This window comes from Pseudooceanicola sp. HF7 (assembly GCF_011806405.1).
Classification (GTDB): Bacteria; Pseudomonadota; Alphaproteobacteria; order Rhodobacterales; family Rhodobacteraceae; genus Pseudooceanicola.
In genome coordinates, this window is record NZ_JAATOW010000012.1 from 1 (window position 1) to 55,594 (window position 55,594).

53 protein-coding genes and 1 tRNA gene (1 of these 54 cut by a window edge) are annotated in these 55,594 nt (G+C 65.7%); 28 read left to right on the forward strand and 26 right to left on the reverse strand.

Translation table 11 applies throughout. The features are described from left to right. Nucleotides 1–115: 115 nt before the first annotated feature. From HCZ97_RS08860 to HCZ97_RS08880, 5 genes are all read left to right on the forward strand, one after another. Nucleotides 116–1,606, forward strand: a complete 1,491-nt coding sequence (locus HCZ97_RS08860; RefSeq protein ID WP_167688347.1) for an aldehyde dehydrogenase family protein — start codon at nt 116–118, stop codon at nt 1,604–1,606. A gap of 10 nt (nt 1,607–1,616) precedes the next feature. Beyond that, the gene (locus HCZ97_RS08865) at nt 1,617–2,348 is read left to right on the forward strand and encodes a sulfite exporter TauE/SafE family protein (protein ID WP_254871436.1); all 732 of its coding nucleotides are present in this window, start codon (nt 1,617–1,619) and stop codon (nt 2,346–2,348) included. A gap of 62 nt (nt 2,349–2,410) precedes the next feature. Further along, on the forward strand, nt 2,411–3,934 hold the full coding sequence (locus tag HCZ97_RS08870; RefSeq protein WP_167688464.1) for an ABC transporter substrate-binding protein: 1,524 nt from the start codon (nt 2,411–2,413) through the stop codon (nt 3,932–3,934). A 6-nt stretch (nt 3,935–3,940) separates the two neighbouring features. Beyond that, entirely contained in the window at nt 3,941–4,933 is a 993-nt protein-coding gene (locus HCZ97_RS08875; RefSeq protein ID WP_167688348.1) for an ABC transporter permease, read from the forward strand. A gap of 13 nt (nt 4,934–4,946) precedes the next feature. After that, a complete protein-coding gene (locus HCZ97_RS08880; RefSeq protein ID WP_167688349.1) occupies nt 4,947–5,768 on the forward strand; it encodes an ABC transporter permease in 822 nt (273 codons plus the stop codon). Between the two features lie 167 nt (nt 5,769–5,935). Here the strand turns inward: HCZ97_RS08880 and msrA are convergent, their stop codons facing one another. Next, nucleotides 5,936–6,445, reverse strand: coding sequence for a peptide-methionine (S)-S-oxide reductase MsrA (gene msrA / locus HCZ97_RS08885; protein ID WP_167688350.1), 510 nt, complete (start codon nt 6,443–6,445; stop codon nt 5,936–5,938). After that, a complete protein-coding gene (gene msrB / locus HCZ97_RS08890; RefSeq protein WP_167688351.1) occupies nt 6,442–6,891 on the reverse strand; it encodes a peptide-methionine (R)-S-oxide reductase MsrB in 450 nt (149 codons plus the stop codon). The genes msrA and msrB overlap by 4 nt, the downstream gene beginning before the upstream one ends. Nucleotides 6,892–7,094: 203 nt before the next feature. Here msrB and HCZ97_RS08895 point away from each other — a divergent pair, with 203 nt between their 5' ends. Beyond that, nucleotides 7,095–7,796, forward strand: coding sequence for a hypothetical protein (locus HCZ97_RS08895; RefSeq protein ID WP_167688352.1), 702 nt, complete (start codon nt 7,095–7,097; stop codon nt 7,794–7,796). A 42-nt stretch (nt 7,797–7,838) separates the two neighbouring features. Here HCZ97_RS08895 and queG read toward each other — a convergent pair whose 3' ends face one another. The 3 genes from queG to mtgA all read right to left on the reverse strand — a co-directional run bounded on the left by queG (nt 7,839) and on the right by mtgA (nt 10,369). Continuing rightward, nucleotides 7,839–8,897 carry a tRNA epoxyqueuosine(34) reductase QueG gene (gene queG / locus HCZ97_RS08900; protein ID WP_167688353.1) on the reverse strand — a complete coding sequence of 353 codons (1,059 nt, stop codon included), beginning with the start codon at nt 8,895–8,897 and terminating at the stop codon, nt 7,839–7,841. A gap of 63 nt (nt 8,898–8,960) precedes the next feature. After that, nucleotides 8,961–9,632 carry a glutathione S-transferase family protein gene (locus tag HCZ97_RS08905; RefSeq protein WP_167688354.1) on the reverse strand — a complete coding sequence of 224 codons (672 nt, stop codon included), beginning with the start codon at nt 9,630–9,632 and terminating at the stop codon, nt 8,961–8,963. A gap of 62 nt (nt 9,633–9,694) precedes the next feature. Further along, complete coding sequence (gene mtgA / locus HCZ97_RS08910; protein WP_368484346.1) at nt 9,695–10,369, reverse strand: monofunctional biosynthetic peptidoglycan transglycosylase; 675 nt, start codon at nt 10,367–10,369, stop codon at nt 9,695–9,697. Between the two features lie 193 nt (nt 10,370–10,562). Here mtgA and HCZ97_RS08915 point away from each other — a divergent pair, with 193 nt between their 5' ends. Next, on the forward strand, nt 10,563–10,904 hold the full coding sequence (locus tag HCZ97_RS08915; RefSeq protein ID WP_167688356.1) for a DUF4342 domain-containing protein: 342 nt from the start codon (nt 10,563–10,565) through the stop codon (nt 10,902–10,904). Between the two features lie 447 nt (nt 10,905–11,351). Then, on the forward strand, nt 11,352–12,353 hold the full coding sequence (locus HCZ97_RS08920) for an Ldh family oxidoreductase (RefSeq protein ID WP_167688357.1): 1,002 nt from the start codon (nt 11,352–11,354) through the stop codon (nt 12,351–12,353). 3 nt (nt 12,354–12,356) lie between these two features. Here HCZ97_RS08920 and HCZ97_RS08925 read toward each other — a convergent pair whose 3' ends face one another. The 6 genes from HCZ97_RS08925 to HCZ97_RS08950 all read right to left on the reverse strand — a co-directional run bounded on the left by HCZ97_RS08925 (nt 12,357) and on the right by HCZ97_RS08950 (nt 20,095). After that, nucleotides 12,357–13,112: a sulfite exporter TauE/SafE family protein gene (locus HCZ97_RS08925; protein WP_167688358.1), complete on the reverse strand. Its 756-nt coding sequence runs from the start codon at nt 13,110–13,112 to the stop codon at nt 12,357–12,359. A gap of 54 nt (nt 13,113–13,166) precedes the next feature. After that, on the reverse strand, nt 13,167–14,138 hold the full coding sequence (locus tag HCZ97_RS08930; RefSeq protein WP_167688359.1) for a D-2-hydroxyacid dehydrogenase family protein: 972 nt from the start codon (nt 14,136–14,138) through the stop codon (nt 13,167–13,169). A gap of 33 nt (nt 14,139–14,171) precedes the next feature. After that, a complete protein-coding gene (locus HCZ97_RS08935) occupies nt 14,172–15,818 on the reverse strand; it encodes a thiamine pyrophosphate-binding protein (protein WP_167688360.1) in 1,647 nt (548 codons plus the stop codon). Between the two features lies 1 nt (nt 15,819). Next, nucleotides 15,820–16,920 carry a 4-oxalomesaconate tautomerase gene (locus HCZ97_RS08940; protein WP_167688361.1) on the reverse strand — a complete coding sequence of 367 codons (1,101 nt, stop codon included), beginning with the start codon at nt 16,918–16,920 and terminating at the stop codon, nt 15,820–15,822. Further along, on the reverse strand, nt 16,917–18,932 hold the full coding sequence (locus HCZ97_RS08945; RefSeq protein ID WP_167688362.1) for a tripartite tricarboxylate transporter permease: 2,016 nt from the start codon (nt 18,930–18,932) through the stop codon (nt 16,917–16,919). The genes HCZ97_RS08940 and HCZ97_RS08945 overlap by 4 nt, the downstream gene beginning before the upstream one ends. 71 nt (nt 18,933–19,003) lie before the next feature. Then, entirely contained in the window at nt 19,004–20,095 is a 1,092-nt protein-coding gene (locus HCZ97_RS08950; protein WP_167688363.1) for a tricarboxylate transporter, read from the reverse strand. A 114-nt stretch (nt 20,096–20,209) separates the two neighbouring features. Between HCZ97_RS08950 and HCZ97_RS08955 the strand changes: the two genes are divergently transcribed. Further along, nucleotides 20,210–20,878: a response regulator transcription factor gene (locus tag HCZ97_RS08955; protein WP_167688364.1), complete on the forward strand. Its 669-nt coding sequence runs from the start codon at nt 20,210–20,212 to the stop codon at nt 20,876–20,878. Then, nucleotides 20,875–22,233 carry a sensor histidine kinase gene (locus tag HCZ97_RS08960; RefSeq protein WP_167688365.1) on the forward strand — a complete coding sequence of 453 codons (1,359 nt, stop codon included), beginning with the start codon at nt 20,875–20,877 and terminating at the stop codon, nt 22,231–22,233. The genes HCZ97_RS08955 and HCZ97_RS08960 overlap by 4 nt, the downstream gene beginning before the upstream one ends. A gap of 20 nt (nt 22,234–22,253) precedes the next feature. On the opposite strand, the gene HCZ97_RS08965 is transcribed toward HCZ97_RS08960, so the two are convergent. Both HCZ97_RS08965 and HCZ97_RS08970 read right to left on the reverse strand, forming a co-directional pair. Beyond that, a complete protein-coding gene (locus HCZ97_RS08965) occupies nt 22,254–24,044 on the reverse strand; it encodes a gamma-glutamyltransferase family protein (protein ID WP_167688366.1) in 1,791 nt (596 codons plus the stop codon). 12 nt (nt 24,045–24,056) lie between these two features. After that, nucleotides 24,057–25,121: an AbrB family transcriptional regulator gene (locus HCZ97_RS08970; protein ID WP_167688367.1), complete on the reverse strand. Its 1,065-nt coding sequence runs from the start codon at nt 25,119–25,121 to the stop codon at nt 24,057–24,059. Between the two features lie 65 nt (nt 25,122–25,186). Here HCZ97_RS08970 and HCZ97_RS08975 point away from each other — a divergent pair, with 65 nt between their 5' ends. From HCZ97_RS08975 to tcuB, 3 genes are read left to right on the forward strand one after another with little or no spacing between them, the layout of a single operon-like run. After that, complete coding sequence (locus tag HCZ97_RS08975) at nt 25,187–25,837, forward strand: GntR family transcriptional regulator (RefSeq protein ID WP_167688368.1); 651 nt, start codon at nt 25,187–25,189, stop codon at nt 25,835–25,837. A gap of 23 nt (nt 25,838–25,860) precedes the next feature. Further along, nucleotides 25,861–27,255 (forward strand): FAD-dependent tricarballylate dehydrogenase TcuA, encoded by a 1,395-nt coding sequence (tcuA, locus tag HCZ97_RS08980; protein ID WP_167688369.1) that lies wholly within the window; start codon nt 25,861–25,863, stop codon nt 27,253–27,255. Continuing rightward, complete coding sequence (gene tcuB, locus HCZ97_RS08985; protein WP_167688370.1) at nt 27,245–28,324, forward strand: tricarballylate utilization 4Fe-4S protein TcuB; 1,080 nt, start codon at nt 27,245–27,247, stop codon at nt 28,322–28,324. Before tcuA ends, tcuB begins: the two co-directional genes overlap by 11 nt. A gap of 69 nt (nt 28,325–28,393) precedes the next feature. On the opposite strand, the gene HCZ97_RS08990 is transcribed toward tcuB, so the two are convergent. From HCZ97_RS08990 to HCZ97_RS09010, 5 genes are all read right to left on the reverse strand, one after another. Then, nucleotides 28,394–29,278, reverse strand: a complete 885-nt coding sequence (locus HCZ97_RS08990) for an NAD(P)-dependent oxidoreductase (RefSeq protein WP_167688371.1) — start codon at nt 29,276–29,278, stop codon at nt 28,394–28,396. A gap of 127 nt (nt 29,279–29,405) precedes the next feature. Then, a complete protein-coding gene (locus tag HCZ97_RS08995) occupies nt 29,406–30,467 on the reverse strand; it encodes a 4-oxalomesaconate tautomerase (RefSeq protein WP_167688372.1) in 1,062 nt (353 codons plus the stop codon). A gap of 82 nt (nt 30,468–30,549) precedes the next feature. Then, on the reverse strand, nt 30,550–31,221 hold the full coding sequence (locus tag HCZ97_RS09000; protein ID WP_167688373.1) for a 4-carboxy-4-hydroxy-2-oxoadipate aldolase/oxaloacetate decarboxylase: 672 nt from the start codon (nt 31,219–31,221) through the stop codon (nt 30,550–30,552). A gap of 63 nt (nt 31,222–31,284) precedes the next feature. Continuing rightward, nucleotides 31,285–32,250: a VOC family protein gene (locus HCZ97_RS09005; RefSeq protein WP_167688374.1), complete on the reverse strand. Its 966-nt coding sequence runs from the start codon at nt 32,248–32,250 to the stop codon at nt 31,285–31,287. A gap of 71 nt (nt 32,251–32,321) precedes the next feature. Next, nucleotides 32,322–33,053: a PIG-L deacetylase family protein gene (locus HCZ97_RS09010; RefSeq protein ID WP_167688375.1), complete on the reverse strand. Its 732-nt coding sequence runs from the start codon at nt 33,051–33,053 to the stop codon at nt 32,322–32,324. Between the two features lie 278 nt (nt 33,054–33,331). Between HCZ97_RS09010 and HCZ97_RS09015 the strand changes: the two genes are divergently transcribed. Both HCZ97_RS09015 and HCZ97_RS09020 read left to right on the forward strand, forming a co-directional pair. Beyond that, complete coding sequence (locus HCZ97_RS09015; RefSeq protein WP_167688376.1) at nt 33,332–34,507, forward strand: LysR family transcriptional regulator; 1,176 nt, start codon at nt 33,332–33,334, stop codon at nt 34,505–34,507. A 168-nt stretch (nt 34,508–34,675) separates the two neighbouring features. Then, nucleotides 34,676–35,137: a MarR family transcriptional regulator gene (locus HCZ97_RS09020; RefSeq protein WP_167688377.1), complete on the forward strand. Its 462-nt coding sequence runs from the start codon at nt 34,676–34,678 to the stop codon at nt 35,135–35,137. Between the two features lie 206 nt (nt 35,138–35,343). On the opposite strand, the gene HCZ97_RS09025 is transcribed toward HCZ97_RS09020, so the two are convergent. The 4 genes from HCZ97_RS09025 to HCZ97_RS09040 form a co-directional block, all read right to left on the reverse strand. After that, nucleotides 35,344–35,419, reverse strand: a tRNA-Thr gene (locus HCZ97_RS09025). A gap of 112 nt (nt 35,420–35,531) precedes the next feature. Continuing rightward, on the reverse strand, nt 35,532–37,055 hold the full coding sequence (locus HCZ97_RS09030) for a heme biosynthesis protein HemY (protein ID WP_167688378.1): 1,524 nt from the start codon (nt 37,053–37,055) through the stop codon (nt 35,532–35,534). Between the two features lie 11 nt (nt 37,056–37,066). Further along, nucleotides 37,067–38,443 (reverse strand): COG4223 family protein, encoded by a 1,377-nt coding sequence (locus HCZ97_RS09035; RefSeq protein WP_167688379.1) that lies wholly within the window; start codon nt 38,441–38,443, stop codon nt 37,067–37,069. 52 nt (nt 38,444–38,495) lie between these two features. After that, nucleotides 38,496–39,221 carry a uroporphyrinogen-III synthase gene (locus tag HCZ97_RS09040; protein WP_167688380.1) on the reverse strand — a complete coding sequence of 242 codons (726 nt, stop codon included), beginning with the start codon at nt 39,219–39,221 and terminating at the stop codon, nt 38,496–38,498. A gap of 96 nt (nt 39,222–39,317) precedes the next feature. On the opposite strand from HCZ97_RS09040, the gene tsaD reads away from it, so the two are divergent. From tsaD to HCZ97_RS09070, 6 genes are all read left to right on the forward strand, one after another. Continuing rightward, the gene (gene tsaD / locus HCZ97_RS09045; RefSeq protein ID WP_167688381.1) at nt 39,318–40,406 is read left to right on the forward strand and encodes a tRNA (adenosine(37)-N6)-threonylcarbamoyltransferase complex transferase subunit TsaD; all 1,089 of its coding nucleotides are present in this window, start codon (nt 39,318–39,320) and stop codon (nt 40,404–40,406) included. Beyond that, nucleotides 40,403–41,362, forward strand: a complete 960-nt coding sequence (locus HCZ97_RS09050; protein WP_167688382.1) for an NAD(P)H-dependent glycerol-3-phosphate dehydrogenase — start codon at nt 40,403–40,405, stop codon at nt 41,360–41,362. Before tsaD ends, HCZ97_RS09050 begins: the two co-directional genes overlap by 4 nt. Before the next feature lies 1 nt (nt 41,363). Beyond that, nucleotides 41,364–41,636, forward strand: coding sequence for a YciI family protein (locus HCZ97_RS09055; RefSeq protein ID WP_167688383.1), 273 nt, complete (start codon nt 41,364–41,366; stop codon nt 41,634–41,636). After that, on the forward strand, nt 41,636–42,058 hold the full coding sequence (locus HCZ97_RS09060; RefSeq protein WP_167688384.1) for an EVE domain-containing protein: 423 nt from the start codon (nt 41,636–41,638) through the stop codon (nt 42,056–42,058). Before HCZ97_RS09055 ends, HCZ97_RS09060 begins: the two co-directional genes overlap by 1 nt. Before the next feature lie 722 nt (nt 42,059–42,780). Next, entirely contained in the window at nt 42,781–43,218 is a 438-nt protein-coding gene (locus HCZ97_RS09065; RefSeq protein ID WP_167688385.1) for a universal stress protein, read from the forward strand. Between the two features lie 27 nt (nt 43,219–43,245). Then, nucleotides 43,246–44,790 (forward strand): sodium:alanine symporter family protein, encoded by a 1,545-nt coding sequence (locus tag HCZ97_RS09070; protein ID WP_167688386.1) that lies wholly within the window; start codon nt 43,246–43,248, stop codon nt 44,788–44,790. A 67-nt stretch (nt 44,791–44,857) separates the two neighbouring features. On the opposite strand, the gene HCZ97_RS09075 is transcribed toward HCZ97_RS09070, so the two are convergent. Together HCZ97_RS09075 and ahcY are read right to left on the reverse strand one after the other, a co-directional pair. Next, entirely contained in the window at nt 44,858–45,184 is a 327-nt protein-coding gene (locus tag HCZ97_RS09075; RefSeq protein ID WP_167688387.1) for a hypothetical protein, read from the reverse strand. A 161-nt stretch (nt 45,185–45,345) separates the two neighbouring features. Next, complete coding sequence (gene ahcY / locus HCZ97_RS09080) at nt 45,346–46,734, reverse strand: adenosylhomocysteinase (RefSeq protein WP_167688388.1); 1,389 nt, start codon at nt 46,732–46,734, stop codon at nt 45,346–45,348. A 109-nt stretch (nt 46,735–46,843) separates the two neighbouring features. On the opposite strand from ahcY, the gene HCZ97_RS09085 reads away from it, so the two are divergent. The 3 genes from HCZ97_RS09085 to HCZ97_RS09095 all read left to right on the forward strand — a co-directional run bounded on the left by HCZ97_RS09085 (nt 46,844) and on the right by HCZ97_RS09095 (nt 49,577). Further along, entirely contained in the window at nt 46,844–47,437 is a 594-nt protein-coding gene (locus tag HCZ97_RS09085; protein WP_167688389.1) for an HD family hydrolase, read from the forward strand. Between the two features lie 41 nt (nt 47,438–47,478). After that, nucleotides 47,479–47,919, forward strand: a complete 441-nt coding sequence (locus tag HCZ97_RS09090; protein ID WP_167688465.1) for a GNAT family N-acetyltransferase — start codon at nt 47,479–47,481, stop codon at nt 47,917–47,919. A 728-nt stretch (nt 47,920–48,647) separates the two neighbouring features. After that, complete coding sequence (locus HCZ97_RS09095) at nt 48,648–49,577, forward strand: L-lactate dehydrogenase (protein ID WP_167688390.1); 930 nt, start codon at nt 48,648–48,650, stop codon at nt 49,575–49,577. 3 nt (nt 49,578–49,580) lie between these two features. Here the strand turns inward: HCZ97_RS09095 and HCZ97_RS09100 are convergent, their stop codons facing one another. After that, a complete protein-coding gene (locus tag HCZ97_RS09100) occupies nt 49,581–50,129 on the reverse strand; it encodes an ActR/PrrA/RegA family redox response regulator transcription factor (protein ID WP_167688391.1) in 549 nt (182 codons plus the stop codon). Between the two features lie 271 nt (nt 50,130–50,400). Between HCZ97_RS09100 and regB the strand changes: the two genes are divergently transcribed. The 3 genes from regB (at nt 50,401) to HCZ97_RS20820 (ending at nt 54,456) form a co-directional block, all read left to right on the forward strand. Continuing rightward, nucleotides 50,401–51,786 carry a sensor histidine kinase RegB gene (regB, locus tag HCZ97_RS09105; RefSeq protein ID WP_167688392.1) on the forward strand — a complete coding sequence of 462 codons (1,386 nt, stop codon included), beginning with the start codon at nt 50,401–50,403 and terminating at the stop codon, nt 51,784–51,786. A 168-nt stretch (nt 51,787–51,954) separates the two neighbouring features. Beyond that, nucleotides 51,955–53,574: a PAS-domain containing protein gene (locus HCZ97_RS09110; RefSeq protein WP_167688393.1), complete on the forward strand. Its 1,620-nt coding sequence runs from the start codon at nt 51,955–51,957 to the stop codon at nt 53,572–53,574. Nucleotides 53,575–53,637: 63 nt separating this feature from the next. After that, on the forward strand, nt 53,638–54,456 hold the full coding sequence (locus HCZ97_RS20820; RefSeq protein ID WP_368484342.1) for an IclR family transcriptional regulator: 819 nt from the start codon (nt 53,638–53,640) through the stop codon (nt 54,454–54,456). A 47-nt stretch (nt 54,457–54,503) separates the two neighbouring features. On the opposite strand, the gene HCZ97_RS09120 is transcribed toward HCZ97_RS20820, so the two are convergent. Next, complete coding sequence (locus tag HCZ97_RS09120) at nt 54,504–54,902, reverse strand: rhodanese-like domain-containing protein (RefSeq protein WP_167688394.1); 399 nt, start codon at nt 54,900–54,902, stop codon at nt 54,504–54,506. A 184-nt stretch (nt 54,903–55,086) separates the two neighbouring features. On the opposite strand from HCZ97_RS09120, the gene HCZ97_RS09125 reads away from it, so the two are divergent. Continuing rightward, nucleotides 55,087–55,594: the start of an FAD-binding oxidoreductase gene (locus HCZ97_RS09125; RefSeq protein WP_254871437.1), read on the forward strand. The gene runs 713 nt beyond the window's last position; only the first 508 of its 1,221 coding nucleotides appear in the window; the start codon lies at nt 55,087–55,089; its stop codon lies beyond the right edge, outside the window.

The window sequence follows — 55,594 nt, forward strand, 5'->3', positions numbered from 1 at the left end:
TTTCCAGGCAGTCGCACGGGTTTTCCGGGCAGTGACAGGCGCCCGTCAGCGCAGGCCGCGCTCTGTCGTTGCCCCCGCCCGGCCAGCCAGTACAACCAGATCCGGAACCCGCATCATGACCCATGTCCCCCATCTCTCTGCCGATCCTGCCGACGTGATCGCCTCCTATGCGCAGTGCAACCTGCTGGGCGGGACCAGGATCCCGACCGCTGCCGGGATGGAGGTGCTGAACCCCGCCACCGGCAAGGGGATCGGCATGGCTGCTGCCAGTTCCGCCGATGAAACCGCCGCCGCCGTGGCTGCGGCAAAGGCGGCCGGCGCCGGCTGGGCCGCCCTGCCCGCCCGCGAGCGGGGCAAGCGCATTGCCGCCGCGGGCCGCGCCCTGGCAGCAGAGGCCGAGACCGTCGCCCGCGTGCTTTGCCTGGAAACCGGCAAGGCCCTGCGCACCGAATGCCGGGGGGAGCTGAGCGTGGCTGCCGACCTGCTGGAGTTCTACGGCGGCCTGGCCTCGGAGCTGAAGGGCGAAACCGTGCCCTTCCACCCGCGCTCGCTGACCGTGACCACCCGCGAACCGCTGGGCGTGGTCGCCGCGATCCTGCCCTGGAACGTGCCGTTGGTGCTGATGATGCTCAAGATCGCGCCGGCGCTGGTGGCGGGCAACACGGTGGTGGTGAAGGCCGCCGAAGAGGCCCCCTTTGCCACCTATGCCGCCGCGGACATCCTGATGCGCCACCTGCCCGCCGGCGTGCTCAACGTCATCAACGGCGATGGCCCCACCTGCGGGGCGGCTCTGACGGCCCATGAAGACGTGGCCAAGATCACCTTCACCGGCTCCGAAGAGGTGGGAGAGACCGTTTACAAGGCCGGGGCCGAACGCATCATCCCGGTCAGCCTGGAGCTGGGCGGCAAGAGCCCGATGATCATCTGCGCCGATGCGGACCTGGACAAGACCGTGACCGGCGCCATCGCCGGCATGCGCTTTACCCGCCAGGGGCAAAGCTGCACCGCCGCCAGCCGGATCTACGTGCATGAAAGCCTGTTCGATGCCTTCCTTGCCAGGCTCACCGCGCAGCTGGATGCGCTGACCATCGGCGATCCCATGGATGAAGGCACCGACGTGGGCACCATCATCTCTGCCCGCCAGGCAGAGGTGATCAGCGCCTACGTCGAAAAAGCCGAGGCCACGGAGGGCGCAAGGGTCATCCGCTGCGCCCGCCTGCCCGACAGCCCGGACCTGTCGCCCGACCTCTTCCTGCAACCGACCCTGCTGCTGGACCTGCCGGAAGATCACCCCTGCGTGCAGGAAGAGATCTTCGGCCCCGTCGCCGTGATCCAGAAATGGAGCGATTACGACGCGGTCATCGCCTGCGCCAATGCCACCCGCTACGGGCTGGCGGCCACCGTCTGGACGGGGGCGCTTTCGACTGCGCTGGATGCCACCGCGCGGCTGAACGCGGGCTACGTGCAAGTGAACCAGAACCTGACCATCCAGCCCAATGTCTCCTACGGTGGCTTCGGGCGCTCGGGCCTGGGCAAGGAGGCGTCGCTGGAAGCGATGCTGGAACATTTCACCCGCAAGAAGACGATCGTGCTGAACTTCGACTGATGGAAACCCCATGATGGACCACCTTGTTGCCATATCCATCGCCGTCTTCCTGGCGGCGGTGCTGCGCGGGCTGACCGGCTTCGGCTTTGCCCTGGCGGCGGTCCCGGCGATGAGCCTGTTCATCCCCCCTGCCGGCGCGGTCGCGGTTGCGATCCTGCTGCAATGCGCGGTCGGGCTGCGCGACAGCCTGCAGATGCACCACCTGGTGAACCGCCGGGCGCTGGCGTTGATGTCCCTTGGCGCGCTGCTGGGCACGCCGCTGGGGATCCTGGCGCTGACCCGGCTGTCGCCCGATGCCATGCGGGTGGTGCTGGCCGTGGTCGTGGGGCTGGGCCTGGTGGCGCTGCTGGCGAAGATCACCTTCCCACGGGGGCGCGCCATGGCCTTCGGATCGGGCGCGCTGGCCGGGCTCTTTTCGGGCCTGGCCGCCATGCCCGGCCCGCCCGCCATCGCCTATTTCCTGGGCACGCAGACCCCGGCGCGCGAAACCCGCGCCTCCCTGATGATCTTCTTCTTCCTCACCTCGCTCATGGCGCTCCCCGGCCTCGCCTGGGCCGGAGAGCTTGACCAGGTCGCGCTGCTGCGCGCCGCCGTCGCATTGCCGGCGCTGCTGATTGGCAGCTGGGCGGGCGGAAGAGCCTTTGCATGGTTGAACGAAGCCAGCTATCGTACGGCCTCTATAGCACTTCTCGGTGTCACGGCTGCAGTGACCGCTGTTCGCGGGATCGGGGGCCTGCTCTGAGCTGAACTGGAAACCGGACCTTGACCACCCTTCGATGCGCTCTTGCGCGCCTCGTCCTTGTCATGACCCTGATGATCTCCGCCGCTTGCGCATCGGCCGAGAGCCTCGTCATAGGAACCACACAGGTTCCAAGCCATTTCAACGCCGCCATCCAGTCCGGCATCGCCACCATGATGCCCGCCGCGCAGATCTTCGCCTCTCCGCTGATGTTCGAGGAAGACTGGACACCGCGCCCCTACCTGGCCGAAAGCTGGGAAACCTCGGAAGACGGGCTGACCGTCACGCTGCACCTGCGCGCCGATGCGCGCTTCCATGACGGCACGCCGGTCACCTCCTCGGATGTCGCCTTTTCCATCAGGACGATCCGGGAAAACCACCCTTTCACCACCATGCTGGAGCCGGTGCGCAGCGTCGATACCCCCGATCCGCTGACCGCCGTGATCAACCTGGCCCGTCCCCATCCCGCGCTTTTGCTGGCGATGAGCCCGGCGCTGATGCCGATCCTGCCGGAACACATCTACGGCAGCGGCGATATCCATACCCATCCTGCCAACCTGGCCCCGGTGGGCGCCGGGCCCTTCCGCTTCGTGGAATACAAGCAGGGCGATTACTACCGGCTGGAGCGCAACCCGGATTTCTTCCTGCCGGGCCTGCCCATGGCCGAAGAGCTGATCTTCCGCATCATCCCCGATCCCGCCACCCTGACGCTGGCGTTGGAACGCGGAGAGGTGGATATCAATCCCTTCGTGACCAACATCCGCGACCTGCACCGCCTGCAAAAGGCCAGGGGGATCGTGATCTCGGACCTCGGGTACGAGGCCATCGGCCCGCTGAACTGGATCGCCTTCAACACCCGCAAGCCGCCCTTCGATGATGTCCGCGTGCGCCGCGCCGTCGGCTACGCGATCGACAAGCGCTTCATCCTGGACCGGCTGATGGGCGGCATGTCCCCCGATTCCACAGGCCCCCTCGCGCCGGGCACGCCCTTCACGGTCACCGAGGTGGCGCGCTATGACTTCGATCCGGACAAGGCGAAGGCGCTGCTGGATGCGGCCGGCTACCCGGAGGGCAAGGATGGCATCCGCTTCAGCGTGACCATGGATTACATCCCCTCCCTGCCCGAAATGGCGCGCAACCTGGCGGAATACATGCGCAGCCAGCTGCGGGCGGTGGGGATCGACCTCAGAACCCGGTCCTCTCCGGATTTCCCGACCTGGGCGCAGCGCATTGCCAACTACGATTTCGACCTGACCCAGGACAATGTCTACAACTGGGGCGACCCGGTGATCGGCGTACACCGCACCTACCTCAGCAACAACATCCGCAAGGGCGTGATCTGGTCCAACACCCAGCAATATGCCAGCGCCCAGGTCGATGACCTGCTGGCCCACGCCGCCGTGGAAAGCGATCCCGAACGCCGCGCCGCGCTCTACGCGGAGTTCCAGAAGATCGTCGTCCAGGATGCCCCGATCCTCTTCGTGAACGAAGTTCCCATGTTCAACGCCGCCCGCGACGACATCGCCGGCGTGCCGCATTCGATCTGGGGCGGGGTCTCTCCTTTCCTCACGCTCCACAGGACGGAGTAACCCGCGATGCCCGTGCAGGATCTGCGCGCCATCGCCGGCAAGGCCGGATTGGCGGTTCTGCTGCTGCTTGCAGTGGTGGTGCTGAATTTCCTGTTGCTGCACATGGCCCCCGGTTCTCCGATAGAGGCGATGCTGGGCCAGATGGGTGGCGGCTCTCCAGAGGTGATCGCAGAGCTGCGCGCCGACTACGGGCTGGACCAGCCCCTGCCGGCGCAGCTTGGGCATTACATTGTGCGGCTGTTGCAGGGGGACCTGGGCCAGTCGCTGCTGTACCACGCGCCGGTGTCAGAGCTGATTCTGGAGCACCTGGGCGCCACGATGCTGCTGATGCTGGTGGCGCTCGGGCTGGCCTCTGTCGCAGGAACGCTGCTGGGGGCCAGTGCCGCGCGCCGGCCCGACGGGCTGATCGGGCAGGCCCTGGGCGTACTGTCGCTGGCCGGTTTTGCTGCGCCGGTCTTCTGGACCGGGCTGATGCTGATGCTGCTTTTCGCGGCCATACTGCCGATCTTCCCGGTGTCCGGGATGCGCGATCCGCGCGTGACCGAAGGCTTCTGGCCCGTGGCGCTGGACGTGGCCTGGCACCTGGTGCTGCCCGCCGTCACGCTGGCCTCTGTCCAGCTGGCCGCCTATGCGCGGCTGGCGCGCGCCTCGATGCTTCAGGCGGTGAACGCCGATTACATCCGCACCGCCCGGGCCAAGGGGCTTTCGGAGCGCCGGGTGATCTATTCCCACGCCCTGCGCAACGCGCTTCTGCCTGTGGTGACCATGCTGGGCGTCCATGCCGGGCAGCTGCTGGCCGGGTCGGTCCTGGTGGAAACCGTCTTTGCCTGGCCCGGTCTTGGCCGGCTGGGATACGACGCGATCCTGCACCGCGATTACCCGCTGGTGCTGGGCCTCTTGCTGGCCTCTGCCATCCTGGTGGCGCTGGCCAACCTGGCCTCGGACATCGCCTGCAGGGCGCTCGATCCGCGCCTGCGCGCCGGCCGGTCCGCCCCATGAGAAAGCCCGCCCCATGAGCGTCTTTTCCCGCTCTGCCTCCGCCCGTGTCGGGGGCCTGCTGCTGGGCGCGGTCCTGGGGCTGACGCTGCTGGGGCCGCTGGCCTACCCGGTGGACCCGCTGGCCATGGTGGACATGCCGCTGCTGCCACCCCTGTCGCCCCATGCGCCGCTGGGCACCGATGTGCTGGGCCGCGACCTGCTGGCCCGGATGATAGAGGGCAGCCGCACCACCCTGCTGACCGGCGCGGGGGCCGGGCTGCTGGCCGTGCTGACCGGCCTCATGGTGGGGCTTGGCGCCACCTCCCTTGGCGGCCCTGCGGAACGCGCACTGCAACGCCTGACCGAGTTCTTCCAGCTCTTGCCCGCGCTGCTGCTGACCATGGTGCTGATCGCCTTCCTGGGCACCGGGCTCTGGGTACAGATCCTGACCATCGCCGCGCTGACCTGGCCCCCCGTGGCCCGCGTCGCCCGGACAGAGGCCCTGCGCCTGCGCCACATGGATTTCGTCACCGCCGCCCGTGCCAGCGGCACCCGGCCCCTGCGCATCCTGACCCATACGATCCTGCCCAATGCCCTGCCCCCGCTGGCCGCCGTCTCAGGCCTGACCATCGGCACCGCCCTGCTTTACGAGGCCGGGCTGGGCTTCCTGGGCCTGTCCGATCCCAACCGGCTGTCGCTGGGGCTGATCCTGGGGCAGAACCGCAATGACCTGCTTGCCGCCTGGTGGACGGTCACCCTGCCCGGGCTGGCGATCTTCTTCACGGTGCTGGGCACCGCCCTGCTGGCCGACGGGCTGGCCCAGGCGCTGTCGCCCCATGCGCGCAACCGGCGCTGAAACGGCGCCACGGCTGGCGCTCGCCCCTGCCTGACGTCCCCGCCTGACGCCCGGGCCGTTGGGCTGCGCCCAGACACGGCATCAGACATCAAAAAGGGGGCCCGAAGGCCCCCGATCCCATCTGCAGCGACCCACCCGAACCGGGCCGCGATTGTCATCCGGCGGTCTTACTCTGCCGCGGCGCGCCGGGGCAGAACCCAATCGGGGCGCGGGAAGTGGCAGGTATAGCCGTTGGGCACCCGCTCCAGGTAATCCTGGTGCTCAGGCTCGGCTTCCCAGAAATCGCTCACCGGCTCGACCTCTGTCACCACCTTGCCCGGCCAGAGGCCCGATGCCTCCACGTCCGCGATGGTCTCTTCCGCCACGGCCTTCTGCGCCGCATCGGTGTAATAGATGGCAGAGCGGTAGGACATGCCCCGGTCATTGCCCTGGCGGTTCAGGGTGGTCGGGTCGTGGATCTGGAAGAAGAACTCCAGCAGCTGGCGATAGGTGATCTCCTGCGGATCATAGGTGATCTCGATCGCCTCCGCATGGGTGCCATGGTTGCCATAGGTGGCATTTGGCACGTCACCCCCGGTGTAGCCCACGCGGGTTCCGGTCACGCCGGGCAGCTTGCGGATCAGATCCTGCATGCCCCAGAAACAGCCCCCCGCCAGGACGGCACGATGTTCGCTCACGACAGTTCCTCCACTTGATCAAGGTAGGTGGCATAGCCCTCTGCTTCCATCTCCTCTTTCGGGATGAACCGCAGAGACGCCGAGTTGATGCAGTAGCGCAGCCCGCCCGCCTCGCGCGGCCCATCGGGAAAGACGTGGCCCAGGTGGCTGTCACCATGTTTCGAGCGCACCTCCACCCGGACCATGCCATGGGTGGTGTCCTTCAGCTCGACCACGTTGTCGGGCTCGATCGGCTTGACGAAGCTGGGCCAGCCGCAGCCGCTTTCGTATTTCGCCGCGCTGGCGAAAAGCGGCTCTCCAGAGACGACATCGACATAGATGCCGCTCTGCTTGTTCTCGTTGTACTCCCCGGACCAGGGACGCTCTGTCCCGTTTTCCTGGGTGACCCGGTATTGTTCCGGGTTGAGGCGCGCGATGGCCTCTTCGCTCTTGCGATATTCCGTCATGACGCCTCCTTCGGCTTTCCCCTTAATGTGGGGCTTTCAGGCGCCGGGGAAAAGCCCCCGACCCGATCCTCCCGCGAAGTTGAAAAGTGGTCCCTTGAAATCTCATGAAACTTTTTCATCCGCCCATCCGTTAATACTTCAGCGTCAAAGGAAAAAACCACGATCCCCCGGCGCCGGCAAAACTGATGAGAAGGAGGAGACTCATGCGTCTTGTTAACACACGGACCACAACTGCCCTGGCGATTGGCCTGGGTCTTGCATCGGCCCAACCCGCAGTATCGCAACTTTCCGTGGGTGCCGACGTGGGCATCGGCGGCAGCAGCGGGGTGTCTGCTGATGTGGATGTCGGCCTTGGTGGAAGCAGCGGCGTCTCTGCCGGTGCCGACGTCGGTGTCGGCGGCAGCAGCGGGTCCGGTGGTGTAAGCGCCGACGTCGACGCCAGCATCGGCGGCTCCGGCGGCAGTTCCGGCGGCGGCTCCGGTTCCGGGGATGGCTCTGGTTCGGGCGGTTCTGGTTCAGGCTCCGGCGGCTCCGGCTCCGGCGGCTCTGGCTCTGGCACGGGCAACAGCTCGGGAACGAACGGCGGCACGACCGGCGCCAACAGCAATAGCGCCATGGCCAACCAGGCCGCGGCAGCCCCCCTGTCCTGGCAGTCCATCCGGCCCGCCAACCTCGGCTTCGTCACCGTGACCGAGCTTGCCCGGCGCGGAGAAATCCGCCTCAACGAATTCGACGCCCGTCTCTGGCAGGCCCGCGAAAGCATTGCCCGCATGCAGCAGGGCATCGCCGGCATGCCCGAAGTCGAACGCCGGCTTGAGGCCAAGGGCTACAGCGTCTCCCAGGTCGTCGGCCTGTACGACCGGCACGATGGCGATTCCTGGCTGGTGATCGACGACCGCGGCTGACACGCCTTCGCTCACGACCCAAGGGGCCCGCTTCGGCGGGCCCTACTTGTTCAGCTGTGCCACGGCCCAGCTGGCCGCCTCTGCCACGGTTTCATCCGCATCGCCCCGCAGCCCCTCCGCCACCGCGGTCAGTTCCGGCAGGCCACTGTTGCCGATGGCATACAGCACGTTGCGCACGAAGCGGTTGCGCCCGATCCGCTTGATCGGAGAGCCGGAAAAGCGCGCGCGGAACGCCGCATCATCCAGCACCGCCAGCTCTGCCAGGTCCGGCCCCTGCAGATCCTCGCGCGCATGGTACTTCACCTCTGCGGCGCGGCTGGCGAACTTGTTCCAGGGGCAGACCGCCAGGCAATCGTCACAGCCGTAGATCCGGTTGCCCATCCTGGCGCGCAGCTCTTCGGGCACCGGGCCGCTGTGTTCGATCGTCAGGTAGGAAATGCAGCGGCGCGCATCCAGCCGGTAAGGCGCCGGGAAGGCATCCGTCGGACAGATGTCCAGGCATTTGCGACAGCGCCCGCAGTGATCCCCCTCTGCCCCGTCCGGATCCAGATCCATCGTGGTGAAAATCGCCCCCAGGAAGAACCAGCTGCCCAGCTCCCGGCTGACCAGGTTGGTATGCTTGCCCTGCCAGCCCAGCCCGGCGGCCTGGCCCAGGGCCTTTTCCGGCACCGGCGCGGTATCGACAAAGACCTTCACCTCGGCCGGCGCACCTGCCACGGCCTCCGGCCCCGCCTCCGCGATCAGCCAGCGGGCCAACCGCTTCAGCCGCTTCTTCACGACGTCATGGTAATCGCGGTTCTGCGCATAGACAGAGATCGCCGCGCGCCCGGGATGCTCCAGCGCCGCCAGGGGATCGCTCTCGGGCCCGTAATTCTCGGCCAGCATCAGGATGCTGCGCGCCTCGGGCCAAAGCGCCGCCGGATCGCCCCGCCAGTGGGACCGCTCCGCCAGCCAGCCCATCTGGCCGTGGTAGCCCGCCTCAAGAAAGGCCTGCAGCCGCGCGGCCACCTCCGGCACATCGCCGGGGCGGCAGATCCGCGCCGCCGCGAACCCCTCTTCCAGCGCCCTTGCGCGCAGTTTCTCGCTGAACTCCCGGCTCATGCGCTCTTTCTGCCAGAAAGGCGCCTCCTCCGACAGAGCCGCGGCTGCGCCCGGCCCGACGGCCTAGAAATCAAGATCCGCGTAATGCGCCGGGGGCGGGAAGCCGGGCAGCTGATCCATCAGGATATTGCGGAAGGCCGGGCGCGACTTGATCTTGGCGTACCAATCCTTGACCGCCGCGCTGCGATCCCAATCCACGTCCGAGATATAGTCCAGCGCGCTCAGATGCGCCGCCGCCGCGAAATCCGCCAGGGACATGCGATCCCCCGCCAGCCAGCGGCGCTGTTCCAGCAGCCAGGACAGGTAATCGATGTGGAACTTGATCGCGGACAGACCGGCCCGCACGTTGCGGCTGTCGGGGAAACCCGCGCCGGTGACCTTCTTGTTGACCCGCTCGTAAAGCAGCTTGGAGGTGACCTCGTGATGGAACTTGTCATCGAACCAGGACACCAGGCGGCGCGTCTCATGACGGTCCAACGGATCGCTCGGCATCAGAGACGGCTCGGGATACAGCTCTTCCAGGTATTCGCAGATCGCCGCGCTTTCGGCCAGGACCACGCCGCCGAACTTCAGCACCGGCACCTTGCCCGCCGGGTTGCGCCGCAGGAAATCGGTATCCCGTTCCCAGTAGCGCTCCTCGATCAGGCGGCAATCGATCTTCTTCTCGGCCAGCGACAGCCGCACCTTGCGGCAGAAGGGTGAGAGAGGCGCGTGGTAGAGTTCCGCTGTGGTCATTCGCAATCTTCCGTGGCTTGCCCGATTGAATGCCCGCTGCGGCGCGGGATTTCAATGGGGGTTCATGTCTCGAAGCAGGCCGCCCGCCCATCCCGCTCAATGGTCGCCGCCCCGTCCTGGATCTGGCTGGCCCGGCGGCGGGTGTATTCACCGGGATGCGCGGCAGACCGGCTTTGCGGCGACGGCAGGATCGCCGCCAGCAGTGCCGCCTGCCGGGGGGTCAGATCGGCGGCGCTGACACCGAAGTAATGGCGCGCCCCCGCTTCCACGCCAAAGACGCCCTCGTCGAACTCCGCCACGTTCAGGTAGACCTCCAGGATCCGCCGCTTGGACCAGAACAGCTCCACCAGCGGGGTCAAGACCGTCTCAAAGGCCTTCCGGACATAGCTGCGCCCATGCCAGAGATAGACGTTCTTGGCTACCTGCTGGGAAATCGTCGACCCGCCGCGACGGGCCCCATCGGCAATCGCATCGCGGATGGCGGACATGTCGACGCCCCAGTGCAGGCAGAAATTCGCATCCTCCGCCGCCACGGCAGAGCGCGCCATGACCGGCGCGATCTCTTCCATGGGCACCCAGTCGCGCTCGATCCCGCCCAGCCGCTGCTCCTCGGTGATCATGTAGATACCGGTCCAGGGGCGCACGACCCCATGCACCGCAACCGCCCCCAGGAAGACCAGCAAGAGAATCAGCACCAGGTGCCAGGCGTGTTTCACAAGCCATCGCAGGGGCCGGATCCCCTTGGATCGCCCCTTCTTTGTCACCTTCTTCGCGGATTTCGCTGCTCTTGCCACATCAGCAGCTATACCCCCATCTGTCCGATCCGAAAAGCGCCGGAAACATGATCCTGGTCAAGGCCCCCTGGCCACCCATTGCCTATGATTCCCCAAGTCCCGCAAAGGGACCCGTCCCGCAGGACAGGAGGCCACCATGACCCACAGGGAAGAAATTCGCATCACGGGCCAAGAACTCATCGCCCGCATCCGCGCGCTGATCGCCGAAGGCAATGTCAGCAAGCTGCGTATCCGCGACCCCGAAGGCGACGTCACCCTCGAGATGCCCGTCACGATCGGCGCCGTCACTGGCGGGGCCGTTGTCCTCGCCGCCCCCTGGCTGGCGCTGCTGGGCGCCCTCGCCGCCTTCGCCACCGACCTGCGCATAGAGGTCGAGCGCCCCCGGCCCGATACGCCCCCCGGCACGACCGAGGGTCACTGCCCCGACGAAACCGGCCAGGAAGGCGACCCCCCGTTCGAGGATCATTTGCCCATCTGATCATCCGGCCGCCCCAAGGAACGCCCGAGGCCCCCATCGAAGGGGCCTCGCCCGTCGTCGGCTGCGCCTCCCGCCCCCACGGCACCGCCTACCCCAACCTCCCCGGGCACACACCGTTCAAACCCCGGGCGCACCGGCCCCTCCTTCTTCTTGCCGAAAAACTCCCGCCGGAGGCAGCCCCACGCGCGCCGCCCGCACCCCGGCCAGCCGAACCGCCACCCCGCCGCAGCCAGCCACTCTCCCAAGAATCCCTTAACGCTTCGCCTCTCCACCGCGCGGAGCGCACCGACGTGATACCGACGCGATACCGACGTGAAACAGACGCCGCACCGACACCCCGAATGGCCCCCGAAAGGACAGGCTACGGAAGCACCGGGGAAACACCGGGTCTGCCCTTGACGCGCCACCGGTCAGGGCGTCACATCCCGCCAAACCCGAAGGGACCCCATGACAGACCACCGCCTTCCCCTGGCCCAGGCCCGCACCCTGGTCATCGACACGCTGATGCGCTGCCGGACCAGCCAATCCAACGCCGCCGCCGTGGCCGACGCGCTGATCGGCGCAGAGCTGACCGGCCAGTTCGGCCATGGCTTGCGCCGCGTGCCCGCCTATGCGGAACAGGCGCTCGTGGGCAAGGTGGACGGGTTCGCAACCCCCACCGCCAGGGCCGCCCGCCCCGGCGCGCTGGCCGTGGATGCCGCCCATGGCTTTGCCTATCCCGCGCTGGACCTGGCGCTGGACTGGCTGCCCGGCGCCGCCCGCACCAATGGTATCGCCATCGCGGGCCTCACCCGTTCCCACCATTGCGGAGTCGCCGGCCTACCGGTCGAAAAGCTTGCAGAGCAAGGGCTTATGGCCATCCTGACCGCCAATGCCCCGGCCTCCATGGCGCCCTGGGGCGGCTCCCGGCCGCTGTTCGGCACCGATCCCATCGCCTTCGCCGCCCCCATCGCCGGGGCCGCGCCCGTGGTGGTCGATATCTCTCTTTCCCGCGTCGCGCGGGGCAAGATCATGGCCGCCGCACAGAAGAACGAACCGATCCCGGACACCTGGGCGCTGGACGTGGATGGCAATCCCACCACCGATCCCCATGCCGCGCTGAAGGGCAACATGCAGCCCATGGGCGATGCCAAGGGCACCGCCCTCGCCATCATGGTGGAGATGCTCTGCGCCGGGCTCAACAACGCCCATTTCGGTTATGAAGCCTCGCCCTTCCTCAGCGCCGAGGGGCCGCCGCCCGCCACCGGGCAAAGCATCATCGCCATCGACGCAGGCGTCTTCGGCCCTCATGCGGTGGAGCGTTTCGCCGATCTTGCCGGGGAAATCGAAGGCCAGGAAGGCGCCCGCCTGCCCGGCCGCCGCCGCCAGCAGATTCGCGCAGAGATGACCCAGGCCGGCATCCCCGTCGATGACACCCTGCTGGCCGCCATCGACGCCATGGGGCGCTAAGCCCTAGAAATAGCTGGACAATCCGTTCCAGATCAGCCGCAAGGAGATCAGGATCAGCACGATGTTCAGCGCCCGCTTGAAGTTGTGATCGCTCATCCGTTCCAGCAGCAGGCGCCCGGCAACGGTGCCCAGGAACCCGCAGGCGATCATCATCAGCATGAAGCCCGCCCAGGGCGCAAAGGCAAAGCCAAGCGCTCCGAAGGCGATCGTCTTGGCCACGTGTTGCAGGGTCATGAAGACCGCATGCGTGGCCACGTGACGCTGGCGCGGCAGATGCAGCGATTTAGTGAAATTGGCCACGAAAAGCCCCGTGGCACCAAAGAACATCGACAGGAAGCTTGAGATCAGCCCGGTCAGCCAAGGCCAGCTTGCCAGCCATTTCGGCGGCCGCGCCAGCACCGACCAGATCACGAACAGCCCCACGCCGATCTGCACCAGCGCGGGCGGCAGGTTCACCACCACCGACCCGCCCAGCACCACCCCGATCACCGTGCCCAGGGCAAAGGCGGCAAAGGGCTTCCAATAGGTGTGCCGGATCAGGATCGCCGCGCGGAAAAAGTTCGATCCGAACTGGATCGCCCCGTGCACCGGGATCAGCGCCAGCGGCGGCACCAGATTGGCCATCACCGCCAGAAGCAGCCCGCCGCCACCAATGCCAAGCGCCACGGTGATGAAGGAGCTGACAAAGCTCATCACCGCAAGGAAGATCCCCACGGTGGGCTCCAGCCCGTTGAAGAGAAAGGCAGAAACGGTCTCCATCCCTCTGCTATGCCGGGTTTCGCGGACAAGGCAAGTGGAACCGCCGCAGCGCCCTCACGCCAGCGCCTCGGGGTTGGCGACATGCACCGGCTCGCCCGCCGCATAGGCCAGGATCTGCTGGTAGATTTCAGTGAACTGCAGGTCCAGCTCGTCTTCGGTGACAAAGCCGATATGGGGCGTGCAGATCACGTTGGGATGGCTGACCAGCGGGTCCGCCGGATCCGTCACCGGCTCCTTGTCGAAGACATCCAGCGCCATGCGCCCGGGTCGGCCAACCTCAAGCGCAGCTAGCAGCGCGCCCTCTTCGACCAGCCCCGCACGGGAGGTATTGATGAAACTGGCAGAGGGTTTCATCCGCATCAGGTCGCTGCCCCGGATCATCCCCCGCGTCTCTGGTTTCAACCGCACGTGGACAGAGATGAAATCGCTCTGCTCGAAGAAGGCCTTGCGATCGGGCGCCACCTCTGCGCCCTCCGCGGTGGCCCGGGCGCGCCCGGCCTCGCTTGACCACCACCAGACCTTCATGCCGAAGGCCTGGGCATATGTCGCCACCTGCCGGCCGATCCGCCCGTGGCCCCAAAGACCCAAGCGGCGACCATGCAAGGTCTGGCCGATCCCCATCTGCCACTGTCCCGCCCGCAGGCTTTCCATCTGCTGCGGGATCTGACGCGCAGAGGCCAGGATCAGCGCAAAGGTCAGTTCTGCCGTGGCATGGGGCGGCGAGGCGCCGCTTTGCTTGGAGGACAGCACCACCCCCTGCGCCGTGCAGGCGGCAAGATCGACATGGGGATAGACGCCGCGCTGGCTGATCAGTTTCAGCTTCGGCAACCGCGCCAGAACATCCGCCGTGACCTGGGTGCGCTCGCGGAAAAGCACCAGCACCTCGGCCTCTGCCAAGCGGTCGGCCAGCACCTGCGGATCGGTCACATGGTCATTCCAGACCGTGACCTGGTGCCCCTCCAGCAGGGAGAAGCCCTTGAGATGGCGCAACGTATCGAACCAATCGTCGAGTATGTGAACCTTCACGCCATCCCCCTGATTTCCCTTAAGCTTCGCCCCTCATCTAGGGCCCACACCATGAGAGGCACGCACCACCGGGGACATCACCTTGTCACTGATCGGCACGTCCCAGACCGCCGTACCGCCACTGGCCGCGAAGGCCTCTATCATCTCAGGCAGCTTACCCAGGTCCTCCACGGTCACGCCCTGAAGGCCAAAGCCCCGCGCCACCGCGGCCAGGTCCGTCCGGCCAAAGACCGCGCCCTCGACAGACAGCCCCTCGGCCCGCAGCTTGTGGAATTCAGAGCCATAGCCGCCATCGTTCAGCACCACGACCAGCACGTTCAGACCATGGCGCGCATATGTCTCAAGCTCCTGTACATGCATCAGAAGCGATCCGTCCCCGTCGAACAGCACCACCGTGCTGTCGGGGCGGGCCACGGCCACGCCCATGGCGAAAGAGATGCCGTTACCGATCGCGCCAAACTCCCGGATGGTCAGGAAATCCTCATGGGGACGGCCGGGCATCTGCGCGAAGTAAAAGGAACAATGCCCCGATGAATTGACCAACTGCCAGCCCTGCGGGATGGCCGCGTTGAGCGCCGCGACCACGTCACGCGGGTCATGCACTCCCTCTTCAGGGGGGAATTGCGCGCCATCCGCCGGGGCGGTGGCGATCCGTTCGGACAGCGCCGCGCTGCGCCAACCCGCCTCGCGCACCTCAAGCGCATTGCTCAGCGCCTCGACCCCCAGTTTCGCGTCCGCGCGCAGGTGCAGCTCTGCCGCGAAGCGCCCCTGTGACATGGCGACGGGGTCCGTATCGATCTGCAGCACCTTCGCGCCGGGCCAGAGCTTGCCACCCCAGGCGTTATGGGAGGCCAGCGAACAGCCCACGGCGATCACCAGATCCGCCTCAGCGAAACAGGCCTTGGCCATATCCGTGGAAAAACCCCCGGCGATTCCGATGCAGAAGGGATCGTCATGGAACACCCCCCGCGCCGGCGGGGTGGGGGCGGTCAGGCCGCCCAGCTGCCCCGCCAGCGCCTGGCAGGCCGGGCCGGCGCCGGCCTGAACCGCGCCAAGCCCCGCCATGACAATGATTTTCCCGGCAGAGGCCACATGCTTCGCCAGCCGGGTGACATCCTGCGGATTGGGGGGGATCGGTCCGCAGACCGGCGCGATCCGGGAGGACGGCGGCGGCAGGCTCTGCGACCCGTCCCAAGCCAGTTCCTGAAGATCGAAAGGCAGACCCAGCACGACCGGGCGGCCTTCGCGCCGGGCCTGCAGGAAGGCATCGCGGATCGCGGTGGGCATCCGGGCCGGCCAGTGCAGCGGGATATAGGCCGCCCCCGTCGCGGTGATGAAAGGCGCCTGGTCGATGGCCTGGTTGTACCATCCGGACTTCAGCGGGGCTTCCCCGGCCAGGATCACCATGGGCAACCTGGCGCGAACGGCGGCGGGCAAGGCGGTGGTCAGCTGGGTCAGCCCCGGCCCGCACGTTACCGTGGCCAGGCCGACCTCACCGGTCTTGCGCGCCCAGGCCATGGCCGCGGCCACGGCGCAATGTTCATGCCGGACATAGATCATCCTGACCCCGGCTTCGGCCAGCCGGGTGGCAAAGTTCATGTTGGCATCCCCAAGCAGGGCGAAGCAGGACGGGGTCCCTTCCTGCGCCACCGCCCGGGCAAGCATGTCATAGGTGTGCATCTCAGCCCCCCTGCTGTCCGCTCCAGACGCTGGCCGGCACCATCACTTCGCCCCGGGCGATCATGCGCGCGGTCCGGGTGACACCGGCGGAATGGAAGGCAAATCCCTCTGGCCCGTCAGAGAATTTCACCCGCACCTCCATCACGCCGATGGGGTGTTCGATCACCACCGTGGCAGCCGGCCCTTCGGGTTTCACCGCCAGCCCTTCGGCCACGGTTCCCGGCGCCAGGGCACAGGCCGCCAGGCATTGAGAGCCGGTGACCGCTAGCGTGGGATGGGTCTGCCAGGGCATGAAGTAGCGCGCCGCGAAATTCCCCCCGTTGCGCGGGGCGGCGATCAGGCCGATCTTGGGTACCACGCTCCTTGTGACATCGCCCAGCCCCATGCGCTTGCCCGCCTCAAGGCGGATCGCCTCCATCCGGGTGAAGAGATCGGGCATGGCGTCCAGCTCTTCCAGGCTTTCATGGCCCGTCACGCCGAAGTCGGCAGCCCGCGCGATCATCATCGGCATGGCCACATCGGTCAGCGATACCTCGATCCCGTCGATCACGTCGATTGCATTGCCGGTCGGGAATAGCGCGCCCGTGCGCGATCCCACGACCTCCAGGAAGTTCAGCGCCACCGGGGCGGCGGTGCCGGGCACGCCGTCGATCCGCAGATCCCCGTCGTAGTCCACCGCGCCATCGGGGGTCTGCACCTCTGCCTCGACCAGGGCGCCGGTGTTGACCGCATGGATCTTCACCTGCGTCACCGGACCGGCCACGGGAACCAGCCCCATCTCGATCGCGGCAGGGCCGACGCCGACCAGGATATTCCCGCAGGTCGGAGAGAAATCGACCATCGCCTCTTCCACACCGACCTGGGCAAAGAAGTAATCCACGTCGGCGTCCGGGCGGGTGGATTTCGACAGGATCGCGACCTTGGTGGTGACGGCCGTGCCGCCGCCAATCCCGTCGATGTTGCGGGCGTTGCCCGCCCCCACGACAGAGATCAGCACCTGGGCCAGGTGGTCACGGTCCGCCGGCAGATCCGAGGCCAGGAAGTAGGGCCCGCGGGAGGTGCCGCCGCGCATGAAGAGATAGGGAACAGGGACTTGTTTCATCGCAGGGGCCACGGGAGTCTGGCGAATTCCTGCAGGAGACCCGGCGGGAAGTCGCGGTTGAGCTGAGCGGCCACGAAGCAGATCGCGAAGGTGCCTACAGCGGTAAGGATGAAGGTCATCAGCCAGCTTGCCCCGGCGCGTACCCGGAAGAAGGCCAGCAGGAAGGGCACGAGCGCCAGGATGAAGCCGACCAGCGCGGTGCCGGCCAGGAAGGCGCCGAACCAGGCCAGTGTGCCCCAAAGACCGTGCGGTGCCTCGGCATCCTCGCCCGCCGCTTCACGGTCGATGAAGACGGGATCGGTTTCCGGCACCAGCATCATGCGGACCAGCACGGCCAGCGACGCGATGATCCCCACGGTACCCACCGTTAGCGGGAAGATCTTGTCAGAGGTCAGGTCGATGAAGGCGGCATTGACCCAGGCGGTGATCATGTAGGCCAGAACGACCATCAGGAAGACGATCGGCGCGCGCTTGGTGCCGGTCTTCAGCCCGGCATCCGTGGGCATGTGCTTGGCCTGGCGGATGCCGAGGATGATGGAGATGATGGTCAGCGCCACGATCACCAGCACGATCGGAGAGGCCACGTAGTCCAGCCCGTCCTCCAGCCCGCGGCGGAAGCGGAAGCTGGCGATCTGATGAGCGTTGTTGGAAAAGTTCTCGGCCTGGTCGGACAGAACGAAGCCGATCAGGAAGGCTGGGCGCGACCAGTCGAAGCGGCGCAGGAAGATCCCCAGCAGACCCACGGCAAAGAGCGCAACAAGGTCCCCGAGGTCCTGGCGCGACTGGAAGGCCGCGAAGGTGATCATCATGAACAGGAAGGGAGCCAGCAGGGTAAAGCGGATCCGCGTCAGCCGGGAAATCGGCCCGGAGAGCACGATACACAGCCCTGCGCCCACCACGTTGGCCAGCGCCAGCGACCAGACGATCGTATAGGTGACATCCAGGTCATTGGTGATCATCTGCGGACCGGCGATGATCCCCAGAAGGCCCATGCCCCCGATGAAGATTGCCATCGAGCCAGACCCGGGGATGCCGAAGATCAGCGTCGGAACCAGCCCGCCGCCCTCCTTGGCGTTGTTGGAGCTTTCCGGCCCCACCACGCCCCGCACGTCCCCTTTGCCGAAGCCGGATTTATCCTTTGAACTCTGGACGGTATGCCCATAGGCGATCCAGTCCACGACGGAGCCGCCAAGGCCGGGGATGATCCCAACCACCACGCCGATCGTGGCACAGCGCAGCGACAGCCAGCGGTTCGTCCACCAGTCCTTGATGCCCTCGGCCCAGCCCGCGCCCAGCAGGGAGCGGTCGGAAATCGCCTTGTCCTGGCGCAGCAGGCCGATGATCTCGGGGATGGCGAAGATGCCCAGACCCACGATGACCAGGCTCAGTCCGTCGATCAGGTAGGGAATGTCGTAGGTGGCCATGCGCAGGGAGCCCCCCGCGCCGGCCTCTCCGATGGTGCCGACCAACAGGCCAAGACAGGCCGCCGCCACACCCTTCAGCGCAACGGTGCCGGCCAGGATCGCGACCATGGACAGGCCCAGAAGCGTGATCGCCAGCATCTCGGGCGTGCCGAAGGCCAGGACGATAGGCCGCGCCACCAGGATCAGCCCGGTCAGGATCACCGCGCCGAACAAGCCGCCGAATAGGGAAGAGGCAAAGGCCGCAGCCAGGGCGCGCGCCGCCTGTCCCTTACGGGCCATGGGAAAGCCGTCAAGCACGGTAGCCTGGCTGGCCGATGACCCGGGTATGCCCAGCAAAACGGAGGCAAAGGTGTCCGATGTCGGCACCACCGCGATCAGCCCGACCATCAATGCCAGGCCGGAAACGGGATCCATGCCGAACATGAAGGGCAGGACAAGCGACAGGCCGGCGATACCGCCAAGTCCGGGAAAGACGCCCACAGACAGCCCCAGCAGCACGCCGATGACCATGTACATCAGCTGGGCCGGCTGGAAAATTTGCGCAAAGGCGTCCTGCAGCGCCGGAAGCGCTGTGACAAAGGTTTCCATAGGTCGGGATCCGTAAGTTTGCCTTCCACGCGCGCCAAAGAGCCACGTGGAAGGCGTTTCAGAGGGTCAGATCAGTCAAGCTTCACGCCGTAGTCGTCGGCCAGCCACTGCTTGACGTAGGCCTTGGCTTCCGGGCTTACGTTGGTGCCAAGATCTGCCATTTTCTGGGCTGCCGGCAGGGTGACCTGCGGATAGACACCCAGGGTATCGGCGCTCATGTCCGCGAAATCCGGAGCCGAGGTCACGGCCTTGAAGGCCTCCGTATAGGTGTCGATCACCTCTTGGGAGGAGCCGGCGGGCAGGAAGATCATCTTCTGGGCCGGGAAGCCGGCGATGAAGAAGGCCTTCCAGGCATCCCATGCGTCACCGGAAGTCTCGCACTCAGGCGTGGCCTCGCAGACTTCCTTGAAGGTCGGGATATCGGGGAAGGTCGGATCGCGGACGATATTGCCGTCGTCATCCAGCGCGCCCCAGGTCATCATCGGCACCGCATCGCCGGATTCCACCAGCGGCACGACGCTTTTCAGGTAGGCAGAGCTGGTCTGGTAGTCGATGTTGGCTTCGCCGCGTTCGAACATCAGGCGGCCATCGCCACGGCCCTTGATGCCGAAGACGGGCTCCACGTTCATGCCCAGCATCTTCCAGGCCAGCAGCGGAACCAGGTCAAGCCGCGTGGCCCCCTGGGAGCCCCAGATGAAATCGGTGTCCTGCAGGCCCGTGGCATCCATGCCGTCCATCTCGGAGGCAAGGTCGGGCGGCAGGTAGGCCACGCCGCCGGTGCCGGAGCCCAAGACGACCTGCCAGTCCTTGTATTCGTATTTCACCCGCGGATCATCCAGCAGGTAGGGGAATTGCGTGGACCCGGAGGTGCCGAAGATCAGCGTGCCGGGGTTGTCCTCGAAGGTTTGTTCCTGGAACCAGTTGGCCCCCTTGGTGGAACCGGCACCGGGCATGTACTTCACGACCACGGTGGGTTCGCCGGGCAAGGCCTTGCTGAGCAGCGGCGCATAGAAGTTCGCCCAGGCAGCAGATCCCCCCGTTTCAGAGAAGGGGATGACGTATTCGACGGTCTTGCCGCTCAGGTCCAGCGCAACGGCATTGGTGCCCACCAGAGCGGCAGCAACGGAAACAGAAGCGGCAAGCGCCGCGGATTTGATAGACATGTTTTCCTCCTTTTCGGAACGCCCTCCCGACGTCCCCGCAGGCAAGTCACCGCTTGCCCGATGAGGCGACGCTAAGCTACGAACCTTTCGTGAAGCTTTCGGAGTCAAATAAAAATGCGCATCGCCATCGTCGAGGATAACGACAGCATTGCGAAGGGCATAGCCTATCGGCTGGAGGACCGCGGTCACGCCGTGGATATCCTGAGCGATGGCGAAGCCGCCGATGCCTTCCTGCGCGACGATGGCAACGAGCTGATCATCCTGGACCTCACGCTGCCGGGCATGGGCGGCATCGATATCCTGAAGGGCATGCGCCAGCGCGGCGATGGGCGCCCAGTGCTGATCCTCACGGCCATGTCGGACCTGCCTTCCCGGGTGGCGGGGCTGGATGCCGGGGCGGATGATTACCTTGTGAAACCCTTCGAGATGGAAGAGCTGGAGGCGCGCGTGCGCGCCCTGTCCCGGCGCGGAGGGCGCGCGCTTGAGGAAGCCCTCTCCGTGGGTCGCATCAGCTTCATGCCGGACACGCGCGAAGCCCAGGCCGATGGCCAGCCCCTGGACATGCCCCGCCGGGAGCTTGCCCTGCTGGAGGCGCTGATCCGTGCCCAGGGCCGCACCGTGTCCAAGTCGGACCTGCTGGATCACCTCTACGGCACCGGCGCCTCGGTCGAGGAAAGCGCGGTAGAGGTCCATGTCTCGCGGTTGCGCAAGAAGCTCTCTGCCTTCGGCGTCGATATCCGGACCCGGCGCGGCATCGGCTACCTGTTGCAGGAAAGCGCATGAAACGCTCCCTTCGCCTGCGCCTGTTCATTATCATCCTGAGCCCGCTCATCCTGCTGGCCAGCGTGATCGCCATCTGGCGGATCAGCGTCGCCCATGACACAGCCGATGAGCTTTTCGACAGGACGCTGATGACCACCGGGCTTGCCGTCTCCAAGGATGTGGCGCTGCTGGACGGCGATGCGATCCGCCTGCAGACCCAGCGGATCCTGGATGAAGCTGCGGGCGGGCCGATCCGCTACCACGTCTACGGGCCGGACGGGGTGCTGGTGACCGGCTATGCCGTGCCGCCCACCCCGATCCTGCGCGGCCTGCCGGAGGATGACGCCTTCATCTACTTCGACGGGCTCTACAAGGGAAAGGTCATGCGGGTCCTGCGGCTGCGCGATGTGACCACCATCGGCGGGATGACCGGTCTGTTCACCATCTCCGTCTGGCAGGACCTGGACGTGCGCGGCGCCTTCGCCTGGGAACTGGCCCTGCGGTCGCTGCTGGTCATCGCCCTGCTGATCCTGGCCGTTGCCCTGCTCGTCTGGTTCGGCGTCCGCTACGGCCTGAAGCCTCTGACGGACCTCGAGGACGCGATCTCGCGCCGATCCTCTGAGGATCTGAACCCGATCCAGCGCGCCGTCCCAATAGAGGCCGCAGGCATCGTCGACCGGCTCAACACGCTGTTCGGCAAGGTTTCGGCCACGCTGGATGCCCAGGCGGCTTTCATCTCGGATGCGGCGCACCAGCTGCGCAATCCGATCGCCGGTTTGCGGGCCCTCGGCGAGTCGATCGAAACGGCGCCCAACGTGGAAGTCGCCCGCGCCCGCGCGCGGGACCTGGTGGGGGCTGCTGAACGGGCCAGCGACCTGGCCAACAAGCTGCTGACGCTGGAACGCGCAAGGGCGGAACGCGGGGGCGAAAGCCTGGTACCGACGGATCTGACAGCGGTCCTGGAACGGATCGTCGCCAGCTTCCAGGCAGAGGCACAGGCGCATGGCGTGATCCTAACCCTGGTCACGCCGGAGGATCCCATGGTCATCCCCGCCGAGGAAGTCATGCTGGGCGAAGCAGTGACCAACCTGATCGACAATGCGCTGGTCCATGGCGGGCCCGCGATGTCCCGGATCACGGTGGAGCTGACCCGCAGCCGGGCGGCCTGTCATCTGAGCGTGCGCGATGACGGTCGCGGGGTGCCCGAAGACAAGTTGCCCAAGATCGTCCGGCGCTTCGGCCAGGCCCAGCCCGGGCCCGGCAGCGGCCTTGGCCTGGCCATCGCCGAAGCAGTGGCCAAGCGGCATGAGGGCAAGCTGCGCGTGTCTTCCAAGGATTGCGGTTTTGCCGTGCACCTGATCCTGCCGCTGGGCTGAGCCGCGCTTAGGGCGCGGGCTTAACGGACGATGGCATAGGCCTGCATCAGCCGCGGCGTGGCCGCGCCGCGCAACATCCCCTCGGGATCGCGGGACAGGCCGGTTAGACGGCCGATTGCCCAAGGCTCCGACACGACAAGCTTGTGGCCCCGTTCGCGCAGCGCAGAGAGCACGTCCTCACCGAACTGCGGTTCTGCCATCAGGTGGCCCGGCTTCACACCACGCGGATGGAAGCTGGCCTGCAGGTGGGCCGTATGGAAGAGCGGCGCGTCGATGGCTTCCTGAAGGTTCATCCCGTGATGGGCCAGCCGCAGGAAGAAGCTGAGCTGCCATTGCTCCTGCTGGTCGCCGCCCGGTGTGCCAAAGGCCATCCGCGTCCCATCCGGCGCCCGCGCCGCGGAAGGCGTCAGCGTGGTCCTGGGCCGGCGCCCCGGGGCCAGCGACGTGGGCAGCCCCTCTTCCAGCCAGAACATCTGGCCGCGGTTGTTGAGCGGCACCCCCAGCCCCGGAATCACCGGAGAGCTCTGCAGCCACCCGCCCGAAGGCGTGGCCGAGACCATGTTGCCCCAGCGGTCGATCGCATCGACGTGGACGGTATCGCCTTCCTTGTTGGACAGATGCGCCATGGTCGGCTCACCGCCCCCGATCCCGGCATCGCCCTGCGCGAAGCGCTTGGCGCGGCGCAGGAAGCTGTCCACCTGGTGATCATAGCCCGGCAACCGGCCCGGCCGTATCTCAAGCGAGGCACGATCGCCGATCAGCCGCGCGCGCTCTGCCCCGTAGGATTGGGATAACAGCTGGTCCAGGGGGATCGTACCGTGCTGCGGATCGCCATAATAGGCCTCCCGGTCGGCAAAGCTGAGCTTCAGGGTTTCCGTGACAAGATGGGCAAACTCCGCCCCGCGGGGGGCCATCGCCGCCAGGTCGTGGTTCTCTAGGATCCGCAGCGATTGCAGCAAGGCCGGGCCCTGGGTCCAGGCACCGCACTTGAAGACCTCCCAGCCGTTGTGATCGACGCTCACAGCCGGTTCATAGCTGGCCTGCCACCCCGCCATGTCATCGCCGGTGAGCACGCCCTTGCGGTATTCGCCGTCTCCGTCCATCGGCGTCGCGGAGCTTACGTAATCGTCGATCGCCTCGGCCACGAAGCCCTTGTAGAAGGCCCGCCGGGCGGCCTCGATCTGGGCCTCGCGGGCGGTTTCGCTTTCGGCTTCCTCTAGCAGCCGGGTCCAGAAGGCCGCAAGCTGCGGATTGCGGAACAGCTTGTCCGCTTCGGGCCGCTTGCCGCCAGGCAGCCAGACCTCTGCCGAGGTCGGCCATTCCTTGCGGAAGAAATCCTCCTGCCCGGCGATGGTATTCACCATGAGCTGCAGCGCCGGATGCCCTTCGCCAGCGTAGTAGATTGCCGGTTCCAGCACCTCGCGCAGGGACAGTCGGCCATGGTCGCGCAACATCAGCATCCAGGCATCGAAGGCACCGGGCACCACGGCCGCCAGCAGCCCGGCCCCGGGGATCAGCACCATGCCCTGCGCGGTGTAATGGGCGATGGTGGCCCCGGCGGGGGCCGAGCCCTGCCCGCAGATCACGGTTGGCGCGGCATCACCTGCGGGCCAGATCAGCGCGGGCATATCCCCCAGCGGGCCGTTCAGATGCGGCTCTACCACGTTCAGCACGAAGCCCATGCCAACCGCCGCATCGAAGGCCGTGCCGCCGGCCTCCAGCAGCTTCATGCCCACCGCGCTTGCCAGCCAGTGGGTCGAGGCGACAGCCCCGTAGGTGCCCTTCAACTCGGGCCGTGTCGTGAAACTCATGTCGCTCCCCCCTCAGGTCTTCGACTTATCCTGCCGGGTAAACAGCCGGGCCGCCAGCGGGGCACAGGTGATCACCAGGAAAATCCGCGCGATGTGATGGACCACCACGAAGCCCAGGTCGGCGCCGGAGACGATGGCAAGCACCGCCATCTCCGCCTGCCCACCGGGAGCGAAGCTCAGGAAGGCCTCCTGCCCCGGTGCCAGGCCCAGGCCCACCACGATTGCCGTCATGACGATCGCCAGGACCGCCAGGATGATGACGAAGAAAACCCCCGCCAGCACGTCCTTGCGCAGCTCCCGCAGGGTCACGCCCACGTAGCCGACGCCGATCCCGATGCCGATCATGAACTGCGCGGCCAGGATCGATTCCGCCGGCGGGCGCGTGTGGATCAGCCCGGCCATGGTCAGCACCGCCGTGACGATCATCGGCCCCAGGATCGTCGCACCGAACAGGCCGATGCGCTCGCCCCCCTTCCAGCCGACCAGCGCCGCCAGCACCATGAGTCCCATCTCTTTCAGCGACAGGCTTGCGGCCGGTGCGCCGATGGGCTGGTCCAGCTCTGCCCCGAACCCCCAGTGCAGGATGATCGGCGCAAGGGTGACGATGATCGCCACACGCGTGGCGTGGATCAGCGACAGGGCCCGCGCATCGCCCCCCGCTTCGGAGCCGAAGATCACCATGTCCTGCAAGCCCCCCGGCATCGCCGCATACCAGGAGGTCACCCGGTCAAAGCCCGTCACCTTGTGAAAGAAGGGCATTCCCACCAGGCCGATGACGGCAATGTAGACCGGCACGAAGATGACCGAGGCCGCCATTTGCGGCAGTTGCGCCACCACCTCTGGCGTCAGCGAAGATCCCACTGCCACGCCCAGGATCGTGCGCGCCGCCTTGGACACCTGCCCGAAGCCGATCAGGGGGCGGTGCATCAGGGCGGCCAGCAGGCTGGCGAAGAGCGGCCCGAAAAGGAAGGGCAAGGGCAGGTTCAGCAACCAGAACCCAGCCGTTCCCGCCGCCGCGATGGCAAAGGTCTCTACGCGGCGGGAGGTAACTGAGCGGGTCTTCGGGACTGCGGTCATGTGATCTACCATAGCTATTGCATCCAATTGTATCCAACTGTATTCAATAAGCAAGCGGAGGTATCATGACTGACCAGACAAAACCGGATTTGCCCCAGGGACAGGACGCCTATCTTCGGATCCTGGCTCAGATCAGGGAAGGCAATCTGAAGCCCGGAGACCGGCTGACAGAGACAGAGCTGGCCCGCACGCTTGGCATTTCCCGCACCCCGGTCCGGGAAGCGATCCGCCAGCTGGAAAGCGACGGGCTGGTTACCCATGTGCCGCGCGTGGGCGCCGCCATCCGGACCCTCGATTACGCAGAGATCACCGAACTCTACGCGATGCGGACCGTTCTTGAGGGCACGGCGGCCCGCTTTGCCGCACGCACCGCCAGCACGGTCGAGATCGAGGAGTTGGATGAGATCAACCGCGCCATGGCCGCTGCGCCTGACGGTGCCGGGGCCTTTACCCAGAACCTTCATTTCCACGAAGGGCTACTGAACGCCGCCCGCAACCGGTTCCTGATCAAGGCGGTAGAGGCCGTGAACACCACCCTGCTGATCCTGGGCCCCTCGACGCTGTCCGAAGAGGCCCGCGCCGAAGAGGCCTTTGGCGAACACGAGGCGATCCTAGCCGCCCTGCGCAGCAGGGACGAGGACGCGGCCGAACAGGCCATGCGCCAGCACATCGAAGCCGCGCACAAGGCCCGCCTGCGGCAATTGCGCGGCGGCTAGCCACCCCGAGCGGAGGAGGAACCATGACGGATATCGAGGCAACGGACTGGGGCGTGATCGTGGTGGGCGGCGGCAATGCCGCGCTTTGTGCCGCGATTGAAAGCGCTGAAGCCGGTCACAAGGTGCTGCTGCTTGAATGCGCCCCCGAACCATATCGCGGCGGCAACTCCCGCCACACGCGGAATTTCCGCTGCATGCATTCCGGCCCGCTCTCCGTGCTGACCGACAGCTACGGCGAAGACGAATACCTTGACGACCTGATGCGGGTCACCAAGGGCAAGACGGACGAAAGCCTGGCCCGGATGACCATCCGCAGCTCTGAAAGCTGCCTGCCCTGGATGGAACGGCACGGCGTCGCCTTCCAGCCCTCGCTTTCCGGCACGCTTTCCCTGTCGCGGACCAACGCCTTCTTCCTTGGCGGCGGCAAGGCCCTGGTCAACGCCTATTACAATTGCGCCAGCGACCTGGGTGTCACCGTCCTTTACGAGGCCGAGGTGGAGCACATCGGGATCGACGGCGACACCTGCACCCATGTTGAGGTCACACATGGCGGCAAGCGCCTGACCGCGAAGGGCAAAAGCATCGTGCTGGCCTCCGGCGGGTTCCAGGGCAATATCGACTGGCTGGCCCGCGCCTGGGGCCCCTCTGCGCGCAACTTCCTGATCCGCGGCACGCCCTACAACCGCGGCAAGATCCTGGCCGACATGCTGGAACAGGGCGCGGACACGGTGGGTGACCCCACCCAGTGCCACGCGGTGGCCATCGACGGCCGCGCACCCAAGTTCGACGGCGGCATCGTCACGCGGCTGGACTGCGTGCCCTTCTCCGTGGTGGTGAACAGGGACGGTGAACGCTTCTACGACGAAGGCGAAGATGTCTGGCCCAAGCGTTACGCGATCTGGGGCCGCCTCGTGGCCGCCCAGCCCGACCAGGTGGGTTATTCCATCATCGACAGCAAGAGCCTTGAGCTTTTCATGCCCTCCGTCTTCCCCCCCGTGAAGGCCGACACGATCGAGGAGTTGGCCGAAAAGATGGGCTTGCCCGTGGCCCCGACGGTGACGACGATCAGGGATTTCAACGCCGCCTGCCGCCCCGGCGCCTTCCACCCAACAGAGCTGGACGGCCTGGCGACCGAAGGGCTGGAACCGCCAAAGACCAATTGGGCGCGCCCGATCGAGGACCCGCCCTTCTACGGCTACTCCCTGCGCCCCGGCGTGACCTTCACCTACCTTGGGCTCAAGGTCGACAAGGGCGCAAAGGTCCATACCGCCGAAGGGCCGCTCAGCAATGTCTGGGCCGCCGGGGAAATCATGGCCGGGTCGATCCTGGGCCAGGGCTACCTGGCCGGCTTCGGGATGACCATCGGCACCGTTTTCGGACGTATCGCGGGACAGGAGGCCGCCGCCCATGCTGGATAAGACACCCCTCAGCCCCACGCAGGAAGAAGCCGCCCGCCAGATCGAGATCTGCAATGCCTGCCGCTACTGCGAAGGCTATTGCGCGGTCTTCCCGGCCATGTTCAAGGAACGCGCCTTCGGGGCCGGGGATATCACGCAGCTGGCCAACCTCTGCCACAACTGCCGGGGCTGCTACTACGCCTGCCAGTACACTGAACCGCATGAATTCGCGCTGAACCTGCCCGGGATCCTGGCAGAGGCCCGCACCGAAAGCTGGGAGCGCTTCGCCTGGCCGCCAGCCCCCGCCAAGCTGTTCCAACGCCACGGCGTCGCCCTTGCGGCGGCTTTCGTGCTGGGAATCGCGGCGCTCTTCTGGGCGGTGGCTACGCTGACGCCCGCTAGCGGCGCAGGGTTCTACGCCGCGCTGTCGCACGGCATCATGGTGGCGATCTTCCTGCCCGCCTTCGCCTTCCCTGCCCTCGCGCTTGCCATGGGCCTGCGCGCCTATTGGCGGGAAACAGGCGGTGGCCGGATCACCCTGGCGCAACTGAAGGACGCCAGCCTCTCGGTCGCAAGGATGCGCAACCTCGACGGCGGCCATGGCAAGGGCTGCAACTTCGAAAAGGGCAACCGCTTCAGCCAGGCCCGCCGCCATGCGCACCAGGCCGTGCTCTGGGGCTTCCTGCTGTGTTTCGCCGCGACCTGCAGCGGCACGGTCATGCATTACCTCTTCGGCCTGGAAGCCCCCTACGCAATCTACTCCCTGCCCAAGCTGCTGGGCATCCCGGGCGGCCTGCTGCTGACCCTCGGCTGCATCGGCCTGGCGGTGCTGAAGACGAAGGCAGATCCGGAACTTGGCACGCACACGGCCTGGGGCGGAGAAATGGCCTTTGTCCTGCTGCTCGGGCTGACCGGCTTCTCCGGCCTGGTACTCTACGCGGCCACGGGCACGGGCGCCGTCCCTGCCCTGCTCGCCCTGCACCTTGGCGCGGTGCTCGCCTTCTTCCTGACCACGCCCTATTCCAAGATGGCCCATGGCTTCTACCGGATGGCGGCGCTGGTGCGCGATGCGCAGGGCAAGGGCATCTGAAGCCGCCAACAGCGCGAAAACCAAGGGGCGGGGAAATCCCCGCCCTTCCCGCCTCCCCCTGAGGTGCGCTCAGCCCTTGCGGATCCTCGGCAATAGCACCTCTGCAAAGTCGCGGTAATCCCCGTCCTCGCCGCCCTCCGGTACCGGCGCGCCGGCCTCTGCGATCCGCCGCTGCCAGTCAACCGTGGCCGCGGCCATGCCGTTGGGCAGCCCCAGGTCCGTCAGCATCTTGGCCACCTCTTCCATCTCGTGAGAGCGGCGAATGCCATGCACCATGCTGCGTTCGAAATTGTAGGGCGCACGCTGGTACAGATCGATCCCCGGACTCCCGTCCCGGAGCGAGGGGAAGACCTCTTCCGCAACGCCCGCCGCATGGGCCGCCAGGGTGCATTCCGCAGTCAGCGCCTCCAGCCCCTTCACCATGATCGACCGCACCATCTTGATTGAGCTCGCCGCGCCAACCTCGCCCTCCACGACACGCAGCTTCAGCGGCATCGCCTCAAGAACGGGGGCGACCTCTGCCGCATGCGGGCCGGAGATCAGCAAGGGCACCATGTTCAGCTTGGGGTGAACCGGCGCCATCACCGCCACGTCCACGTAACGCCCGCCCGCATCCTCGATCCGCTTGGCAGAGACCTGCTTGGACGAGGGCGCGCAGGAGTTCAGATCCAGCCAGGTGGTGCCCTGCCCCAGCAGCGGCGCGGCGGCCGTGGCCGCGCTGACGGCCTGATCCGCGGTCACCGTGCAGAACACCATGTCCGCGCCTTCCAGCGCCTCTTCCAGCGTCTCGACGCAGGCCACGTCCAGGCCCGCGCATCGCGAGCGGATCTCGCCGGCGGTCGCGGGATCTTCCAGCTTGATGTCATAGGCGGAAATCGCCCCCGGCCGTGCCGCGCCCCAGCCTGTCACCAGGGCCGAGCCCGCCTCTCCGAAACCGATGAAAGTGATCTTCATTCGTCCTCCTCCTGCGCCGTCCTGCGGGCGCGTTCTCCTGCGGGGCGGGCAACACGGTCACCCCGCGCCACCCTCCCCGGATCTTGCCTGCGACAGCGACGTCTGTCCTCGCAACCCGGCCCGGGCCTCAGGGAAAGACCATCCCCGCGAAAAGCTTGCGCGCCGTGCGAAGCGTTCCGGCCGCGACAATCCCACCGCTCTCATCCGTCTCGATCAGCACTTCCGCCGCGCCAGAGGGATGCTCGATCGCAAAGCGCCCATCCTGCGGGATCACCGCCAGCTCGGCCGCCGGGCTGCCCTCGACCAGGCAGGCGCTTGCCACGGTCACGGCAGCAAAAACCCCGATGGAGGCATGACAGCGATGCGGGATGAAACTGCGCGTGCTGATCGCGCCGCCCGACTGCGGCGCAGAGACCAGGGTCATCTTCGGCACGGATTTCTCCGTCACGTCCCCAAGGTTCATCATCGGGCCGGCCTTCAGGCGGATCGCCTCCACCCTGGCTTTCAGATCGGCATCAGCTTCAAGTTCCTCCCGGCTTTCCGTGCCGGTCACACCCAGGTCGCTGGCCTTCATGATCACGCAGGGCATCCCGTTGTCGATCAGCGTGCAGGCTACGCCTTCCACCATGTCGACCCCGGTGCCGGTGGGCAGCATGACACCCCCGCCGGTCATGGACCCGGCGATATTTGTGAACATCAGCGGGATCGGCGCATGGCTGCCCGGCACGCCGTCGATCGTCGCCGTGCCGTGGTAATTCACCTTGCCCCCCGGGGTTTCCACCTTGGCAACGGCCACCTCGCCGGTGTTCAGCATGTGGATGCGCACCGAAGTCACATCGCCCGCGGCCGCAACCAGCCCACGCTCGATCGCCGCAGGCCCGACACCGGCCAGGATATTGCCGCAGGCCTGCGCCCCGCTCACCAAGGCCTGGTCCACGAAGACCTGCAGGAACAGGTAATCCACATCCGCATCCGCCCGGCTGGAGGGCGCCAGGATCGCCACCTTTGAGGTCAGCGGATCCGCCCCGCCAATCCCGTCGATCTGCCGCGGATCCGGGCTGCCCATGATGCGCAAAAGCACATCGTCCCGCGCGCTTTCCTCCGCCGGCAGATCACTCGCCAGGAAATAGGCCCCCTTGGAGGTCCCGCCCCGCATCCAGATGCAGGGAATTCCATCCATGTCGCTCATCCGATCCTCCTTCATCTGGCCGGAAATACTTCGGGGGAGGCCGCCAGCGGCGGACGGGGGCTGGCCCCCTCTCCCCCGGCCTTCAGATGTACTTCAGCCCCTTGGCTTCCAGCCGCGACCGCATGTCGTAGATATCAAGGCCCAGCTCGCCGTTCGCCAGCCGCACCCGCTTGGCCTCTTCCGCATCCAGTCGCGCCTGCGTCTTCTTCAGCACCTCTTCGGCATCCTCTCGGCGCACCACGCAGACCCCGTCGTCATCCGCGCAGATGATGTCGCCCGCGTTGATCGCCTGGCCGGCACAGACCACCGGGACGTTCACGGAGCCCAGGGTTTCCTTTACCGTCCCCTGGCAGGAGATCGCCTTGGTCCAGACCGGGAAGTTCATCTCGCGCAGGTCATGGGTATCGCGCACGCCGGCATCGATGATCAGCCCGCGGCAGCCCCGCGCCTGGGCAGAGGTCGCCAGCAGGTCGCCGAAATAGCCGTTGTCGCAGGGAGAGGTCGGTGCCAGCACCAGGATATCGCCCTCCTTCAGCTGCTCGATCGCCACGTGGACCATCCAGTTGTCCCCCGGCGCGGCAGAGATCGTCACGGCAGAGCCGGCGATCTTCACCCCCTGCTGGATCGGGCGCATGTAGCTTTGAAGGCAACCGATACGGCCCTGCGCCTCGTGCACGGTGGCAACACCCGCCTGCCCGAGCGCGTCGATGATCGCCTGGTCGGCGCGGGGAATGTTCTGAACGACAACAGCCATGCTCTGGCTCCTTCTTCTGAATTCGTATCAACACCCCGCCGGGGGAACCGGCAGGGCAAGGCATCACGACCGGGTCGGCGGGGTGCCATGGGTGTGGAAACTCTCGATGGTCTTCAGGCCCCAGGCCTGGCCCTTCTTGCGGTCGGCTTCTGTCCAGACCACCGGTTTCCAGTCCGGCGCCAGGATCAGCCGGGCGCCGGCATTGGCCAGCTCCACCCGGTTGCCCGCGGGCTCCCAGACGTAGAGGAAAAAGGTGTTCTGGATGGCGTGCTTGTGCGGCCCGGTCTCGATATGCACCCCGTTCTCCAGGAAGATATCGGCGGCGCGCAGGATGTCTTCGCGCGTGTCGGTCGCATAGGTCACGTGGTGGAAGCGGCCCGTGCCCCCGCCGTGCTCCTCGGTGCAGGCCAGGTCATAGCCCTTGTTGTTCACTGTGAACCAGCAGCCGCCGATGCGGCCGTTGTCCAGCTGGATCATCTCCGTCACCCGGGCGCCCAGGCAGACCTCCATGAAGCGGCGAAATTCGGTCACGTCCTCGGACAGCAGGTTCAGGTGATCCAAGCGGCGCGGCGCGGCGCCGGTGTGGTGATAGCGGCTGGCGTTATTCTTCAGCGCCGGCCGATCTTCCCCGGTCGCCTCGTACCACCTGGTCTCATAGTAGATCTCGAAAAGATGGCCGAAGGGATCCGCGAAGCGGAAAGCGCGACCATGGGACAGGTCGCCCTCCTCCCAGCCGATTACCTTGAAGCCGCTCTCCTCGATCGCCTTCACCCGGCGCTCCAGCGCCTCCGGAGAGGCCGCGCGATAGCCGATATGCCCCACGCCCGTGGTCTCGCTGCGGGTCAGCTTCAGGGTGCAGAACTCGTAGTCATCCCAGGCCCGCAGATAGGCGCTGTCACCCTCCCGGGCAGAGACCTTCAGCCCGTAGACACGGGTAAAGAAATCCAGGCTTTCGTCGAACTTGTCCGTCAGCATCTCTACATGGCCCAGATGGACGATATCGAAAGACGGATTGGTGGGGGCTGACATGCGGCCTCTCCTGCTGAGATAGGCGGCCGCCCCATCGGGGCGACCGGAATGCTCAGATCACGCAGGGGCGATCAAAGCTCGTCAACGGTACGAGGGAAGATCGACTGGAAGCCCTCGGCATATTTGCAATCCCGCCCGCCGGACATGCCGCCGGAGTTGCGCTTGAAGTGGTTCGCGCGCTGCTGGGCCACGCGGGTGTAGTAATCCCACAGGTGCACCTGGCCCTCGTTGCTTTCCATCGCCTTGCGCTTCTTTTCCCAGACCGGGGTGATGTCCAGGAAGACATCTGGCTTCCAGCCCATCTGTTCGGTCTGGTGCGGCTCGAACAGGTAGAGCTGCGGCGCGCCCAGCACCTTCTCACCGGGGTTGTGCCCCCAGGCCTGGGCGATCATCCGCGCCTCCAGCGTGACCTGCGACATGTACATGTGGTCGGTGTTGTAAGGATCGTACTGGCTGTGGCTCATCATGAACTTGGGCTGAACCTTGCGGATCAGGTCCACCAGTTCGTACTTGTCCGACTGGTCCAGCTGCAGCGGGTAGTCGCCCTTGTCGAAGCAGACCAGCTCATGCACGCCAAGCGCCGCGGCCGCGTTTTCCGCTTCCTTGCGGCGAATGTCCTTCACCTCCTGCAGGGACTTGCCCTCTTTCCACAGGCGGGCGCTTTCGCCGCGTTCGCCGAAGCTCAGGCACGCGACGGTCACGTTGTAGCCCAGTTCCGCGTGCAGCGCGATCGCGCCCCCGCAGCGCCAGACGAAATCGGCCGCATGGGCGGAAACGATCAGGGCGGTCGGCTTGGTTGTCATGGAGTCTCTCCTCTCGGTCGTCTGGGCGGACCATGCGCCCCAAAGGCAGGTTTGCCAAATTTGAACCCGGGCTTATTCCATAAGTTTTGGCTATAGAGGAATCTTGGCGCGGCGTGGTGAACTCTCTCCGTGGCCGTCCGCTCAGGTACCGACGCCTTTCGGTGCTTACCCAAAGGAGTTTTACCGACTCGGACCCGATACCCCCAACCACACCCCGGGGCTTCCTTATAACTTTTTGATACAATAGAATTCCGCTGAACCTGTCCGAAGAGGATCTGATGAACTGGAACCTGCGACACCTCCGGGCCTTCCTTTGCGTCGTGCAAGAGACCTCCGTCTCCCGTGCGGCAGGGATCTGCAACCTGTCGCAACCGGCGGTGACCCAGGCCATAGCGCGGTTGGAAAAGGGCTTCCCACAACCGCTTTTCCAGCACCGCAGCCAGGGCCTTTACCCGACAGAGGCAGGGCTGGCCCTGGCCGCCCGCGTCAGCCGCGCCCTTGACCGCCTGGAAGAGGCCGCGGCCCCGATTTCCCCACGGCTTGCCTCCAATGCCACTATGGCCCAGCTCAAGGCCCTGATCGCCGTGCGCGAGCTTGAGAACTTCTCTCTCGCCGCGCGCCAGCTTGGCCTGGCCCAGCCCACCGTGCACCGCGCCGTCACCCTGCTTGAGAAAGAGGCCAACCGCCCGCTCTTCGAACGCTCTGCCACCGGGATCCGTGCCGGGCGCGCCTGCCGCGTGCTTGCCGATGCCGCCCGGCTGGCCTTTGCAGAGCTTGACCAGGCAGAGATGGAGCTGGCCGAGATGGCCGGGCGCGAAGCAGGCCAAATCACCCTTGGTGCCATGCCGCTGTCGCGCTCCTTCCTGGTTTCCCGCGCGCTAGGGGAATTCCGCCGCACCCGCCCGCGCATCCTGATCCGAATCGACGAAGGCCCCTACGAGGAACTGCTTGCCGGCCTGCGACGGGGCGAGATCGACTTCCTGATCGGCGCCCTGCGTGACCCCCTGCCCATCGGCGACATCGAACAGAGGGAGCTGTTCTCGGACGATCTGATCCTTGCGGTCGGCCCCGGACACCCCCTGCTGTCCCGGGACAGGATCACACCGGAAGAAACCGCCGGCTACCCCTGGATCCTGTCGCGGCAGGGTACGCCGTCGCGGGCGATCTTCGATCGGGTCTTTGCCGGGCACGCCCAGCCGCGAAGCATAGTCGAGACCGGCTCGACCATCCTGATGCGCCAGATGCTGCAGGACTCGCGGCACATCGGCTTCATTTCGCGGATGCAGGCCGCCGCGGAAACCGAACTTGGGCTGATGGTGCCACTCTCAGCCGAACTGCCAGAGACCCGCCGCCCCATCGGCCTGACCCAGCGGCACGGGTGGATCCCGACCGCAGCCCAAAAAGCCATGATCGACGCCATCGTCCGCGCCGCGCCCGGTGAGTCCGCCCAATGATCAAGATGCTGCTGAAAAGCTGCATTTTGCGTAGATCAAATTGACTCAGGGCCGAAAAGGCGAATATTTTATTCAATCGAACAAGAAAGCTCGCAATTCATTTGTATTTACCGGAAAGGTTTTCGGTAATAACTATGCGAGTCAATGTGTAAAGAATTTGTGGGTACCGTGACAGACAGACCAGAACCCTTCCCGGACTTTCCGGACGATGAGCCGGAATTCTCCCTTTCAGTGTCGCTTTCTCACCTGCTGAGGCGGTCACACTTCCATGCGGAATCCCTGTTTGCCCAGATGTTCGACGACATCGGGATAACCTCGCGCCAGCTGTCCCTGCTGGTCGCCGTGGCAGAGAACCCCGGCGCATCGCAGCGTCAGCTGAGCCAGGCCGTCACCTTGGATGTGAACACCGTCAGTGACACCCTGCGCCGGATGGAGCGTAAGTCCCTGATATTCCGAAATGCTTCTGCGAATGACGGGCGTTCCGTCACAGTGACGCTGACGGAACAGGGGCGCGAGATCTTGGAAACGGCGGTCAGCCGAAACGCCATGTTCCAGGAGATGATCTCTGAGCAGCTTCAGCCGGATGAGACTGATCAGCTGAAGACTCTGATCAACAAGATGCTGCAATAGACGCCAAACTAAATTCGTCGCCATAATTACGATATTTCAGAAATGGACTTACAAGCAACCAGGCGCTTAAACTCCACACCATCACAGTAAGTATTAATTTATTCCCTTTGAAAACAACGCAGCCTGAAACGCAAATTAATTGGCACACATGCAATTGCGCCCAGGCTGCGTTACCGTCTTCTTGATTTACCTTGGGGGAAGAGAAGTGGTGCCGGTGATAGGACTCGAACCTACGACCCCATCATTACGAATGACGTGCTCTACCAGCTGAGCTACACCGGCACTTCTCTGGCAAGGCCCGGGAGATCAAGATCGCGGGGCCTCGTGGAGCGGGGCTATAGCACCCCTCCGCTTCCTGGGAAAGCGCTTTTTGCGCCCTCCCAGGGTGGCGTCTTCAACGCTTTGCAGCGACGTCCTCTGGCGGCAGGACCTCTGCCTCCTCGACATCGTCAGAGCCGCCCTTGGCGGCCGTCTCCGTGGCCGGGTCCGCTGCTGATGCGGCGGGGCCTCCCGGGGCCACGGGCAGGTTCACGGCGTCGTCCACGCGGCCCACGATCAGCGGCAGCATGGTCTGGGACATGGGCGACTGGTACTCGGTCGCGGGCGCTTCCTGCCAGGCAAGCGTATCGAAGGCGCCGCAGGCTTCGCAGACCGGCACCCAGTGGCCATGGGTGTGGTGGCACTTCTCGCAGGTCCACTGGGGCCCGCGCGGCGCGCTCACGGCGCGTGTCAGCCAGCCCTTCACGATGGCGTCGGGGCTGCCTTCGCCACGTTCGATGGCCGCCATGATCGTCAGGGTGCGTGCATCGGGCTTGTCCGTCGCCAGGTCACCCAGGGCGCGGCGCGCCTCGGGAAAGTCCTCTGCGCCGATGTTCAGTTCCGCAAGCAGCAACCGGGTCTCACGGTGCTCCGGATGGATCTTGGTGAGCACCTTGAAGCGCTTCAACCGCGCCTCTGCGGTTTCGGTGGGGGACAGGGCCGCGAAGGCCGCGGCCAGGTCCGGGTGCGGGCTGGCCTCCCAGGCCTTGCGCAGGACGCGGGTGGCGTATTTGTCCTTGCCCTGTTCGTGATAGGCACGGGCGGCAAAGACCGCGGCCGGGATCAGGTCCGGCGACAGGCGGTTGGCCTCGATCGCGGCTTCGCGGGCCTCGATCGTGCTGTCCGCGGCAATGACGGCCTTGGCCTCTGACAGGGCCAGCACGGCATCGCGGCGGCGGTGCACGTCGCGGGGCAGGGCGCCGGTCCGCAGCTTGGCCTTGAGCGTGTTGCGCGCGCCCTGCCAATCCTCGTTCCCGGCCTGTAGCTTCAGCAGCACGTCCTGCACTTCCTCGTGGGCCGGCTTCAGGGCAAAGGCCTTTTCCGCCAGCTTCATGGCCGTGTCGGTATCGCCCTCTTCCAGCTTCTGCTTCATCAGGCCACGCACGCCGACAAAGCGCGTCCGGTCATCGGCCAGCAGCGCCTTGTAAGCCTGCTCCCGCTTGCGCTTGTCGCCAGTCAGCTCCGCCGCCTGGGCAGTCAGCAGGTTGGTCAGCTCGGGACGGTCCAGGTACTTGTCCGCCCGCGCCGCCTTGGCCATCGCCAACCGCCCTTCGCCAGAGGCCAGGGCAACCATGCCTTCGGTCAGCGCCTTCAGGCCCTTCTTTTCCCGGTTTCGGTCGAAATGGCGGCTCAGCGCCGTCTCATCGCCGTTGATCCAGCGCAGCAGGGCGATCAGCAGCCCGGCCAGCCGGAACAGCACCCAGACCGCGACAAGCAAGGCCAGCAGCGCCAGCACCGCCCGCAGGGGCGTCAGGTTGAACTCGTATGTCCCGACAGAGATCAGGACGCCACCCTCCATCTCCAGAAGGTAGCTCGCCCCCATGGCGGCAGCCGCCACCAATGCGATGAAGACGCCGATTTTTATGAAAGACCAGAGCATCCAGTACTACCTCAATTCGTCTGCGTGGCGGATTCGAGTCCCGAACGGGCCTCGATGACTTCGGCACGGGCCGTGGCCATGTCGACCCAGCCCTGCATCTCCGCTTTCGCGGCTTCGGGCAGGGTGTCCAGCTCACTCAGCGCCGTCTCAAGATCCCGGTCGCGCAGGGCCGCTTCGGCCCGCGACAGGATCGCATCCGGGCTGTTCCCTTCCTGCGGGGTAAGAGAGCGCATGCCAAGTTGCGTTTTCATGAACGACAGGACCGAACTTGTGTCCCCCATGTCCCAGGTCGCGCCAAGCGCGTCGCGGGCAAAGTCGGGGAAGCTTTCCTGAAGATCGGCCATCGTGGCGACGCCCGATGCGGCGTGGCTTTCCAGCGCCTCCGGGACGCTCGCCCCGGTGTCCTTCAGCGCGTTCACCGGTTCGGCAAAGGGCTCACCGGTGTCCAGCGCGGTGTCCAGTTCCGTCAGGGCCGCGCTCATCTTGGATTGCTCGGCCGCCGTGGTGATCTGCGCCTCAAGCTCGGATTTCTGTGCGTCCAGCGCCTGGTTCAGCTCAGAGACCTGGCGGTTCAGATCCTGCACCGCTTCCGGGGCAACGCTGCCGCCTTCCTCCAGGGCCGCGATGCGATCCGTCAGGGCGCTGAGCGTGGCAGAGGTCTCTGACAGGCCGCTTTCGAGGCCAGACTGGGTGGATTTCAGCGCCTCGACCTCGCCGCTGATGCCGGACAGGTCCGGCTCCTGCGGGGTGGCTTCCTTCAGGGCCGAGACCTCCGCCTGCAGCGCCGCCACGTCATCGGACAGGGTCGTTCCCTGCTGCGATGGCAGACCTTCGGGGAAGATCCAGAGCGCCGCGCCAAAGCCGATGCCCGCGGCGATCACGCCGCCCAGCAGGGCCGGGAAGAAACGATGCTTCACGATCGTCTCCTGGGGTGCCGCAGCAGAGGGGGGCGGAGAGGACGACGCAGAAGAAGCAGAGGACGGCGGCGGGGGTGGGGCAGGCGGCACATCCGTTTCCGGCGTGTCGGCCATGGGTTCGGGCGCCTGGGTTTCGGGCGCCTGGCCATCCAGCGCGGCCAGGTCGTCCTGGTCATTCGGATCATCCCGGTCGCTGCCTAGGGCCGCGGCCAGGCTATCGGCACTGTCACGCGGATCGTGGACCGGGGCGGCCAGGGTAGGCTCTGCCGGGGCCTCGGAGGCCTCGGCAGGTTCTCCTGCGGCCTCATCCAGGCCCTCCGGGGCGGCCAGAACCACATCCGGTTCCTCCGGCGCATCCCGATCGGGCCGGGGCGCCGCTGGCATGTCCATCCCCGTCACCTCTGTCGAGGTCTCTTCCGCGGGCTGGCTCTCCAGCGCCTCAGTCTTGTCGTCTTTGGGTGTCTTGGCCACGGATCGAACCCCCCTTGATTCTGCGAGCCGGCGTCATGGGTACAGGGGCAACTTAGACAGCCCCCCGTCCCGCCTCAAGCTGATGCGATCTGGAGACAAGTCCAGCAAGCGCTACCAACATAGTACCGCCATTCGGTTGGGCGGCCAGTTCCAGCACCCTTGGGCGCAAAGGTGCCACGATCCCCGCGATTACCGGACTGATAGCGGCGATCATCAGCGGAGCAGACCCGTTCCAGGCAGTGGCAAAAAGCCGCGCGCTGCGTGGCGAATAGAGCGGCACAAGCACCGGATCCTCGCCACTCATGACCCCAAGTGCCTCAGCAGACAAGGGTTTCTCTTGCTGACGATAGGCCGTGACAGCCCTTACCGCCAGGCCTTCGGCGCTTAGTCGCTCTGCCAGGTCGCCCCGGTGAACCGCCCCCCTCAGGTGCACAAGCCGCGCGGTCGGGGCCTCTTTCCGGATCAGCTTGCCTAGATCCTCTGCCGTGCCGCCAGCGGAAATCGCGCTGAATCCCGCCGCTTGCGCCGCTTCGGCCGTGGCATCGCCCACGCAATAGGCGCGCGTCGCTCCCGTCAGGCCTGAGCGTATCCAGGCCCGCACCCCGTTGCGGGAGGTGAAAATCAGCTCTTCGCCGGGCTCGGGGGTGGGCAGCGGGGTATAGACGATCTCCTGTTGCGGGCTCACCAGGACCCGCAGCGCCGGCCAGCGCAGGCGGATCTCTTCCGCCAGGGCTGTGGCGTCAGGGTCGGGCCGGGTGATCAGCACCACAGGCTGCATCGCGCACTCCTCAAGGGGCCGAAACGCTGCCGGAGTTGTTTGCGGCCTTCCCCGGTGTTACCTGCGGCAGATGAATTGCGCAACGGATGCGGGCCGATGGACGAGCTGACCATACTGGGGATCGAAAGTAGCTGCGACGACACCGGCGCGGCCGTCATCACCGGCACGCCCGGCACGGCGCGGATCCTTTCCTCGGTGGTCGAAGGGCAGGGCGCGCTGCATGCGCCTTTCGGCGGCGTGGTCCCCGAAATCGCCGCCCGCGCCCATGCCGAACGGCTGGATGGCTGCGTGACCCGGGCCCTGTCGGATGCGGGCCTGACCCTGAGCCAGGTCGATGCCATCGCCGTCACCGCCGGACCCGGGCTGATCGGCGGCGTTCTGTCGGGTGTCATGTGTGCCAAGGGGCTGGCGGCGGCCAGCGGCAAGCCCCTTGTCGGGGTGAACCACCTTGCCGGCCATGCGCTGACCCCGCGCCTGACGGATGCGACCCCTTTTCCCTACCTGATGCTGCTGGTCTCCGGCGGGCATTGCCAGTTCCTGCTGGTGCGCGGCCCGCAGGCCTTCACCCGCCTTGGCGGCACGATCGACGACGCGCCCGGAGAGGCCTTTGACAAGGCCGCCCGCCTGTTGGCCCTGCCACAGCCCGGTGGCCCCTCTGTTGAGGCCGAGGCGCGCAAGGGCGATGCCACCCGCATTGCCTTCCCCCGCCCGCTGCTGGACCGCCCGGGCTGCGATTTCAGCTTCTCAGGGCTGAAGACCGCCCTGCTGCGCAACCGCGACACCCTGATGGAGGGCGACGCCCTGCGTGCCGGAGATCGCGCCGATCTCTGTGCCGGGTTCCAGTCCGCCGTCGTCGACGTGCTGCGGGAAAAGACCCGGCGCGCCCTTGCCATCTACCTTGAGGACGCCCCCGAACAGCCAACGCTGGCCGTCGCCGGCGGTGTGGCGGCGAACGGCCCCATCCGTGCCGCGCTCAAGACGCTCTGCGCCGAAACCGGCACGCAGTTCACGGCCCCTCCGCTGGCGCTTTGCACGGATAATGCCGCGATGATCGCCTATGCGGGGCTGGAGCGCTTCTGCCTGGGCGAAAGCGACGGCATGGACCTTTCCGCACGCCCGCGCTGGCCACTGGACCGCAGCGCCCCAGGTATGTTGGGCAGTGGCAAGAAAGGGGCAAAGGCATGATTTCGGTCATCGGGGCAGGGGCTTTCGGAACGGCGCTGGCGATCTCTGCCGCGCGGGACGGCGCGCAACTCTGGATCTGGGGGCGCAATCCGCAGGCCATGGCCGCCATGCAGGAAAGCCGCGAAAACCCGCGCCTGCCCGGCGTGGCGCTTCCCGATGGGCTGACCTGCAGCGCCGACCTCTCCCAGCTGCCAGAAAACGGCCCCGTGCTGATGGCCGTGCCCATGCAGACCCTGCGCTCGGTCCTGGCGGAAAACGCCGACCGGCTGGGCCACCGAACCCTGGTCCTGTGCTGCAAGGGGATTGAGCTTTCCTCGGGCAAGCGGGCCACAGAAGTGGTGAAGGAAGTCCTGCCCAATGCCGTGCCCGCGCTGCTGACCGGCCCCAGCTTCGCCGCCGATATCGCCCGTGGCCTGCCCACCGCGCTCACCCTGGCCTGCCCGGAACCGGGCCTGGCCGCGGCGCTGCAAAACGCGCTCTCCACGCAGAACCTGCGGCTTTACCGCTCTACGGACCTGACCGGGGCGGAACTGGGCGGGGCGCTCAAGAACGTCATGGCCATCGCCTGTGGCGCCGCCATGGGGGCCGGCCTTGGCGAAAGCGCCCGCGCCGCGCTGATGACCCGCGGCTACGCTGAAATGCAGCGCATGGCCGCCGCGCTCGGGGCCCAGCCGGAAACCCTGGCCGGCCTGTCGGGCTTCGGGGACCTCACCCTGACCTGTACCTCCGAACAATCGCGCAACTATCGCTTTGGCCAGTCCATCGGGCGCGGCGAAGACTTCGATCCCGCCGTGACCGTCGAAGGGGCCGCCACCGCCCGCGCCACGGATGCGCTGGCCCAACGGCTTGAGCTGGACATGCCGATCACCCGCGTGGTCACCGGGCTGGTAGAGGCCCGGCTTGATGTCGCCTCTGCCATGGAGGCCCTTCTCTCTCGTCCCCTCAAGGAAGAATGACATGCCTTACGTGCTGATCGCCAAAGACAAGCCCGGTGCCCTGGAAACCCGCAAGCAAAACCGCGAGGCCCACCTTGCCTATGTAGCCGAAACCGGAGTCGTCACCCTGGGCGGACCCTTCCTGGACGACGAGGGCGCGATGTGCGGCTCTCTCATGGTCTTGGACCTGCCCGATCGTGCCGCGGTCGAGGCATGGGCAGAAGGCGATCCCTACGCCAAGGCGGGCCTCTTCGCGTCTGTCGAGATCTCCGATTGGAAGAAGGTGATCGGCTGATGAACTACTGGCTTTTCAAATCCGAACCCTCCACCTGGGGCTGGTCCGACCAGCTTGCCAAGGGCGAGACCGGAGAGGAATGGGACGGCGTGCGCAACTACCAGGCCCGCAACTTCATGCGGGAGATGAAGCTGGGCGATCGCGGTTTCTTCTACCATTCGCAGAAGGAAAAGGCCGTTGTCGGCATCATCGAGGTCTGCGCAGAGGTCCACCCGGACAGCAAGGCCGACGATCCCCGCTGGGAATGCGTGGATATCAAGGCAGTGCGCAGCTTCACCGTGCCGGTGACGCTGGACCAGATCAAGGCCGACCCCCGGCTTTCCGACATGGTCCTGGTCAAGAGCTCCCGCCTGTCCGTCCAGCCCGTGACGGAAGAGGAATTCCAGACCATCTGCGCCCTTGGAAAGACACAGGCAGACTGAGGGGCCCTTGCCGGCAAGGCTGCCTTGAAGCGGTGGCGTCCGCCGCCGCGATTCTTCCGCCATCCCTCCCTTCGAACGGCAATTTCCGGCTCATCTTTGAATAAGCGCACCCATGACGCCGGACACGCCCCGCAGCCTTACAGCAAGCTCCCTGCGGCAAGGGCCATTCCCTTGCCCGCGATACCGCGCAGCTTTGCGGCAAGGCCAGTCAAACAGGCATGGAAGCAAAGCAGACTGTCCACGCCGGGCAATGCCGCGAACCGCTTCCCCAAAGCAAACCCGACGCCAAACAGGGCAGCCCCCGTCAACCGGCGACACCACGAAAAGCCATTGATATCATGAAAATAAAACGGAGGGCCGGCTTTACCCGAACCCTCCGCCACCCCACGTGCTCCCTACGCACCACACGTGATCTATGAAAGGTTCGGGCCATACTAGCCGCCCGTCTTCTTTAGCGCGAAACGCCCATCGAAGGCAATTTCCGATTAAATTGCATATGAATGATTCCGGTCATCTTTCATTAAGAAATCCGGAAACACCAATACGCCGGGCAGCCCCTCCAACGGCGGTGCATTTCTGGCCGTGCCCTGCATGGCTGATCCCCCAAATCGCTGAATACCCATAAAAATAATGACAGAACGTATTGTTGCGATCAGGCTGAAGGGCATCAAACCCCGCGGCCCGGCATGGCAACTGACGGGGGATAACAGAGGGAGATACCAATGCCGAAAGAGATTTTCGTCGTTGCCTACGAGGGTGAGGACGACAAGGATTCACTGCTCACCTATGCCCTGGAACGGGCCGCCAAGGACGACTCCGCCCTGCATATCCTTCACGTCCTGGAATGGTCGCCCTACAGCTTCCTGACCCAGGAAGAGGTCGAAGAGCGCCACGGCCGCCGCAAGCAGGAGATCTCTCGCGCGCGGGAGGTCATCCTGGAACCGGCGCTGGCGGCTGCGGCTGCGGCCGGGATCACGGCCAGCGGGGATATCCGATACGGCCAGGTGGTCGAGATCATCGCCGAAACCGCCACCCGGCTGGAGGCCTCCATGATCTTCGTGGGCCGTTCGGGATCCAATTCCATCACCTCCCGCGTCTTCGGCTCTGTCCCGCTGGGACTGGCCCAGATCGCCCCCGTCCCCACGGTCATCGTCCCCTGAGCAACTCCTGAGCAAGAAGGCTATTCCATGACGCGAATCAGAAATTCCGCCGCGCTCGCGGTACTCGGGGCAGTTGCCGCCGGACCCGCCGCCGCGCAATCCATTGACGAAACCATCAACAAGGCCTTTGCCGATTACACCGGCTGGTACGTCAGCTTCATCTTCGCGCCCGTGCCGGGCACCAACTTTTCCTGGATCGCGCTCTGGCTGGTCGTCGCTGCGCTGATCTTCACCTTCTATTTCTCCTTCATCCAGCTGAAGGGCTTCGGCCATTCCATAGCGCTGGTGAAAGGCGATTATTCCGATCCGGATGACGCGGGCGAAGTCAGCCACTTCCAGGCGCTTGCCACCGCGCTTTCGGGCACTGTCGGGCTTGGCAATATCGCCGGGGTCGCGGTGGCCGTGGGCATCGGCGGACCGGGGGCGACCTTCTGGATGATCCTGGCCGGCCTTTTCGGCATGGCGACGAAGTTCACCGAATGCACGCTGGGCGTGAAGTACCGGAACGAATACCCCGACGGGCATGTCTCCGGCGGGCCGATGTATTACATCACCAAGGGCTTCAAGGAACGCGGCATCCCCGGCGGCAAGGTGCTGGCCGTGATCTTCTGCATCTTCACCATCCTCGGCGCGCTTGGCGGCGGGAACATGTTCCAGGCCAACCAGGCCCATGCCCAGCTGGCCAATGTCATCGGGGATTACCCCGGCTGGATCACCGGGGTGATCCTGGCAGGCGTGACCTTCATCGTGATCGTCGGCGGCATCAAGTCCATCGCCCGGGTGACCGAAAAGGTCGTGCCCTTCATGGGGATCTTCTACGTCGGCGTGTCGCTGGTCATCCTGCTGATGAACTACGACATGATCCTTTGGGCCTTCGGGCAGATCTTCCTGGGCGCCTTCACCGGCCTTGGCGTGGCGGGCGGCTTTACTGGCGCGCTGATACAGGGCTTCCGCCGCGCGGCCTTTTCAAACGAGGCCGGGATCGGCTCTGCCGCCATCGCGCACTCCGCCGTGAAGACACGGGAACCGGTCACCGAAGGCTACGTCGCCCTGCTGGAGCCCTTCATCGACACCGTGGTGATCTGCACCATGACCGCGCTGGTCATCGTGATCACCGGCGTCATGCAGGTGGATCCCGAGACCGGCCTTTACATGTGGGATAGCGAAGCCGGCCGCATCATGACCGAAGGCGACGTCACCGGCGTCGCGCTGACCTCCTCTGCCTTCGCGACGGTCTTTTCCTGGTTCCCGCTCATGCTGGCCATCGCCGTGGTGCTCTTTGCCTTCTCCACCATGATCTCCTGGAGCTATTACGGCCTCAAGGCCTGGACCTACCTCTTCGGCGAAAGCAAGGGCAGCGAGGTGACCTTCAAGGTGATCTTCTGCCTGTTCATCGTCATCGGCGCGGCGGCCAGCCTGGGGCCGGTGATCGACTTCTCGGATGCCATGCTCTTCTCCATGGCGATCGTGAACATCGTCGGGCTCTACCTGCTGATGCCGATCGTGCGGGCAGAGCTGGCCCATTACGTCTCTCGCCTGAAATCGGGAGAGATCAAGCGCTTCAAGCATTGATCCCAAGGCGGGAAAGGGAAGGGGCCTCGCATCGCGCGGGGCCCTTTTCACGTCGTCAGAAGGGGGTCTACTGGCCGGGGATCTGGCTTTTCAGGAAAAGGGGCTGGCCACCGATCGTCCCCTGGTTCAGCCCGTTCAGCTTCTGGCGGTACTCATGGGTGGCCAGGCCCGGAGGCACGCCACGGTCCAGCTCTCTGGCATACTCCTGCGCGGCCTCGTTGCGCTGTTTCAGACGCTCCAGCGCCTCGCTGTTCCTGCGCAGCTGCTCTTGGACCTGGGCCTGATCCGCCGGGTCCTCAAGACCCTGCACGCCCTCCTCTGCCGCCACCGGCAAGGCCAAGGCGCATAGCATCAGGGCAGGGACCATCAGGACAGGGATCGTGAAGCGGACCATGCGCGCCTCCAAAAGCCAGGTTGCAGAACCAACCTACAGCCCCAACGCAAGGCGTGCGGTCAAAGTTGCGTGCGCCCGGCGGCGCTGGCCGAAAAGCGCGCATGAAAAACCCCGCGATGCAGGGGGCATCGCGGGGCTTCGGATCGCGCAGGGACTGCGGATCAGTAGCGGTAATGCTCGGGCTTGAAGGGGCCTTCCGGCGCAACGCCGATATAGGCGGCCTGTTCCGGGGTCAGCTTGGTCAGCTTGGCCCCGACCTTCTCCAGGTGCAGGGCCGCGACCTTTTCATCCAGATGCTTGGGCAGGATGTAGACCTGGTTCTCGTAGTTGTCGCCACGGGTCCAAAGCTCGATCTGCGCCAGCACCTGGTTGGTGAAGGACGCCGACATCACGAAGCTGGGGTGGCCGGTGGCATTGCCCAGGTTCAGCAGACGCCCCTCAGAAAGCAGGATGATCCGGTTGCCCGAGGGCATCTCGATCATGTCCACCTGTTCCTTGATGTTGGTCCACTTGTGGTTCCGCAGGTTGGCAACCTGGATCTCGTTGTCGAAGTGACCAATGTTGCCAAGGATCGCCATGTCCTTCATCTCCCGCATGTGCTCGATGCGGACGATGTCCTTGTTGCCGGTGGTGGTGATGACGATGTCGGCGGTGCTGATCGCTTCTTCCAGCAGTACGACCTCGAAACCGTCCATCGCGGCCTGAAGGGCACAGATCGGATCGGCCTCGGTCACCTTCACGCGGGCGCCAGCGCCCTGTAGCGACGCGGCAGAGCCCTTGCCCACGTCGCCGTAGCCGCAGACCACGGCAACCTTGCCGGCCATCATCACGTCGGTTGCGCGGCGGATACCGTCGACCAGCGATTCCTTGCAGCCGTACTTGTTGTCGAACTTCGACTTGGTGACGGAATCGTTGACGTTGATCGCCGGGAAGGGCAGCTGGCCCTGCTTCTGCAGCTCGTAAAGACGGTGCACGCCGGTGGTGGTTTCCTCGGACACGCCGACGATCTGGTCGCGCATTTTGGTGAACCAGCCGGGGCTTGCCTTCATCCGCTTGGCGATCTGCGCCTTGATCACGGCCTCTTCGTCAGAGGTCGGCACCGGGATGATGTCTTCACCGGCCTCGGCACGGGCGCCCAGCAGGATGTAGAGCGTCGCATCGCCGCCATCATCCAGGATCATGTTCGGGCCGTCCTCGAACAGGAAGGACTTGTCCAGGTAATCCCAGTGCTCTTCCAGGCTCTGGCCCTTGATGGCGAAGACGGGGACACCGGCGGCGGCGATGGCCGCGGCGGCGTGGTCCTGGGTGGAGAAGATGTTGCAGGACGCCCAGCGGACATCGGCACCCAGGGCAACCAGGGTCTCGATCAGGCAGGCGGTCTGGATCGTCATGTGCAGGGACCCGACGATACGCGCGCCTTTCAGGGGCTTGGTCTCACCGAATTCCTCGCGCAGGGCCATGAGGCCGGGCATCTCGGTTTCCGCGATGTCCAGCTCCTTGCGGCCGAAATCGGCAAGGCTAATGTCCTTTACGATGTAGTCCTGGGTCATATAGTCCGGTCTCCTGGTGGGTCGGTCCTGTGCAGGGGTAGCAGGTGCCCCCCGGACGGGCAATGGCAGGGCCCAACTGGTAGGGCAGTGATATGACGAAGGTGTAAAGATGAAGCATCCCAGAGCATGGCAAAGAATGCTGTCAGGGCGCAGGCTGAACCTGCTGGATCCCACCCCCGTCGATATAGAGATCGAGGATATCGCTCATGGCCTGGCCTTCGTGGCCCGCTGGAACGGTCAGACCCACGGCGATTTCGCCTATTCCGTGGCGGAACATTCCCTGCTGGTCGAAGAGCTTTTTGGCCGGCTCTGCCCGGGTGCCAAGCCCGCCGAACGGCTGACCGCCCTGCTGCATGACGCGCCGGAATACGTGATCGGTGACATGATCTCTCCGGTGAAGGCCGCTATTGGCCCCGACTACGGGCGCCTTGATGACCGTCTGACCGCCGCGATCCACATCCGCTTCGGCCTGCCCGCCGTGCCGCCCAAACGGCTCAAGCAGCGCATCAAGAAGGCGGACCGGATCTCTGCCTGGATGGAGGCCGTGCAGATCGCCGGCTTCACCGAGACAGAGGCGAACCGGATTTTCGGCAGACCCGATCACGCCCTGATCGAAGGGCTTGAGATCATCCTGCGCGCCCCGGTGGAGGTGCGCAATGATTACACCGCCCGCCACGCCGCCCTGATGGAGCAGCTGACGTGAGCCCGCACATCCGCCGCGCCGGTCCGCTGGATTGCCGCCCCATGGCGGAACTTCTGAATGAAATCATCGCCATAGGTGGCTCTACCGCGCTGACCGAACCGGTGACGGCCGCCACGCTGGATGGCTGGATGCAGGGATCGCCCCGCGCGCTCTGGCATATCGCAGAGGATCCGTCGGGCGAGCTGCTGGGCTTTCAATACGTCAAACCGCATCCCGCTTACGGTGAGACGGTCGGCCAGATCGCCACCTTCGCGCGGGTCGGACGCACCGGGCTTGGCATCGGCTCTGCCCTGTTCGAATCCACGAAAGCCGCGGCCCGCGCCGCCGGCTATTCCTGGATCAACGCAGAGATCCGCGCGGACAACGACTCGGGCCTGACCTACTACCAGTCCCGCGGTTTCGAAGACCATGGCCGCATCCCCGACTACGCCCTGGGCGACGGCACCCGGGTCGACAAGATCCTGAAGCGCTACGACCTCTGAGCCGGCGACCGGGTAAATCGGGGATCGGGGCAACCGCCTTTTCCAGATGGGAATCGGCATAGATCCCGGTCATCAGCGCGACGCCTCCTTAGGCAAAAGGCTTCCTCTTTCCACCTCATCGAAAACCCCGGCCACGATCACCCCGCCCGGCGTGCCATGCCCCCCAGGCCCGGAACAGATCACCCTCAAGTTGCAGATGCCAGCATTGGCTTTCTGCCAAGAAGTTGAGCGAGTTTTTGCTTAAAATGCGCTCACCTTGGTTTTATCATGACTTCTTCACCAAACACCGCCCTTCTTTAAATCTCCCCTGGGTTGTATCCCGTTTCCCCGACCCGGGGGCTTTTTTCAATGGGCATTCCCCGACAGCGGCGCCCCGGCCGGGTCTGGAGCCATCGCACACCCGCAGCACCATGACCGGCCCCGCGACCATGGCGCTGCGCCCCACCTTTGGGCCCCGGCGTTCCATTTCAGCACGCCGCCGCCCGGTACCCTCTGCGCCTGTCGCCACCGGATCCCATGCCGGAAGAGCTCTGACCGATCCTCCCCAAAGGGGTCACCTCTCTGGCGCCGCCGCGGGCGATGGTCCGCGGCGGCTCCTTTTGCGCCATGGTCCGGGGCAGCTGCCCGCTTATGCGGCCCCACCCCGGCTCGCGGCACGCCAGCGGGCGCTCCCCCTCGACAGGGGCGCAGGGCGTGCCATTCTTGGGGGGAAGCAAGGGGAGACATTCATGAAGGTTGGCATCATCGGTACCGGCATGGTGGGATCCGCCACCGCCTACGCGCTTGTCCTGCGCGGCGCGGCAAGCGAGATCGTCCTGGTCGATCACGACCCCGCCCTGGCCCAGGCCCAGGCCGAGGACATCGCCCATGCCGTGCCCTTCGTGCATCCCTGCCAGGTCCGCGCCGGGGATTACGACGCGCTGGAAGGCGCCGGAGTGATCGTTATTGCCGCCGGCGTGCCGCAGAAACCCGGCGAAGATCGCCTGTCCCTTCTGGGCCGCAACGCAGAGGTCTTTGCCGATGTGATCGCCCATACCAACCGCGTCGCGCGCGAGGCGATCCTGCTGATCGCCTCCAACCCCGTGGACATCATGACAGAGGTCGCCCTGCGCGCCTCCGGCCTGCCGGCGGGGCGGGTCTTTGGCTCGGGCACGGTGCTGGACACGGCGCGGTTCCGGATGCTGCTGGGAAGCCACCTGAACATCGCGGCGGAATCGGTGCATGCCTATGTCCTGGGGGAGCACGGCGATTCAGAGGTTCTGGCCTGGTCCACCGCCCGCGCGGGCTCAGAGGCGCTGACCGATTTCGCCGACCAGATCGGCAACCCGGTGACCGAGGCCGTGCGCGCCCGCGTGGACGAGGCCGTGCGCCGCGCGGCCTACAAGATCATCGAAGGGAAGGGGGCCACCTGGTACGGGATCGGCGCCGGCCTGGCCCGCATCGTCCAAGCCATCCGCGACGACCAGCGCGCGGTGCTGACCGTGTCCAAGGTGATGGAGGACTTCGACGGCGTGAAGGACGTCGCGCTGTCCCTGCCGCGCGTCGTCGGGGCCGCCGGCATCGTTGAGACATTGCAGCCCCAGCTCACCTTCTCTGAACGCAAGGCGCTCAGGGCCTCCGCCGAAACCCTGCGCGAAACGGCGCTGCAACTGGCCTGAATCTTAACGCGGAGAGCGCTTTGCCAGGATGCGCTGAAGCGTGCGGCGGTGCATGTTCAGCCGGCGCGCGGTCTCCGACACGTTGCGATCGCACAGCTCGTAGACCCGCTGGATATGTTCCCAGCGAACGCGGTCCGCGCTCATCGGGTTTTCCGGCGGCGGGGGCAGCTCATCGCCATTGGCCAGCAGCGCATTGGTGATATCCGTGGCATCGGCGGGCTTTGACAGGTAATCGGTCGCGCCGATCTTCACCGCCGCCACGGCGGTGGCGATGGCCCCGTAGCCCGTCAGGACCACGACCCGGCAATCGGGGCGTTTTTCCCGCAGGATCTCGACCACATCCAGCCCGTTGCCATCCTCAAGCCGCAGGTCGCAGACCGCATAGGCAGGGGGGCGGGCGGTGGCAATGGCCTTGCCGGCGGCGACGCTTTCGGCGGTCTCGACCTCGAAACCGCGCTTTTCCATCGCCTTTGCCAGACGCTTCACAAAAGGCTCGTCATCATCAAGCAGAAGCAGCGTTCTGTCTTCACCGATATCCAGCTGGTCTTCCATCGCGGCCCGTTCCTCCGGCTCTGCGCCGGACGTGTCCCCCTGAGGGTGCGTCCGCGCGTCATACTTTCTTAGACCCGTTCCAGGATGCCGTCAAACAACGCCTCACCGCGCGTTGCAGCCGGTTTTCAAGGCTTTGACGCCACTTACCCCCTGTATTACATGCGAAAACCCGGCGCATTCCGTCACGCATTCCGCCGTGCATTCCCCCCGCTTTGGGGCCATCATGCCGAAACACCTGCAAAGACCCGCATATCAAATTCCAGAGGACCCGATGCCCGATACCGGAACCGAACCCCAGTCAGACCTGGAATTTCCGATCCTGAAGGGAGAGAACCGCGGCAACTGGATTCGCCTGCGCACGCTGATCCTGCTGCGATGGGGCGCGATTACCGGCCAATTGTCCGCGCTTATTGTCGCGAGCGAGATCTACGGGCTGCAACTGGAATACGGGCTGTGCTTCTTCGTGGTCGGGCTTTCGGTCCTGGGCAATATCGTGGCCAGTTTCATCTTTCCCGAAAACAAGCGCCTGACAGAGGCAGAGAACCTGTTCATGGTGCTCTTCGACCTGCTGCAACTTGGGCTGCTGCTGTACCTGACAGGCGGGCTGCACAATCCCTTCTCCGTCCTGATCGTCGGGCCGGTGACGGTTTCGGCCGCCGCCCTGACGGCGCGCTCGACCATCTTCGTGGGCTCCGCCGCGATCATCGTCGTCACCCTGCTGGCGGAATTTCACCTGCCCTTGCGCACCGCATCGGGGCAGGTCCTGCAGGTGGCAGAGCTGTTCCTGTTCGGGAACTGGCTGGCCATCGTCATCGCGGTGATCTTCCTGGGCATCTACTCGCGCTGGATCGTGACGGAGATGCACTCCATGTCCGATGCGCTGCAAGCCACCCAGCTTGCCCTTGCGCGCGAACAGAAACTGACGGACCTGGGTGGTGTGGTCGCCGCCGCCGCCCATGAGCTGGGCACGCCGCTCGCCACGATCAAGCTGACCTCTTCCGAGCTGATAGAAGACCTCTCGGACAGGCCGGAACAGCAAGAGGACGCAAGGCTGATCAACGAACAGGCCGACCGCTGCCGCGATATCATGCGCTCCATGGGGCGGGCCGGCAAGGATGACCTGATGCTGCGCAGCGCGCCCCTGTCCACGGTGATAGAGGAAGCCGCCGAACCCCACCGCAGCCGCGGCAAGCAGATCCATTTCACCCATGGCGACCTCACGGAAATGCCCCCCGCCATCGTGCGCCGGCCAGAGCTGATCCACGGGCTGCGCAACCTGGTGCAGAACGCCGTCGATTTCGCCAATAACGCGGTCTGGGTGCAAAGCTCCTGGGATGCGTCACGGATCACGATCCGCATCATGGATGACGGCGAAGGCTTTTCGCCCACGATGCTTGGCCGGATCGGCGATCCCTTCGTGCGCCGCCGCCGCATGCCCGCCGAAGGCATGGCGCGCCCGGAATACGAAGGCATGGGGCTGGGCCTGTTCATTGCCAAGACCCTTCTGGAACGCACCGGCGCTGAGCTCAGCTTTACCAATCGCAGCGGGGAAGGGCGCAGTGGCGCCATCGTCGTCGTGACCTGGCCCCGTGACCGCATTGATGCGCAAAGCCCGGCAAATGCCCTGCCTTTGGGAAAGAACCAGCCGTTCAATTGATAAAACACAAACGCTCCCTTTAACTTTACAGGGTTATCCAAAGTTTAATTCGTGATATTACAAATTTTATTCCCTGAATGCGTCCCGGTTAATCTTTTGTTTACCAAACGCTTCAAAAGCTGATGTCCCGGGGAGGTAGCGAATTTGAACTTGTCGGAACAAACATCATTGGCCGGTCTCGGGTTTACCGAAGTCGGCCTGGCACTGATGATCAGCCTGGCTTTGACTGCCACCTGCATCACGGTCATCGCACTTTGCGCCAGACGTCAGCCTGCGCGCCACGTGGCAGAGGTGGACAATTTCGGTCACATCAATCACGCGGTCTTCATTTTCGATGAACAGCGGATGATCTCCGCCCCCCGCGACTGGCGCGAGGCAATGGATGACAGCGGCCTGGAAGGGTCTGACTGGGAACGGCTGCATCTCATGCTGTCGCAACGCTTTCCCGGCATGCCGGAGCTGCCCGAACTGCCTGAGGGAGAGACCTTTCGCATTTATTCCGCCACCCTTGCGGATGATGATGCCGTCCTGCGGATCCGTCAGGTGGGCACGCGGCTGCGGATCACCGTGCGCGAAAACGGCCCCGGCGGGCTGAGCGACCGGCACAAGGCGCGGCTGGACCAGATCCGCCTCAAGCGCCTTCAGCAAGCGGTAGAGAAGATCTCGATCCCGGTCTGGTCGATGGATTTCGATGGCCGGATCCTGGAAGAGAACCCCGCCTTCACGGCACTGCGCCAACAGCAGACCGGGGCGCATGACATCACCGCACCGCTCCTGCGCGGAAGCGAAACCGAACACGACCAGCCCGATTTCACCTATCGCGTCATGCTCGATCCGCGCGGGCGCTCCCCGGAACGGTGGTACGATGTCTCAGCCCACCGGCACCAGGGCGGCTGGCATTGCGCCGCGCAGGACATGACTGCCCTCGTGCGCGCCGAACTGGCCCAGCGGAACTTCGTCCAGACCCTGACCAAGACCTTTGCCCAGCTCTCCACCGGGCTGGCGATCTTTGACCGGGACCGCCAGCTGATCCTCTTCAACCCATCGCTGGTGGACCTGACCAGCCTGTCGCCGGAATTCCTGACCTCGCGGCCGACGCTGATCCATTTCTTCGACAATCTGCGCGATCGCCAGATCATGCCGGAACCGAAGAACTACGCCTCCTGGCGCGAACAGCTGAGCGCGCTGGTCTCTGCCGCCGCGGACGGGCGCTACCAGGAAACCTGGTCGCTGTCCTCGGGCGCCACCTACCGGGTCACTGGCCGGCCGCATCCCAATGGCGCCGTGGCCTTCCTGTTCGAGGATATCACCGATGAGATCCTCATGACCCGGCGCTTCCGCCAGCAGCTCTCCCTGTCCCAATCCGTGCTGGACGCGATCTCCGATGCCATCGTGATCTTCGATGCCCAGGGGATCATGAGCTATTGCAACAGCTCCTATCGCCACCTCTTCCAGATCAAGGAAAATGCAGACCTGTCAGAGGTTTCGATCCAGGATGCCCACCGCATGTGGGCCCGCAGGGCCTCTGCCCTGGGCGACCTGGACCAGGTGCTGGCACGGCTGACCTCGCGCCGGGAAAAGCGCGCCGAGGCCAGCGAATATACCCTGGCCCTGCGCGGCGTCGGGGAGGTGCCCTGCCGCGTCCAGACCCTCGTCGCCGGGGCCTGCATGGTCTCCATCGGGCCGCTGCGGGATGTCGCGCTTGTGCCCGAAGCGGAGCAGCGCAAGCTGGGCCATGTGCCCGGCAAACGCCCCGGCTCCACCCCCCAGGAAACCGCCGCAGAGTAACCTGCTGTTGCGGTATATGGCACGGCTCCGTTAAGATGCGGAACGCACCAGGGGGGAAATCCAGTGAACGAACCGCCGCGCAACATCCCTGCATCCCCGGGCACGACCCAGCCGGCCAGCCCCGGCGCGGCCCAGCCAAAGGTCGATTCCACCCTTTCCAAGGGGCTGCTGATCCTTGAGGTGCTGACCGCCTCCCATCGCGCCATGGGCGTGACCGAACTGGCCCGCGAACTTGACCTGACCAAGTCCAACGTCTTTCGCCTGCTCCAGACCCTCTGCGTGCTGGGCTATGTCCGCCATACCGCCGACAAGCAGTACGAGGCCACGCTGAAGACCTGGCAGGTGGGCCGCGCCGTGGTCGAGAACCTCAACCTGCGCGACCTGGCCGCGCCGCAGATGCGGATGCTCTCCGATGAAACCGGCGAGGCGGTCTACCTGGCCGTGCCGGAGGGTCGCACCGTCATCTACATCGATAAGATCGAAAGCCGTCAGCCGATCCGCACCTGGAGCCCCGTTGGCGGCACGGCCCCCATTCACGCGGTCTCGACCGGCAAGGCGATCCTGGCCGCCGACTACCCCCGCTTCCGCCCGCTGCTGGACGGCTTTCTTGAGCGCCACACAGACCGGACACTGACTGATCTCACCGCGCTCGACGCAGAGATGAAGGCAACGGCTGACCGCGGCTATGCCATTGATATCGGAGAGTTTCGTGACCGCGTGCATGGCTATGGCGCGGCGGTCCTGCTGCCGGACGGGCAGGTCGTGGCCTCCATCGGGATCTCCCTGCCGGACCTGAACCTGCCCCAGGATGCCGATGCCCGCTTTGGCCCGCTGGTGCGCCAGGCCGCGCAGGGCGTCACCGCGCGCCTGGCCCGCGCCTGAAGGCTGCCCTTCAAGACGCAGGCCAACGCCAAAGGGCCGCCGCGCGATCAGGCCTTTTCCGGATAGGCCACCGGCCCGCCCTTCAGCTTCCAGCCGTCGAAGCCGTCCTTCAGATGGGCGACCTCCAGCCCCATGTCCTGCAGCGTTGCCGCGGCCAGGGCAGAGCGCCACCCGGCCGCGCAATGCAGCACGAAATCACGGTCCTCTCCAAAAACGGGCAGGAAATAGGGGCTTTCCGGGTCCACCCAGAACTCGATCATGCCGCGCGGCACATGCAGGCTGCCGGGGATGAACCCCTCGCGCCGCCGCTCGCGGATGTCGCGCAGGTCCACGACCAGCAGCCGGGGATCCTCCATCCGCGCGATCAGCGCCTCTGTCTCCACTTCCTCGACCCGTGCCCGCGCTTCCGCGATCATGTCCGCCACGTTCATCTTCAGTTTTCGCATGCGATTCCTCCCTTCGATGCGCAGAACTTGTGCTGCCATATGATATGTCGATGCCAAATGTTGACACCACAGGCCCGCTTCGCCACTCTCCTCCTGTCGCTCAGACGGTCCGCTGACAGGAGCCTTGCAGATGCGGAACAATTCCGCGAGTCCACTTTGGAGCCATTCTGCCGCAGAACCCCCCTTGGATGCCGCCTCAGGCGATGTCTTCGAGGGTCCGGCAGAGGTAGCGCTTGCCGTGATCGGCGGCGGCTTCACGGGGCTGTCCACCGCCCTGCACGCAGCACAGAAGGGGCTCGATTGCCTGGTGCTGGAGGCGCAGCAGATCGGCCATGGCGGCTCCGGGCGCAACGTCGGGCTGGTCAACGCCGGCCTCTGGCTGCCCCCCGGCGCCGTGCGCGCCAAGATGGGCGACAGCGCCGGTGCGCGCTTCGTGGACTACCTGGGCCACGCGCCCGCCTATGTCTTTGACCTGATCGAACGCCACCAGATCCGCTGCGACCCCCGCCGCAACGGCACGATCCACGCCGCCCATTCGCCCAGGGGGTTCCGCGACCTCCAGGCCCGTGCCGCGGACTGGCACGCCCTGGGCGCGCCGGTCGACCTTCTGGACGCGGAACAGACCACCCGGATGACCGGGACAATGCAGTTCCACGGCGGGCTGCTGGATCACCGTGCCGGTACCATCAACC

Bases quoted from the DNA above. Each gene is read 5' to 3' on its own strand.
- HCZ97_RS08860 (WP_167688347.1), top strand. From the start codon at position 116: ATGACCCATGTCCCCCATCTCTCTGCCGATCCTGCCGACGTGATCGCC.
- HCZ97_RS08865 (WP_254871436.1), top strand. From the start codon at position 1,617: ATGATGGACCACCTTGTTGCCATATCCATCGCCGTCTTCCTGGCGGCG.
- HCZ97_RS08870 (WP_167688464.1), top strand. From the start codon at position 2,411: ATGACCCTGATGATCTCCGCCGCTTGCGCATCGGCCGAGAGCCTCGTC.
- HCZ97_RS08875 (WP_167688348.1), top strand. From the start codon at position 3,941: ATGCCCGTGCAGGATCTGCGCGCCATCGCCGGCAAGGCCGGATTGGCG.
- HCZ97_RS08880 (WP_167688349.1), top strand. From the start codon at position 4,947: ATGAGCGTCTTTTCCCGCTCTGCCTCCGCCCGTGTCGGGGGCCTGCTG.
- msrB (WP_167688351.1), bottom strand. From the start codon at position 6,891: ATGACGGAATATCGCAAGAGCGAAGAGGCCATCGCGCGCCTCAACCCG.
- HCZ97_RS08895 (WP_167688352.1), top strand. From the start codon at position 7,095: ATGCGTCTTGTTAACACACGGACCACAACTGCCCTGGCGATTGGCCTG.
- queG (WP_167688353.1), bottom strand. From the start codon at position 8,897: ATGAGCCGGGAGTTCAGCGAGAAACTGCGCGCAAGGGCGCTGGAAGAG.
- HCZ97_RS08905 (WP_167688354.1), bottom strand. From the start codon at position 9,632: ATGACCACAGCGGAACTCTACCACGCGCCTCTCTCACCCTTCTGCCGC.
- HCZ97_RS08915 (WP_167688356.1), top strand. From the start codon at position 10,563: ATGACCCACAGGGAAGAAATTCGCATCACGGGCCAAGAACTCATCGCC.
- HCZ97_RS08920 (WP_167688357.1), top strand. From the start codon at position 11,352: ATGACAGACCACCGCCTTCCCCTGGCCCAGGCCCGCACCCTGGTCATC.
- HCZ97_RS08925 (WP_167688358.1), bottom strand. From the start codon at position 13,112: ATGGAGACCGTTTCTGCCTTTCTCTTCAACGGGCTGGAGCCCACCGTG.
- HCZ97_RS08935 (WP_167688360.1), bottom strand. From the start codon at position 15,818: ATGCACACCTATGACATGCTTGCCCGGGCGGTGGCGCAGGAAGGGACC.
- HCZ97_RS08940 (WP_167688361.1), bottom strand. From the start codon at position 16,920: ATGAAACAAGTCCCTGTTCCCTATCTCTTCATGCGCGGCGGCACCTCC.
- HCZ97_RS08945 (WP_167688362.1), bottom strand. From the start codon at position 18,932: ATGGAAACCTTTGTCACAGCGCTTCCGGCGCTGCAGGACGCCTTTGCG.
- HCZ97_RS08950 (WP_167688363.1), bottom strand. From the start codon at position 20,095: ATGTCTATCAAATCCGCGGCGCTTGCCGCTTCTGTTTCCGTTGCTGCC.
- HCZ97_RS08955 (WP_167688364.1), top strand. From the start codon at position 20,210: ATGCGCATCGCCATCGTCGAGGATAACGACAGCATTGCGAAGGGCATA.
- HCZ97_RS08960 (WP_167688365.1), top strand. From the start codon at position 20,875: ATGAAACGCTCCCTTCGCCTGCGCCTGTTCATTATCATCCTGAGCCCG.
- HCZ97_RS08965 (WP_167688366.1), bottom strand. From the start codon at position 24,044: ATGAGTTTCACGACACGGCCCGAGTTGAAGGGCACCTACGGGGCTGTC.
- HCZ97_RS08970 (WP_167688367.1), bottom strand. From the start codon at position 25,121: ATGACCGCAGTCCCGAAGACCCGCTCAGTTACCTCCCGCCGCGTAGAG.
- HCZ97_RS08975 (WP_167688368.1), top strand. From the start codon at position 25,187: ATGACTGACCAGACAAAACCGGATTTGCCCCAGGGACAGGACGCCTAT.
- tcuA (WP_167688369.1), top strand. From the start codon at position 25,861: ATGACGGATATCGAGGCAACGGACTGGGGCGTGATCGTGGTGGGCGGC.
- tcuB (WP_167688370.1), top strand. From the start codon at position 27,245: ATGCTGGATAAGACACCCCTCAGCCCCACGCAGGAAGAAGCCGCCCGC.
- HCZ97_RS08990 (WP_167688371.1), bottom strand. From the start codon at position 29,278: ATGAAGATCACTTTCATCGGTTTCGGAGAGGCGGGCTCGGCCCTGGTG.
- HCZ97_RS08995 (WP_167688372.1), bottom strand. From the start codon at position 30,467: ATGAGCGACATGGATGGAATTCCCTGCATCTGGATGCGGGGCGGGACC.
- HCZ97_RS09000 (WP_167688373.1), bottom strand. From the start codon at position 31,221: ATGGCTGTTGTCGTTCAGAACATTCCCCGCGCCGACCAGGCGATCATC.
- HCZ97_RS09005 (WP_167688374.1), bottom strand. From the start codon at position 32,250: ATGTCAGCCCCCACCAATCCGTCTTTCGATATCGTCCATCTGGGCCAT.
- HCZ97_RS09010 (WP_167688375.1), bottom strand. From the start codon at position 33,053: ATGACAACCAAGCCGACCGCCCTGATCGTTTCCGCCCATGCGGCCGAT.
- HCZ97_RS09015 (WP_167688376.1), top strand. From the start codon at position 33,332: ATGAACTGGAACCTGCGACACCTCCGGGCCTTCCTTTGCGTCGTGCAA.
- HCZ97_RS09030 (WP_167688378.1), bottom strand. From the start codon at position 37,055: ATGCTCTGGTCTTTCATAAAAATCGGCGTCTTCATCGCATTGGTGGCG.
- HCZ97_RS09040 (WP_167688380.1), bottom strand. From the start codon at position 39,221: ATGCAGCCTGTGGTGCTGATCACCCGGCCCGACCCTGACGCCACAGCC.
- tsaD (WP_167688381.1), top strand. From the start codon at position 39,318: ATGGACGAGCTGACCATACTGGGGATCGAAAGTAGCTGCGACGACACC.
- HCZ97_RS09050 (WP_167688382.1), top strand. From the start codon at position 40,403: ATGATTTCGGTCATCGGGGCAGGGGCTTTCGGAACGGCGCTGGCGATC.
- HCZ97_RS09055 (WP_167688383.1), top strand. From the start codon at position 41,364: ATGCCTTACGTGCTGATCGCCAAAGACAAGCCCGGTGCCCTGGAAACC.
- HCZ97_RS09060 (WP_167688384.1), top strand. From the start codon at position 41,636: ATGAACTACTGGCTTTTCAAATCCGAACCCTCCACCTGGGGCTGGTCC.
- HCZ97_RS09065 (WP_167688385.1), top strand. From the start codon at position 42,781: ATGCCGAAAGAGATTTTCGTCGTTGCCTACGAGGGTGAGGACGACAAG.
- HCZ97_RS09070 (WP_167688386.1), top strand. From the start codon at position 43,246: ATGACGCGAATCAGAAATTCCGCCGCGCTCGCGGTACTCGGGGCAGTT.
- HCZ97_RS09075 (WP_167688387.1), bottom strand. From the start codon at position 45,184: ATGGTCCGCTTCACGATCCCTGTCCTGATGGTCCCTGCCCTGATGCTA.
- ahcY (WP_167688388.1), bottom strand. From the start codon at position 46,734: ATGACCCAGGACTACATCGTAAAGGACATTAGCCTTGCCGATTTCGGC.
- HCZ97_RS09085 (WP_167688389.1), top strand. From the start codon at position 46,844: ATGAAGCATCCCAGAGCATGGCAAAGAATGCTGTCAGGGCGCAGGCTG.
- HCZ97_RS09090 (WP_167688465.1), top strand. From the start codon at position 47,479: ATGGCGGAACTTCTGAATGAAATCATCGCCATAGGTGGCTCTACCGCG.
- HCZ97_RS09095 (WP_167688390.1), top strand. From the start codon at position 48,648: ATGAAGGTTGGCATCATCGGTACCGGCATGGTGGGATCCGCCACCGCC.
- HCZ97_RS09100 (WP_167688391.1), bottom strand. From the start codon at position 50,129: ATGGAAGACCAGCTGGATATCGGTGAAGACAGAACGCTGCTTCTGCTT.
- regB (WP_167688392.1), top strand. From the start codon at position 50,401: ATGCCCGATACCGGAACCGAACCCCAGTCAGACCTGGAATTTCCGATC.
- HCZ97_RS09120 (WP_167688394.1), bottom strand. From the start codon at position 54,902: ATGCGAAAACTGAAGATGAACGTGGCGGACATGATCGCGGAAGCGCGG.